The 56442-nt window shown below is 60.3% G+C and carries 51 protein-coding genes (1 of these 51 only partly in view); 24 read left to right on the top strand and 27 right to left on the bottom strand.

Annotation, left to right across the window (positions count from 1 at the left end; translation table 11 throughout):
* The 4 genes from L8I05_RS23840 to rpsU all read right to left on the bottom strand — a co-directional run.
* Window positions 1-1524, bottom strand: the 5' end (the start) of a protein-coding gene (locus tag L8I05_RS23840; RefSeq protein ID WP_177017944.1) for an EAL domain-containing protein. 2220 nt of this gene lie to the left of the window's left edge; the window shows 1524 of its 3744 coding nt (coding positions 1-1524); it begins with the start codon at window positions 1522-1524; the stop codon falls past the left edge of the window.
* 135 nt (window positions 1525-1659) lie between these two features.
* The gene (gene rpoD / locus L8I05_RS23835) at window positions 1660-3510 is read right to left on the bottom strand and encodes an RNA polymerase sigma factor RpoD (RefSeq protein ID WP_242171762.1); all 1851 of its coding nucleotides are present in this window, start codon (window positions 3508-3510) and stop codon (window positions 1660-1662) included.
* A 67-nt stretch (window positions 3511-3577) separates the two neighbouring features.
* Window positions 3578-5548, bottom strand: coding sequence for a DNA primase (gene dnaG, locus L8I05_RS23830; RefSeq protein WP_242171761.1), 1971 nt, complete (start codon window positions 5546-5548; stop codon window positions 3578-3580).
* Window positions 5549-5991: 443 nt separating this feature from the next.
* Window positions 5992-6207 (bottom strand): 30S ribosomal protein S21, encoded by a 216-nt coding sequence (rpsU, locus tag L8I05_RS23825; protein ID WP_002551877.1) that lies wholly within the window; start codon window positions 6205-6207, stop codon window positions 5992-5994.
* Between the two features lie 203 nt (window positions 6208-6410).
* On the opposite strand from rpsU, the gene tsaD reads away from it, so the two are divergent.
* Window positions 6411-7436 carry a tRNA (adenosine(37)-N6)-threonylcarbamoyltransferase complex transferase subunit TsaD gene (gene tsaD, locus L8I05_RS23820; protein ID WP_119737664.1) on the top strand — a complete coding sequence of 342 codons (1026 nt, stop codon included), beginning with the start codon at window positions 6411-6413 and terminating at the stop codon, window positions 7434-7436.
* Between the two features lie 33 nt (window positions 7437-7469).
* Here the strand turns inward: tsaD and plsY are convergent, their stop codons facing one another.
* The gene (gene plsY, locus L8I05_RS23815) at window positions 7470-8039 is read right to left on the bottom strand and encodes a glycerol-3-phosphate 1-O-acyltransferase PlsY (protein WP_242171760.1); all 570 of its coding nucleotides are present in this window, start codon (window positions 8037-8039) and stop codon (window positions 7470-7472) included.
* 72 nt (window positions 8040-8111) lie between these two features.
* Between plsY and folB the strand changes: the two genes are divergently transcribed.
* Together folB and folK are read left to right on the top strand one after the other, a co-directional pair.
* Window positions 8112-8465, top strand: a complete 354-nt coding sequence (gene folB / locus L8I05_RS23810) for a dihydroneopterin aldolase (RefSeq protein WP_177017945.1) — start codon at window positions 8112-8114, stop codon at window positions 8463-8465.
* Window positions 8456-8974, top strand: a complete 519-nt coding sequence (gene folK / locus L8I05_RS23805) for a 2-amino-4-hydroxy-6-hydroxymethyldihydropteridine diphosphokinase (protein WP_242171758.1) — start codon at window positions 8456-8458, stop codon at window positions 8972-8974. Before folB ends, folK begins: the two co-directional genes overlap by 10 nt.
* A gap of 148 nt (window positions 8975-9122) precedes the next feature.
* On the opposite strand, the gene L8I05_RS23800 is transcribed toward folK, so the two are convergent.
* From L8I05_RS23800 to L8I05_RS23750, 11 genes are all read right to left on the bottom strand, one after another.
* A complete protein-coding gene (locus L8I05_RS23800; protein WP_242171756.1) occupies window positions 9123-10352 on the bottom strand; it encodes a multifunctional CCA addition/repair protein in 1230 nt (409 codons plus the stop codon).
* Between the two features lie 63 nt (window positions 10353-10415).
* Entirely contained in the window at window positions 10416-11981 is a 1566-nt protein-coding gene (locus tag L8I05_RS23795; RefSeq protein ID WP_159960367.1) for a SpoVR family protein, read from the bottom strand.
* Window positions 11978-13249, bottom strand: coding sequence for a YeaH/YhbH family protein (locus L8I05_RS23790; RefSeq protein WP_003194735.1), 1272 nt, complete (start codon window positions 13247-13249; stop codon window positions 11978-11980). The genes L8I05_RS23795 and L8I05_RS23790 overlap by 4 nt, the downstream gene beginning before the upstream one ends.
* Window positions 13250-13362: 113 nt before the next feature.
* Window positions 13363-15285, bottom strand: coding sequence for a PrkA family serine protein kinase (locus L8I05_RS23785; RefSeq protein WP_003194732.1), 1923 nt, complete (start codon window positions 15283-15285; stop codon window positions 13363-13365).
* Window positions 15286-15570: 285 nt separating this feature from the next.
* The gene (gene glpE, locus L8I05_RS23780; RefSeq protein ID WP_242171754.1) at window positions 15571-15900 is read right to left on the bottom strand and encodes a thiosulfate sulfurtransferase GlpE; all 330 of its coding nucleotides are present in this window, start codon (window positions 15898-15900) and stop codon (window positions 15571-15573) included.
* A 9-nt stretch (window positions 15901-15909) separates the two neighbouring features.
* Complete coding sequence (locus L8I05_RS23775; RefSeq protein ID WP_242171753.1) at window positions 15910-16758, bottom strand: symmetrical bis(5'-nucleosyl)-tetraphosphatase; 849 nt, start codon at window positions 16756-16758, stop codon at window positions 15910-15912.
* Entirely contained in the window at window positions 16758-17138 is a 381-nt protein-coding gene (apaG, locus tag L8I05_RS23770; protein ID WP_069551974.1) for a Co2+/Mg2+ efflux protein ApaG, read from the bottom strand. Before apaG ends, L8I05_RS23775 begins: the two co-directional genes overlap by 1 nt.
* Window positions 17139-17374: 236 nt before the next feature.
* Entirely contained in the window at window positions 17375-18187 is an 813-nt protein-coding gene (gene rsmA / locus L8I05_RS23765) for a 16S rRNA (adenine(1518)-N(6)/adenine(1519)-N(6))-dimethyltransferase RsmA (RefSeq protein WP_197626593.1), read from the bottom strand.
* Window positions 18184-19173, bottom strand: a complete 990-nt coding sequence (gene pdxA / locus L8I05_RS23760) for a 4-hydroxythreonine-4-phosphate dehydrogenase PdxA (RefSeq protein ID WP_242171751.1) — start codon at window positions 19171-19173, stop codon at window positions 18184-18186. Before pdxA ends, rsmA begins: the two co-directional genes overlap by 4 nt.
* On the bottom strand, window positions 19170-20504 hold the full coding sequence (locus L8I05_RS23755) for a peptidylprolyl isomerase (protein ID WP_177017949.1): 1335 nt from the start codon (window positions 20502-20504) through the stop codon (window positions 19170-19172). Before L8I05_RS23755 ends, pdxA begins: the two co-directional genes overlap by 4 nt.
* On the bottom strand, window positions 20485-23319 hold the full coding sequence (locus L8I05_RS23750) for an LPS-assembly protein LptD (protein ID WP_242171749.1): 2835 nt from the start codon (window positions 23317-23319) through the stop codon (window positions 20485-20487). The genes L8I05_RS23755 and L8I05_RS23750 overlap by 20 nt, the downstream gene beginning before the upstream one ends.
* A gap of 130 nt (window positions 23320-23449) precedes the next feature.
* Here L8I05_RS23750 and L8I05_RS23745 point away from each other — a divergent pair, with 130 nt between their 5' ends.
* Genes L8I05_RS23745 through L8I05_RS23735 form a run of 3 tightly spaced genes read left to right on the top strand, consistent with a single transcriptional unit; the run spans window position 23450 to window position 25915 of the window.
* Window positions 23450-24475: a phosphotransferase gene (locus tag L8I05_RS23745; RefSeq protein WP_242171748.1), complete on the top strand. Its 1026-nt coding sequence runs from the start codon at window positions 23450-23452 to the stop codon at window positions 24473-24475.
* The gene (murU, locus tag L8I05_RS23740; protein ID WP_159960353.1) at window positions 24472-25146 is read left to right on the top strand and encodes an N-acetylmuramate alpha-1-phosphate uridylyltransferase MurU; all 675 of its coding nucleotides are present in this window, start codon (window positions 24472-24474) and stop codon (window positions 25144-25146) included. The genes L8I05_RS23745 and murU overlap by 4 nt, the downstream gene beginning before the upstream one ends.
* A 1-nt stretch (window position 25147) precedes the next feature.
* Window positions 25148-25915 carry a TerB family tellurite resistance protein gene (locus L8I05_RS23735; protein WP_177017951.1) on the top strand — a complete coding sequence of 256 codons (768 nt, stop codon included), beginning with the start codon at window positions 25148-25150 and terminating at the stop codon, window positions 25913-25915.
* Between the two features lie 145 nt (window positions 25916-26060).
* Here L8I05_RS23735 and L8I05_RS23730 read toward each other — a convergent pair whose 3' ends face one another.
* Window positions 26061-27035 (bottom strand): alpha/beta hydrolase family protein, encoded by a 975-nt coding sequence (locus tag L8I05_RS23730; protein ID WP_242171747.1) that lies wholly within the window; start codon window positions 27033-27035, stop codon window positions 26061-26063.
* Between the two features lie 77 nt (window positions 27036-27112).
* Between L8I05_RS23730 and L8I05_RS23725 the strand changes: the two genes are divergently transcribed.
* The 10 genes from L8I05_RS23725 (at window position 27113) to trpE (ending at window position 38927) form a co-directional block, all read left to right on the top strand.
* A complete protein-coding gene (locus L8I05_RS23725) occupies window positions 27113-29107 on the top strand; it encodes a transporter substrate-binding domain-containing protein (RefSeq protein WP_242171746.1) in 1995 nt (664 codons plus the stop codon).
* A gap of 18 nt (window positions 29108-29125) precedes the next feature.
* Window positions 29126-29755, top strand: coding sequence for a response regulator transcription factor (locus L8I05_RS23720; protein WP_049711271.1), 630 nt, complete (start codon window positions 29126-29128; stop codon window positions 29753-29755).
* Between the two features lie 328 nt (window positions 29756-30083).
* Window positions 30084-31196: an ABC transporter ATP-binding protein gene (locus L8I05_RS23715; RefSeq protein ID WP_242171745.1), complete on the top strand. Its 1113-nt coding sequence runs from the start codon at window positions 30084-30086 to the stop codon at window positions 31194-31196.
* 43 nt (window positions 31197-31239) lie between these two features.
* Window positions 31240-32280 (top strand): ABC transporter substrate-binding protein, encoded by a 1041-nt coding sequence (locus L8I05_RS23710; RefSeq protein ID WP_159960344.1) that lies wholly within the window; start codon window positions 31240-31242, stop codon window positions 32278-32280.
* Between the two features lie 108 nt (window positions 32281-32388).
* Window positions 32389-33621 carry an ABC transporter permease gene (locus L8I05_RS23705; protein WP_242171744.1) on the top strand — a complete coding sequence of 411 codons (1233 nt, stop codon included), beginning with the start codon at window positions 32389-32391 and terminating at the stop codon, window positions 33619-33621.
* Window positions 33622-33633: 12 nt separating this feature from the next.
* On the top strand, window positions 33634-34458 hold the full coding sequence (locus L8I05_RS23700; protein WP_242171743.1) for an ABC transporter permease: 825 nt from the start codon (window positions 33634-33636) through the stop codon (window positions 34456-34458).
* A 196-nt stretch (window positions 34459-34654) separates the two neighbouring features.
* A complete protein-coding gene (locus L8I05_RS23695; RefSeq protein ID WP_177017954.1) occupies window positions 34655-35803 on the top strand; it encodes an iron-containing alcohol dehydrogenase in 1149 nt (382 codons plus the stop codon).
* 84 nt (window positions 35804-35887) lie between these two features.
* Window positions 35888-36562 carry a ribulose-phosphate 3-epimerase gene (gene rpe / locus L8I05_RS23690; RefSeq protein WP_003194703.1) on the top strand — a complete coding sequence of 225 codons (675 nt, stop codon included), beginning with the start codon at window positions 35888-35890 and terminating at the stop codon, window positions 36560-36562.
* On the top strand, window positions 36559-37377 hold the full coding sequence (locus tag L8I05_RS23685; RefSeq protein WP_177017955.1) for a phosphoglycolate phosphatase: 819 nt from the start codon (window positions 36559-36561) through the stop codon (window positions 37375-37377). The genes rpe and L8I05_RS23685 overlap by 4 nt, the downstream gene beginning before the upstream one ends.
* Window positions 37378-37445: 68 nt before the next feature.
* Window positions 37446-38927 carry an anthranilate synthase component I gene (gene trpE, locus L8I05_RS23680; RefSeq protein ID WP_197626603.1) on the top strand — a complete coding sequence of 494 codons (1482 nt, stop codon included), beginning with the start codon at window positions 37446-37448 and terminating at the stop codon, window positions 38925-38927.
* 134 nt (window positions 38928-39061) lie between these two features.
* Here trpE and estP read toward each other — a convergent pair whose 3' ends face one another.
* Window positions 39062-40984 carry an esterase EstP gene (estP, locus tag L8I05_RS23675; protein ID WP_242171741.1) on the bottom strand — a complete coding sequence of 641 codons (1923 nt, stop codon included), beginning with the start codon at window positions 40982-40984 and terminating at the stop codon, window positions 39062-39064.
* A 421-nt stretch (window positions 40985-41405) separates the two neighbouring features.
* Here estP and L8I05_RS23670 point away from each other — a divergent pair, with 421 nt between their 5' ends.
* The 4 genes from L8I05_RS23670 (at window position 41406) to L8I05_RS23655 (ending at window position 44759) form a co-directional block, all read left to right on the top strand.
* Window positions 41406-41999 (top strand): aminodeoxychorismate/anthranilate synthase component II, encoded by a 594-nt coding sequence (locus tag L8I05_RS23670; RefSeq protein WP_094951420.1) that lies wholly within the window; start codon window positions 41406-41408, stop codon window positions 41997-41999.
* A gap of 9 nt (window positions 42000-42008) precedes the next feature.
* Window positions 42009-43058: an anthranilate phosphoribosyltransferase gene (trpD, locus tag L8I05_RS23665; RefSeq protein ID WP_179676592.1), complete on the top strand. Its 1050-nt coding sequence runs from the start codon at window positions 42009-42011 to the stop codon at window positions 43056-43058.
* Complete coding sequence (gene trpC, locus L8I05_RS23660) at window positions 43055-43891, top strand: indole-3-glycerol phosphate synthase TrpC (protein ID WP_242171740.1); 837 nt, start codon at window positions 43055-43057, stop codon at window positions 43889-43891. The genes trpD and trpC overlap by 4 nt, the downstream gene beginning before the upstream one ends.
* Window positions 43892-44063: 172 nt before the next feature.
* Window positions 44064-44759: a lipoate--protein ligase family protein gene (locus L8I05_RS23655; RefSeq protein ID WP_242171739.1), complete on the top strand. Its 696-nt coding sequence runs from the start codon at window positions 44064-44066 to the stop codon at window positions 44757-44759.
* Here the strand turns inward: L8I05_RS23655 and crp are convergent.
* The gene (crp, locus tag L8I05_RS23650; protein ID WP_059396577.1) at window positions 44756-45400 is read right to left on the bottom strand and encodes a cAMP-activated global transcriptional regulator CRP; all 645 of its coding nucleotides are present in this window, start codon (window positions 45398-45400) and stop codon (window positions 44756-44758) included. The two genes, L8I05_RS23655 and crp, sit on opposite strands and share 4 nt — an antisense overlap.
* A gap of 249 nt (window positions 45401-45649) precedes the next feature.
* Here crp and L8I05_RS23645 point away from each other — a divergent pair, with 249 nt between their 5' ends.
* Window positions 45650-46072, top strand: coding sequence for an OsmC family protein (locus L8I05_RS23645; RefSeq protein WP_005792019.1), 423 nt, complete (start codon window positions 45650-45652; stop codon window positions 46070-46072).
* A gap of 66 nt (window positions 46073-46138) precedes the next feature.
* Here the strand turns inward: L8I05_RS23645 and coq7 are convergent, their stop codons facing one another.
* From coq7 to hemJ, 6 genes are all read right to left on the bottom strand, one after another.
* Window positions 46139-46786: a 2-polyprenyl-3-methyl-6-methoxy-1,4-benzoquinone monooxygenase gene (coq7, locus tag L8I05_RS23640; RefSeq protein ID WP_242171738.1), complete on the bottom strand. Its 648-nt coding sequence runs from the start codon at window positions 46784-46786 to the stop codon at window positions 46139-46141.
* A 123-nt stretch (window positions 46787-46909) separates the two neighbouring features.
* Window positions 46910-47248 (bottom strand): histidine triad nucleotide-binding protein, encoded by a 339-nt coding sequence (locus L8I05_RS23635; RefSeq protein ID WP_197626607.1) that lies wholly within the window; start codon window positions 47246-47248, stop codon window positions 46910-46912.
* 45 nt (window positions 47249-47293) lie between these two features.
* Complete coding sequence (locus L8I05_RS23630) at window positions 47294-48082, bottom strand: SDR family oxidoreductase (RefSeq protein ID WP_242171737.1); 789 nt, start codon at window positions 48080-48082, stop codon at window positions 47294-47296.
* A 62-nt stretch (window positions 48083-48144) separates the two neighbouring features.
* On the bottom strand, window positions 48145-49110 hold the full coding sequence (locus tag L8I05_RS23625; protein WP_242171736.1) for a DUF805 domain-containing protein: 966 nt from the start codon (window positions 49108-49110) through the stop codon (window positions 48145-48147).
* Window positions 49111-49179: 69 nt separating this feature from the next.
* Window positions 49180-50142: a nitronate monooxygenase family protein gene (locus L8I05_RS23620; RefSeq protein ID WP_242171734.1), complete on the bottom strand. Its 963-nt coding sequence runs from the start codon at window positions 50140-50142 to the stop codon at window positions 49180-49182.
* A 24-nt stretch (window positions 50143-50166) separates the two neighbouring features.
* Entirely contained in the window at window positions 50167-50595 is a 429-nt protein-coding gene (hemJ, locus tag L8I05_RS23615; protein ID WP_242171733.1) for a protoporphyrinogen oxidase HemJ, read from the bottom strand.
* 136 nt (window positions 50596-50731) lie between these two features.
* Between hemJ and argC the strand changes: the two genes are divergently transcribed.
* Together argC and erpA are read left to right on the top strand one after the other, a co-directional pair.
* Window positions 50732-51766 (top strand): N-acetyl-gamma-glutamyl-phosphate reductase, encoded by a 1035-nt coding sequence (gene argC, locus L8I05_RS23610; RefSeq protein ID WP_242171732.1) that lies wholly within the window; start codon window positions 50732-50734, stop codon window positions 51764-51766.
* Window positions 51767-51931: 165 nt separating this feature from the next.
* Window positions 51932-52282 (top strand): iron-sulfur cluster insertion protein ErpA, encoded by a 351-nt coding sequence (gene erpA, locus L8I05_RS23605; RefSeq protein ID WP_003176443.1) that lies wholly within the window; start codon window positions 51932-51934, stop codon window positions 52280-52282.
* Window positions 52283-52358: 76 nt separating this feature from the next.
* On the opposite strand, the gene L8I05_RS23600 is transcribed toward erpA, so the two are convergent.
* Together L8I05_RS23600 and L8I05_RS23595 are read right to left on the bottom strand one after the other, a co-directional pair.
* Complete coding sequence (locus L8I05_RS23600; protein WP_242171731.1) at window positions 52359-53450, bottom strand: anhydro-N-acetylmuramic acid kinase; 1092 nt, start codon at window positions 53448-53450, stop codon at window positions 52359-52361.
* A gap of 3 nt (window positions 53451-53453) precedes the next feature.
* Window positions 53454-54866, bottom strand: coding sequence for a peptidoglycan DD-metalloendopeptidase family protein (locus tag L8I05_RS23595; RefSeq protein ID WP_159960312.1), 1413 nt, complete (start codon window positions 54864-54866; stop codon window positions 53454-53456).
* 209 nt (window positions 54867-55075) lie between these two features.
* Here L8I05_RS23595 and tyrS point away from each other — a divergent pair, with 209 nt between their 5' ends.
* Complete coding sequence (gene tyrS / locus L8I05_RS23590; protein WP_145157402.1) at window positions 55076-56275, top strand: tyrosine--tRNA ligase; 1200 nt, start codon at window positions 55076-55078, stop codon at window positions 56273-56275.
* Window positions 56276-56442 lie beyond the last annotated feature (167 nt).

The raw sequence follows: 56442 nt of genomic DNA, 5'->3' as shown, positions 1-56442 counted from the left end.
GCGGATGCTGGTGGTTTGCACGCGTTGCAGCAGGTCGGGGCCGACGCCTTGAATGCCCCAGATATTCAGTTCGGTGGCGGTTTTGCCCACGACTTGTTCAGCGCTCAAGCCAATTTGGTCTTCAAAAGCCTTGTTGACCTCCAGCAGGCAGCCATCGGACAGCCGCGCAATTACCAGGATGTCCGGGCATTGCTGGAACACCGAGGCAAATTTCTGCTCGGAAAGCTGCAGGGCCTCTTCTGTGCGTTTGGCTTCGCTGATATCGATCATCAGGCCGCGCAGCACCGGCTCGTGCCCGTGCTCGATAAGGCTGACAATGTCGCGCACCCACAGGCAGCGGCCATCGGCGGTGATCACTCGATAATCGAGGCTGTGGTCGCGGTTGGCGCGGGTTTCGCGGTAGCAATAGGCTTCGGCGCGCGTCAGGTCGGCGGGGTGGATGATGTTGCGCCAGAAACCGGGGATCAGCCAGTGCGCGCGGGGGTAGCCGAGCAGGTCTTCGGCATGGGGCGACACGTAGCTGTAGGTGAAGTCAGTGATGCTGGCTTCCCAGGCGATGGCGGACAGGCTCTCCACCAGGCCGCGATAGTGGTATTCACTGCTGCGCAGTTCCTGCTCAAGGGCGACCCGTCGGGAAATTTCCGAGCTGAGTCGGCGATTGATCCGAATCACGATGGCCAGCACAGTGCTCAACAGCAGCACGGCGGGCAGGCCGTACATCAGCAGGTCGGCCCAGAACGTGCGGTGATCGGTAAAGCTGCCGACCCAATGTTGCTGGATCGCGTCGGTTTCGTCTGAGCTGAGGTCGGCGAGCACCTTGTCCAGGATGCCCACCAGCATTTTCTCATCGCGCGGTACGCCCATCGCCAACTGATAGCGGTAGGGCGTTTCGCCGCTGACGTATAAACCATCAAGCTTGAGTTGGCGCAGGCTCCAGACGCTGGAGGCAAGATCGCCTACGACCGCATCCACTTCATCGGTGGCCAGCGCCTGCAGAGTCGAGCTGACGTTGGGCATGGCCACCAGGTTGAGATCCGGGTGGTGGGTGCGCAGTAATTCATGCGGTGCGTAGTTTTCCACCACAGCAATCTTGAGACCGTACAAATCCTTCAGGTTGCGCGGTTTCGCGCCGCCTTCATGGGCGAGGATGACAATCGGGAAATCCAGGTACGGGCGCGTGAAGGCCAGGAAACCCTGGCGCTCCGGGGTGGACATGATGCCGGGCAGCAGGTCGAGCTGGTTGTTTTTGGCCTGCTCGAGCACGGCGGTCCAGTTTACGGGCTCGATCAGTTTGATCCTGACGCCCAGGCGGTCCTGGATCAAGCGCACGTAGTCGGCGGCCAGGCCTTGATAACGGCCATTTTCGTCACGGTATTCGAAGGGTGGCCAGGAGGCATCCACCCCAAGGCGCAGCTCCTGATGGTCCGCCAGCCAGCCACGCTCTTCATCGGTGAGAGTCAACGCGCCAGCCGTTGCGGTCCAGGTCAGCAGCGACAGCAGTATCACGGTCGGCAGTCTGGGCATAACGGTCTCGTTATGGCACGGGGAATGTTTCGAGTGTAGACGGGCATTGCGGGGGAGGGGTGTTGCGCGGCAGTTAATCTATAGAAAGTAGTTTGCAGAATGCAAAACCCCCGGCCTGGGCCGGGGGTTCTGGTATCACTCGTCGAGGAAGGAGCGCAGATGCTCGCTTCGCGTCGGGTGGCGCAACTTGCGCAGCGCCTTGGCTTCGATCTGACGGATCCGCTCACGCGTCACGTCAAACTGCTTACCGACTTCCTCAAGGGTGTGGTCGGTATTCATGTCGATGCCGAAACGCATGCGCAGTACCTTGGCTTCACGGGCAGTGAGGCCGGACAGTACGTCGCGAGTCGCTTCTTTAAGGCTCTCAACAGTGGCGACATCGATTGGCGACTGCATGGTCGAGTCTTCGATGAAGTCACCCAGATGGGAGTCTTCGTCATCACCAATCGGCGTTTCCATGGAGATCGGCTCTTTAGCAATCTTCAATACCTTGCGGATTTTATCCTCAGGCATTTCCATGCGTTCGCCCAACTCTTCCGGGGTCGGTTCGCGACCCATTTCCTGCAACATCTGCCGGGAAATACGGTTGAGCTTGTTGATCGTCTCGATCATGTGCACCGGAATACGGATGGTGCGGGCCTGGTCGGCGATCGAGCGAGTGATCGCCTGACGGATCCACCAGGTGGCATAAGTCGAGAACTTGTAGCCGCGACGGTATTCGAACTTGTCCACAGCCTTCATCAAGCCGATGTTGCCTTCCTGGATCAGATCGAGGAATTGCAGGCCACGGTTGGTGTACTTCTTGGCGATGGAGATCACCAGACGCAAGTTCGCTTCAACCATCTCTTTCTTCGCGCGGCGGGCCTTGGCCTCACCGATCGACATGCGACGGTTGATGTCCTTGATTTCAGCAATCGTCAGGCCGGTTTCAGTCTCAAGCGCAGTCAGCTTCTGCTGGCAACGGATGATATCGGGCTGCAGACGACCAATGGCTTCGGCATATTTCGCCTTGCCTTTGGCCAGCGCGTCGGTCCAGCTTTCGTCAACTTCGTTGCCCGGGAACTGGCGCAGGAAGTCGGCGCGCGGCATACGTGCATCACGTACACACAGCTGCATGATTGCGCGCTCTTGGGCACGCAGACGCTCAAGGGCACTGCGAACACGCTCAACCAGGCCTTCGAATTGCTTCGGCACCAGCTTGATTGGCATGAACAGCTCAGCCAGGGCGATCAGCTCGGCGATTGCCTGCTTGTTGCCACGACCGTGCTTTTTCAGGGCCTTGCGGGTGATTTCCATTTGATCGGAAACCGCACCGAAGCGCTGGGCAGCGATGATCGGGTCCGGGCCGCTTTCGACTTCTTCTTCGTCGTCGGTGCTGGCTTCAGCCTCGTCGTCATCAGTTTCGTCGTCAGCTTTCGCGGTTTTCGCACCCACAGGCGGCGGTACTTCGGCGGCGGGCGGCGCAATGCCGTCATCCGGGTCGATGTAACCGCTCAAGACGTCGGACAGGCGACCGCCTTCGGTGGTGACGCGAGTGTACTCGGACAGAATATGGTCAACCGTGCCAGGGAAGTGCGCAATTGCGCCCATCACTTCACGGATGCCTTCCTCGATACGCTTGGCGATTTCAATTTCGCCTTCGCGTGTCAGCAACTCGACCGTACCCATTTCACGCATATACATGCGCACAGGGTCCGTCGTGCGACCGATATCGGTCTCCACTGCTGCCAACGCTGCTGCTGCCTCTTCGGCTGCAGCCTCGTCAGTATCGGCGTCGGCCAGCATAAGGGAGTCCTTATCTGGCGCAGCTTCGAATACGTTGATCCCCATGTCGTTAATCATGCGGATGATGTCTTCCACCTGCTCTGGATCTGAAATATCCTCAGGCAGGTGGTCGTTGACCTCCGCGTAAGTCAGGTAACCCTGCTCACGACCGAGAACGATCAACTCTTTGATACGAGACTGCTGTTGCGCTTTTCCGGACATAACACCCTATCCACTGAAGGTCTTGGCGGGCAAAAAACAAGCCGAGGATTATACCCGAGCTATGACCTCACACGCCAGCTGAGGTCGGGTTTGATGCGGAAACATTCTGTTTTAAGAGGTCGCGCATCTGTTTTGCTATCTGAATTTGCTCTTCAGCCGATAATCCCGGCTGTCTTGCTCTCTTGATGAGCTCGTCGAGGGTCTGCGTGTGCTGACCCGCAGATAACCTAGTAATGGTGTCTAAAAATTGTTGTTCAAGGTTATCGCCGTCAATTAGCCACTCCTTTTCTGCGAGTGCTTTCAACAGGCGGCCTTGTTCGGTGCCATGCCAACGAGCCATCAACTGAATTGAGTTTAGCTTAGGATTTTTCTGTACCGCCTCGATCAAGGCGATCAGCACCTGAGCATAGGTGTTGCTTTCGTTGGCAAAATGATCGGCGCTCTCAACTTTCTTGGCCAATTGCGGGTGGTGGATCAGCGTGCGCAACGCAATCAGCGTCGGGGCTTCCACCGCCACTGGCGTGCGTGGCGCATAGGCTTCATCGCGATCACCGCGCTTGCCGTTCTTGCTCCAGGGCTTCTTGTCCCATTTCTTGCCGCCGGCGCCGGGCTTCTTCGGTGTCCACTCCTGCTGGGGCGTGTAGGCCTCCTGCGGTTGGTGGAAGTCGGAATAGTCCGGCATGGCGTCGTAATCCATGCCCGGGTCGTACGCCGGTGGCGCCTCTTGCGGCGCGTTGTGCACCAGCTGGCTGACGGCTTCGCCGCTCAAACCGGTAATTTCCAACAAGCGCATGCGCATCAGTGATTTCAGATTGGCGCCCGGCACTTTGTCGATCAACGGTGCCGCGAGGGTGGCCATATGGGCCTTGCCTTCGAGGGAGCGCGGGTCGGCTTCTTCGGTCAATTGCTGGAAGAAATAGTCCGCCAGCGGCTGCGCGTGTTGATTGATGCGCGCGCGGAATGCGTCGGTGCCTTCGGAGCGCACCAAGGTGTCCGGGTCTTCGCCTTCCGGCAGGAACAGGAAGCGCGCGCGGCGCCCGTCCTGCAGGCTCGAGAGCGTCGCTTCGAGCGCCCGCCAGGCGGCGTTGCGGCCAGCCTGGTCACCGTCGAAGCAGAACAACACGCTGGGCACCACGCGAAACAGGCGCTTCATATGTTCTTCGCTGGTCGCGGTGCCCAGGGTGGCCACAGCGTTACGCAGGCCTTGCTGGGCGAGGGCGATTACGTCCATATAACCTTCAACCACAATGATTTCATCGAGGTTGCGATTGTTTTTGCGCGCCTCGAACAAGCCGTAGAGTTCCTGACCCTTGTGGAACACCGGGGTTTCCGGGGAGTTCAGGTACTTGGGTTTGTCGTCCCCCAGCACTCGGCCACCGAACGCGATGATCCGGCCGCGGCTGTCGCGGATCGGGAACATCACGCGGTCGCGGAAACGGTCGTAGCGCTTGCCGGTCTCGGCGTTTTCCACCAGCAGGCCGGCGTCGATCATGGCCTTTTGCTGCAGGGTGTCGCTGCTCAGGTGCTTATAGAGGTTGTCCCAGCCCGGCGGCGCGAAACCGAGGCCGAAGTCTCGGGCGATTTCACCGGTAAGGCCGCGGCCCTTGAGATAGTCAACAGCGGCCTTGCGCTGCGGATGGCTTTTAAGCGCCTGGCGATAGAAGTCGGCAGCGGCCGTCAGCAGCGGGTACAGCGGCGAATCAGTGGGTTGTCGCGGTTTGTGCGCCCGGCCACTTTCTTCGCGAGGGATTTCCATGCCGGCGGCTTTGGCCAGGTCCTCGATAGCCTGGGGGAAGTCCAGGTTGTCGTGGTCCATGAGGAAGCCGAGGGCATTACCGCCTGCGCCGCAGCCGAAGCAGTAATAGAACTGCTTGTCGGGGCTGACGCTGAACGATGGGGTTTTCTCTTTGTGGAACGGGCAGCAGGCGGTGTAGTTTTTGCCGGCTTTTTTCAATTGCACGCGCGAGCTGACAACATCGACGATGTCGGTGCGGTTCAGAAGGTCGTCAATAAAGCTCTGGGGAATTAGCCCGGCCATGGCGTTCTCGTCATCACTGCGTGTCAATGAGGCCCGCGAAGTGCTCGGGCGCGCAAATTATGCGGCTCGATCAACTGTCGTCTGCTTGGGCTGTCAGGGAGTGTATCTGCCGAACATTCACTGACGTTAATTTCTATCAGTGTTCGGCGTGGAAATGTTGCCCGGGCGTCCGGTGTTGGCCAATGGCGGGCCTCGGAAACGCATCGTTGGGCACAGCCGACACAGTTGATCGTCTGCTTGAAGAATGAGTGTGCTCGTCAGTAGCCTTGTTAGGCTCGTCAGAAGAGACGTGCACCGCTGGCAAAAGAGCCAGTCCTGACGTGTGAAGCAGTGTCTCGGTCGCGTGTGCGGCGTCGACGGTGAAGCATCAAGCGATATCCGCAAATGCCAATAGCCCGGCTGAGGGCCGGGCTTGGCAGAAGCTTGCTACGTAAGTCTGTGTATTAGTACAGACGAACGGCGCGGCGCTGCTCGCGCTGAACTTTCTTAGCGTGACGCTTAACAGCGGCTGCTGCTTTGCGCTTACGCTCAGAAGTTGGCTTCTCATAAAATTCGCGGCTACGAACTTCAGCCAGAACACCGGCTTTTTCGCAGGAGCGCTTGAAACGACGCAGAGCTACGTCGAAGGGTTCGTTCTCTTTTACTTTGACGGCTGGCATCCAGAGCTACCTTCTTTCATTACCGGGAATCAACGTTCTCGTCGCAAAAAATTCGCGGCTGAGGTCGTCGGTTTTTAAGGGTTGCGGATGTTAACCCCTCATTGCCCGGAATGCAAAGCCTCTGATCGAAAACCGCTAGTCGGGAGGGGGAGTGGCGACTATTATGCGCGCCTTCGAATTCAGCCTCTACAAGGCGCAAACCCATGCTAGTACTGGGACTTGAAACCTCCTGCGACGAAACCGGTGTCGCACTTTACGACAGTGAACGCGGGCTTTTGGCCGATGCACTGTTCAGTCAGATCGACCTGCACCGTGCCTATGGCGGCGTGGTGCCGGAGCTCGCCAGCCGTGATCACGTCAAGCGCATGCTGCCGTTGATTCGCCAGGTGCTGGACGAGGCCGGCTGCGTGCCGACCGAGATCGACGCGATTGCCTATACCGCCGGCCCCGGATTGGTCGGAGCCCTGCTGGTTGGGGCTTCTTGCGCCCAGGCGCTGGCATTCGCCTGGGGCATTCCAGCCCTCGGCGTGCACCACATGGAAGGCCATTTACTGGCGCCGATGCTGGAAAAAACACCGCCACAGTTCCCGTTCGTCGCTTTGTTGGTTTCGGGTGGGCATACGCAGCTGGTTCAGGTCGACGCGATCGGCCAATACACACTGTTGGGCGAGTCCCTGGACGATGCTGCCGGTGAAGCGTTCGACAAGACCGCGAAGATGATGGGCCTCAATTACCCCGGTGGTCCGGAAATCGCCCGCCTTGCAGAAAAGGGCGTGCCGGGCCGCTATACCTTCCCGCGCCCGATGTGCGATCGCCCCGGTTTGATGTTCAGCTTCAGTGGTTTGAAAACCTCCGCGCTGAACACCTGGCAGCAGAGCGTCAGCGCCGGGGACGACAGTGAGCAAGCCCGTTGCGACATCGCGCTGGCGTTCCAGCAGGCCGTGGTGGAGACTTTGACCATCAAGTGCAAGCGCGCCCTGAAACAGGCGGGCATGAAGCGTCTGGTGATCGCAGGCGGCGTCAGCGCCAACAAAGCCTTGCGCACCTCGCTGGAAAAAATGCTCGGCGACATGCACGGCGATGTGTTCTACGCGCGGCCTGAGTTCTGCACCGATAACGGTGCGATGATCGCCTATGCCGGTTGCCAGCGCCTGCAGGCCGGGCAGCATGAAAGCCTGGCGATCAGCGTGCAGGCACGCTGGCCGATGGAGCAGCTGTCACCGTTGTAAGTGCTCTGCGTGGGCCGGGCGCACCCGACGTATTTAAAAATGCCGTTCGCGCCCGGCAAACAGGTCGCGTAAATTGCCGCGGTGGCGCCAGACGATCAGCAGTGTCAGCACGCTCATCGGCAACAGCGCCGCTGGCGCCTGCCAGGCCAGCAGCGGCAGGGTGAGCGGTGTGGCGATCAACGCGGCCAAGGAGCTGGTGCGAGTCAGGTAGAACGTCAGCAGCCAGGCCAGCACGGCCAGCAACGCGGCGGGAGGGTAAATCCCCAGCAGCATGCCGGCTGCCGTGGCGACACCCTTGCCCCCGCGAAAGCGGAAGTACAGCGGGAACAGATGGCCGAGGACGGCACACACGCCCACCCAGGCCTGCTGTTGCAGGGTAAGGCCGGCCAGATTGGCGATCAGTACGGGCAGAAGGCCTTTGCAGAGGTCGCCGAGCAGTGTCAGTACGGCGAGTTTCTTGCCGGCCAGGCGCAACATATTGGTGGCGCCGGCATTGCCTGAACCACTCATTCGCGGGTCGGGGTTTCCCGTCAGGCGGCTGAGCAAAATGGCGAAGGACAGCGAGCCGAGCAGGTAGGCGAGAATCGCCAGTGACCAAAACATGCTAACTATTCCGGGCGAGGACGCCCTGATTCTAACGGGGCATCGCGCCCTTGTCGTGCTGCGGAGAAGAGCTTGGACAGAGTGTTTATCGAAGGCCTGGAAGTCGACACCGTGATCGGGGCCTACGACTGGGAGCGCGGCATCAAGCAATGCCTGCGCCTGGACCTGAGCTTCGCCTGGGATAATCGCCCGGCTGCGGCCGGTGACGACCTGACGTTGGCGCTCGATTACGCCAGCGTATCCGCGCGTATCCAGGCCTTTGCCGAGCTGTCCCAGTACCAACTGGTGGAAACCTTCGCCGAACGCCTGGCCGAAGTGTTGATGAGCGAATTCCAGATTCCCTGGCTGCACCTCAAGTTGACCAAGCCAGGCGCCGTGCCGGCAGCCAAAGGCGTGGGCGTGGAGATCGAGCGCGGATGTCGCTAACTCAGGTTTACCTTGGCCTTGGCAGCAATATCGAACGCGAGCCGCATTTACGCGCTGGCCTGGATGCGTTGGCGAGCTTCTTGACCGATGTACGCTGCTCGCCGGTGTTTGAAAGCCAGCCGGTGGGCATCAAGAGCGGGCCGTTCTTCAACCTGGTGGTGTCGGCCTATACCGAGCTGCCGTTGATGGAGCTGGATCGCCGGTTGAAATTCATCGAGGCCGAGAATGGCCGTTATGCGCCGGACCGCAAAGGGCTGCCGTTGGATATCGATGTGCTGCTGTATGGCGACCTGGTGGGCAATTTCGACGGATTGATCCTGCCACGTGCGGAGATCCTGAAAAACGCGTTTGTACTGTGGCCGTTGTCGCTGATGGCACCGGACCGTGTGCATCCTGAAGCGGGGAAGACCCTGGCTGAGCTGTGGCGCAATTCGCAGATCGATCAGGTATTGGCGCCTGTTGCTTTTGAGTGGCAGGGCCAGCAACTGACGCCGACGATTCTCCTATAGCCGCCGATTCTCTTGGCTCGACCGGATTCAAATGTGGGAGCGGGCTTGCCAACGAAAGCGGTGCGTCAGTCACCATCAATGCTTGTTGGGCCGACGTCTTCGCGGGCAAGCCCGCTCCCACAGGTTTTGCATTGGAAAAGCTCGCCTGCTAGGCGTTAGGCTGTTCCTTGTAGGCCTTCAGCGCCTTGAGCCTTTCGCGTTTGAGCGCTTCGCCCAGTTCCGGGCCTTTAAAACCTTTCTCCAGCAGTGGCGCCACCGCTACTTCGCGCGCAACCTTGGCCGCGCCGCGCAAATAATCCGCCTGTGGATAACTTCGCTGCTCAAAGCCTTTGCGGCCGCGCGCGTCCATCTCACACGCCACCACAAATTCCTCAAAGCGCTGGGGCCGGCGATACACGTCAAAACTCTGCAGCAACTCCAGCAATGTCGAGGCTTTCAACTCCAGTGCACGATGGCCGTGGGTGTGATATTGGCCCACCAATAGCGCCAGTTCCTGGCAATCCCTCGGCACTTTGAAACGCTCGTTGACCGCCTTGATCGGTATCAAGCCCGTATGTTCATGAGCAATGTGCTGCGGTAACTTATCCACAGGCGTCAGGCCTTTGCCCAGGTCGTGCAGCAAGCAAGCCCAACGCACGGTGAGCGGCTGTTGATGCAGGGCGGCCTGTTCCAGCACGCTCAAGGTGTGCACACCGGTGTCGATTTCCGGGTGATGAGCCTCGGGCTGCGGCACGCCGAACAGTGCGTTCACTTCCGGCATCAGGGTTTTCAGTGCATCGCAGTCACGCAGCACTTGGATAAACACCTGAGGCTGATCTTCCATCAGCGCCCGGGAGATTTCTTTCCAGCTGCGCTCCGGGGTCAAGGCTTCCAACTCGCCGGATTCACTGAGCTGACGCATCAGCTCCAGCGTCTCAGGTGCTACGGTGAAGCCAAGGTGTGCGTAGCGCGCCGCAAAGCGGGCAACGCGCAGCACACGCAAAGGATCTTCGGCGAACGCCGGCGAAACGTGGCGTAGAACGCGGGCTTCCAGATCACGCTGGCCATGGTACGGGTCCGTCAAGTTGCCGTCGTCGTCCTCCGCCATGGCGTTGATGGTCAGGTCGCGGCGAATCAGGTCTTCTTCCAGCGTGACCTCGGGGCTGGCGTGAAACACAAAGCCGCCATAACCCCGGCCACTCTTGCGCTCGGTGCGGGCGAGGGCGTATTCGTCACCGTTTTTCGGGTCGAGGAATACCGGGAAGTCAGCGCCCACCGGCTTGTAGCCCTTGGCGAGCATTTCTTCAGTGGTCGCGCCAACGACAACGCGGTCGACGTCGGTGACCTTGATGCCAAGCAGGCGATCACGCACCGCACCGCCGACTTTATAGATTTTCATGAAAAAGCCTCCATTAGCGGCACAGGATACCTCCTGTGCCTGACCAATGGAGGCTTTGCTGTTTCAGAGATGAACGACGGCCAAGTCCAGGCGGCCGTAGTCGTTGTCGTTGTGATCGCTGCGCGGTGGCACATGGTGAGTCTTCATCACCTGGTCGCCCTGCAGGGTTTCCAGATGAATGTCGAAGCCCCACAACCGATGCAGGTGCTTGAGCACTTCCTCAGTGGATTCGCCCAAGGGCTTACGGTCGTGTTGCTGGTGCCGCAGGGTCAGCGAGCGGTCGCCGCGCACATCGATGCTGTATATCTGCACGTTGGGTTCGCGGTTGCCCAGGTTGTACTGCGCCGCCAGGGTCTCGCGAATGGCGCGGTAGCCGGGCTCATCATGGATGGCCGGCACCACCAGGTCGTCCTTGAGGTCGTCGTCCATGATGCTGAACAGCTTGAGGTCGCGAATCACCTGGGGTGACAGGTACTGCAGGATGAAACTCTCGTCCTTGAAGCTGCTCATGGCGAACTTGATGGTCGACAACCAATCGCTGCCGGCGATTTCCGGGAACCAGCGGCGGTCCTCGTCGGTGGGGTGTTCGCACATGCGCCGAATGTCGCGGTACATCGCAAAGCCCAGCGCGTAAGGGTTGATGCCGCTGTAATACGGGCTGTCGAAGCCCGGCTGGAACACCACGCTGGTGTGGGAGGTGAGGAACTCCATCATGAAGCCGTCGGTGACCAGGCCTTCGTCGTACAGGTCGTTCATCAAGGTGTAGTGCCAGAACGTGGCCCAGCCTTCGTTCATCACCTGGGTCTGGCGCTGCGGATAAAAGTACTGGGCGATCTTGCGCACAATACGCACGATTTCGCGCTGCCATGGCTCCAGCAGCGGTGCGTGTTTTTCCAGGAAATACAGGATGTTTTCCTGAGGTTCGGCCGGGAAGCGTGCATTGTCCTTGTCGCTGTTTTTCCCGGTTTTCTTGGGGATAGTGCGCCACAGGTCGTTGATCTGTTTCTGCAGGTGTTCCTCGCGTTCCTTCTGGCGCAGGCGCTCTTCCTCGGCAGAAATCGGGTACGGGCGTTTGTAGCGGTCCACACCGTAGTTCATCAGCGCATGGCAGGAATCGAGCAGGTCTTCCACCGCATCGATACCGTGGCGTTCCTCGCATTGCATGATGTACTGCTTGGCGAACACGAGGTAATCGATGATCGAGCTGGCATCCGTCCAGGTGCGGAACAGGTAATTACCCTTGAAGAAGCTGTTGTGCCCGTAGCAGGCATGCGCCACCACCAGCGCCTGCATGCAGATGGTGTTTTCCTCCATCAAGTAGGCAATGCACGGGTCGGAATTGATGACGATCTCGTAGGCCAGGCCCATCTGGCCACGGGTGTAGGACTTCTCAGTACTGAGGAAGTGTTTGCCGTAGGACCAATGGTGATAGCCCAGCGGCATGCCGACCGAGGCGTAGGCATCCATCATCTGTTCGGCGGTGATCACTTCGATCTGGTTGGGGTAGGTGTCCAGGGCATAACCCGCCGCGATGCGGCTGATTTCCCGGTCATAGGCCTGGATCAGTTCAAAGGTCCACTCGGAGCCGGTGGAAATGGGTTGGCGCTTATGCTCTTTTTTGGCGGTCATGTCACTAACCTGCGCTGGAAGAGTTCACGGAAGACCGGATAGATATCGCCGGCCGAGACCAGTTGCTGCTGGGCGAAGGTGTCGGCAAACGCTTCGCCGATACGCTCATATTCGAACCACAGGGCCTGGTGCTCACGGGGGGTAATTTCGACGTAGGTGTAGTACTGCACGAACGGCATGATCTGGTTGATCAGGATGTCGCGGCAGATGGGCGAGTCGTCGTTCCAGTTGTCGCCGTCGGAAGCCTGGGCCGCGTAGATGTTCCACTCATTGGCCGGGTAGCGCTCGGCCATGATCTCCTGCATCAGTTTCAATGCGCTGGAGACGATGGTGCCGCCGGTTTCCCGCGAGTAGAAGAACTCTTCTTCGTCCACTTCCCGGGCGCTGGTGTGGTGGCGGATGAACACCACGTCGATCTTGTCGTAATTCCGCTTTAGAAACAGGTACAGCAGGATGAAGAAGCGCTTGGCGATGTCCTTGGTCGCCTGGGTCATCGAGCCGGACACGTCCATCAGGCAGAACATCACCGCCTTGGAGCTTGGGTTGGGTTGCTTGACCAGCAAGTTGTATTTCAAGTCGAAGGTGTCGAGGAACGGCACGCGGTGAATGCGTGCGCTGAGTTTCTCGATTTCCGCCTCGATTTCCTGGATATCGCCGAAGTTGTCCGGCTCTTCGCGTTTTAAACGCGCCAACTCTTCCTTGGCTTGCTTCAGTTTGGCGCGGCTGCTGCCCGACAGGGCGATACGCCGGGCATGGGCCGAGCGCAGAGTACGGATGATATTGATCCGCGACGGGTTGCCCTCGTTGCTGATCCCTGCGCGTACGGTCTTGAAGGTATCGGTGCCGGTCAGGTTGCGTTTGACCAGGTTGGGCAGCTCCAGGTCCTCGAACATGAACTCGAGGAATTCTTCCTGGGTGATCTGGAACACGAACTCATCCATGCCCTCGCCGGAATTGCCCGCCTTGCCTGGGCCTTTACCGCCGCCACCGCCTTGGGGGCGCTGGATATGTTCGCCGGTGGTGAATTCCTTGTTGCCGGGGTGCACGACGGTCTGCTTGCCACCACGCCCGTGGTGCAGCACCGGTTCGTCGATGTCACGTCCGGGAATGCTGATTTGCTCGCCATGTTCCATGTCGGTGATGGAACGGCGGCTGACGGCCTCTTCAACGGCCTTTTTGATGTGGTCACGGTAACGCCGCAGGAAACGCTGACGGTTTACCGTGCTCTTGTTCTTGCCATTGAGGCGTCGGTCAATCACATAGCTCATGGGGAGCCCTCCGGGCAGCTTCACATTACAAGCTTCAAGCTGCGAGCTGGAAGCCTAGAGACAAGCGGTCAGCTGCCAGGCCCAGGGCCCGGCAGCAAACGCCCGTCGCTGCCTTACTGTGATTTACGAACCCGCAGGTACCACTCGGAGAGCAGGCGTACCTGTTTGTCGGTGTAGCCACGCTCGACCATTCGAGTGACGAAGTCGTTGTGTTTTTGCTGGTCCTCCTTGCTGGCCTTGGCGTTGAAGCTGATGACCGGCAGCAGATCCTCGGTGTTGGAGAACATTTTCTTCTCGATGACCACCCGCAGCTTCTCGTAGCTGAGCCAGGTGGGGTTCTTGCCGTTGTTGTTGGCGCGGGCGCGCAGCACGAAGTTGACGATTTCGTTGCGGAAATCCTTCGGATTGCTGATGCCTGCCGGTTTTTCGATTTTCTCCAGCTCCTCGTTGAGGGCCACGCGGTTGAGGATTTCGCCGGTTTCCGGGTCGCGGTATTCCTGGTCCTGAATCCAGAAGTCGGCGTACAGCACGTAGCGGTCGAAAATGTTCTGGCCGTACTCGCTGTAGGACTCCAGGTACGCGGTCTGGATTTCCTTTCCGATAAACTCGATGTAGCGCGGTGCCAGGTATTCCTTGAGGAAACGCAGGTAGCGCTCGCGGGTTTCGGCCTGGAACTGTTCCTGCTCGATCTGCTGTTCCAGCACATACAGCAGGTGCACCGGGTTGGCGGCAATTTCGTGCGGGTCGAAGTTGAAGACCTTGGAGAGGATCTTGAACGCGAACCGGGTGGACAGGCCGTTCATGCCTTCGTCCACGCCCGCAGTGTCGCGGTATTCCTGGATCGACTTGGCCTTGGGGTCGGTGTCCTTGAGGTTTTCGCCGTCGTAGACGCGCATCTTCGAATAGATATTCGAGTTCTCAGGCTCCTTGAGGCGCGACAGTACGGTGAACTGGGCGAGCATCTTCAAGGTGTCAGGCGCGCAGTGGGCCTTGGCCAGGGAGCTGTTGAACAGCAGCTTGTCGTAGATCTTGATCTCATCGCTGACCCGCAGGCAGTACGGCACCTTGACGATGTAGATCCGGTCGATGAAGGCTTCGTTGTTCTTGTTGTTGCGGAAGGTGTGCCACTCCGATTCGTTGGAGTGGGCCAGCAGGATCCCGGTGAACGGAATCGCGCCCAGGCCTTCGGTACTGTTGTAGTTACCTTCCTGGGTGGCGGTGAGCAGGGGGTGCAGCACCTTGATCGGTGCCTTGAACATCTCCACGAACTCCATCAGGCCCTGGTTGGCCCGGCACAGCGCGCCTGAGTAGCTGTAGGCGTCGGCGTCGTTCTGTGGGAATTCCTCGAGTTTGCGGATATCGACCTTACCCACCAGTGCCGAGATGTCCTGGTTGTTCTCGTCCCCCGGTTCGGTTTTGGCCACGCCGATCTGGTTGAGAATCGACGGGTAGAGTTTCACCACCCGGAACTGGCTGATATCGCCGCCAAACTCGGCCAGGCGCTTGGTGGCCCATGGCGACATGATGGTGTTGAGGTAGCGCCGTGGGATGCCGAAGTCTTCTTCGAGGATCGCGCCATCTTCCGTGGCGTTGAACAGGCCCAATGGCGACTCGAAGACCGGTGAGCCCTTGATCGCGTAGAAGGGCACCTTCTCGATCAGTTGTTTGAGCTTTTCGGCCAAAGACGATTTACCACCGCCGACGGGGCCGAGCAGGTAAAGGATTTGTTTCTTCTCTTCCAGGCCTTGGGCGGCATGGCGGAAGTAGGAGACGATCTGGTCAATGCATTCTTCCATGCCGTGGAAGTCTTCAAAGGCCGGGTAGCGGCGGATCACCTTGTTGGAGAATATTCGCGACAGGCGCGAATTATTGGCGGTTTCCACCAGCTCCGGTTCACCAATCGCCAATAGCAGACGTTCGGCGGCAGACGCGTAGGTACTGCGGTCCTGTTTGCACAGCTCGAGATACTCTTGCAGCGTGAGTTCTTCCTGCTGTGTGGACGCGAAGCGTTGTTGGAAGTGGCTAAAGATACTCATGACGTCGTCACCTCGCTCGATACGTGGAGCCGACGCCGGGTCAATCAGTCGATGCTGGCAGTCATTGGTGATCAACCAATGGCCGTTTTCCCCCCAAACACCCTGAAACGCTACCGATGACCCGCACGCCGGTGTACCGGCTCTCCCCTGATTCGGATGGCCTGCGCTTAAGGATAGTTCGGAATCCGGGAGGTCAAGGCGGGATACGCAATTAGTTTGGCTGCGCCGTTCGTCAGAAACGGCGCGAGCCCAAGCGTCACGCGGGGTAGCGGGGTGTGAAAAAAATTATTGCGAATCGCTGGAGGCAATTTCTGACGGATAGATCGAACGCCACAGCTCAAAGCCGCCGTCCAGGCTATAGACGTCGGAGAAACCCTGGCTGATCAGATAAGCGGCCGCGCTCTGGCTGGAGTTGCCGTGGTAGCAGGCCACGATCACCGGCGCGTCGAGGTCGGCGGCGCGGATGAAGTCGGCAATGTTGTGGTTGTCCAAATGCTGCGCGCCACTGATGTGAGCGTTTGCATAGGTCGGCTGATCGCGGATGTCGACGACCACGGCACCTTGCTTGCGCAGGGCCAGGGCTTCTTCAGGGGGGATACGTTTGAATTCGCTCATGGCGGGCTCCTATGGCTTGGCGGCCGGCAGTGTAACGGGAAGGGTAGGTTCGCACTGGCAGCTCAGGCGCTCGCCGGTGTCGATGTTCAAAAGGGTCATGGCGCCGCCCCACACGCAACCGGTGTCGAGGGCAAACACGCCGGTTTCTTCGCACTTGCCTTCAAGGGCTGCCCAGTGGCCAAAGATGATCTTTGTGTCACGGGTCTTGCGTTCCTTGTGCGCGAACCAGGGCTTGTAGCCGGGCAGCGCGGTGTCGGCGCCTTCCTTGCTCTTGAGGTCGAGCTTGCCTTCGGCGGTGCAGAAACGCATGCGGGTGAAGTAGTTGGTGATCACGCGCAGGCGGGCGACGCCGGTAAGGTCGTTGTCCCACTTGACCGGCTCGTTGCCGTACATGCCGTCGAGGAAGGCGGTGTACAGGTTGTCATCGGCCAGGGCGCTCTCGACTTCGGCGGCACACTTGAGGGCTTTCTTCAGCGTCCACTGCGGCGGGATGCCAGCATGCACCAGGGCCATATTGCGGCCTTCGTCGTAATGCATGAGTTTCTGTTGACGCAACCACTCCAGCAGCTCGGCGCGATCTGGCGCTTCGAGAATTTCGCGCAGGGTGTCGGCCTTTTTCAGGCGCTCGATGTTATCGCCGACTGCCAGCAGGTGCAGGTCATGGTTGCCCAGCACACACACCAACGAGTCGCGCATCTTATAAAGAAAGCGCAGGGTTTCCAGGGACTCGGGGCCACGATTGACCAGGTCACCCACCAACCACAGGCGGTCGCTTGCCGGGTTGAACGCCACGCGCTCGAGCAAACACTTGAGGGGCGCCAGGCAGCCTTGCAGGTCGCCGACCGCGTACGTCGCCATCAGTGCAGGGCTCCCGGCACTGCGAGACGGAAGGGCGCGATGATGGCGTCGAACAGTTTGCCGTCAGTGGCTTTCATCTGATACGAGCCCTGCATGGTGCCGACCTTGGAGGTCATCACTGTGCCGCTGCTGTAGGTATGGCTGGCGCCAATGTCGATCAACGGTTGCTGGCCGACCACACCGGCACCGCGCACTTCCTCGACCTGGCCGTCGCCATCGGTGATTACCCAGTGGCGCGACAACAGCTTGGCCGGCACCTGCCCGTTGTTCTTCACCGTGATGGTGTAGGCGAAGGCGAAACGGTTGTGTTCGGGTTGCGATTGGTCCGCGAGGAAGCGGGTGACGACGCTGACGTCGATCTGGTAGCGAGGATCGGACATGCAAGAGGCCTTAAAAGCAAAAGCGGAGGACAGCAGATGCGGATCAGTCTAGGCCATCAACAGGGCACTAGGCCAGACATGCTGTCTGGCCTTTAGAGAGCAACGGCCTGACGAGAGCTTTCAGTACGACGCAGGACAAATGTGGGAGCGGGCTTGCCCGCGAATGCAGTGTGTCAGTCACTGCATGTTTGGCTGAGCCACCGCCATCGCGGGCAAGCCCGCTCCCACAGTGCCGCTTATTCCGCGGTCGGCGCAGGCTGGATGGCGAGCTGGTCGGCCAGGCGCACGAACGCAGCCAGGTCCAGTTGCTCGGGGCGCAGGCTGCCATCGACGCCGGCGGCCTCGATCTCGGCGTTGCTCAGCAAGGCCTTGAGCGTGTTGCGCAGGGTCTTGCGGCGCTGGTTGAACGCTTCACGCACCACACGCTCCAGCAGCTTGTGATCCTTGGCCGGGTGCGGCAGCACGGCGTGAGGCACCAGGCGCACGATGGCCGAGTCGACTTTCGGCGGCGGGTTGAAAGCCCCAGGGCCGACGTTGAACAGGTGCTCTACGCGGCAATGGTACTGAACCATGATCGACAGACGGCCCCAATCACCTCCGCCAGGGCCCGCCGCCAAACGCTCAACCACCTCTTTTTGCAGCATGAAGTGCATGTCGCGGATGATCCCGGCGTTGTTCAGCAGGTGAAAAATCAGCGGCGTGGAGATGTTGTAAGGCAGGTTGCCCACTACCCGCAGGCTATTGGGCGCGGCATTGAGGCTGTTGAAGTCGAACTTCAGCGCATCGCCCTGGTGCAGGTTGAAATTGGGCTTGTCGGCGAACTGCTGGTTGAGGATCGGGATCAGGTCCTTGTCCAGCTCCACCACGTCGAGTTGCCCGCCACTGGCCAACAGGCCTTGGGTCAAGGCACCCTGGCCCGGGCCGATTTCCAGCAGGCGGTCTTCGGGCTTGGCGTGGATGGAGCGCAGGATACGGTCGATGACGCCAGCGTCGTGCAGGAAGTTTTGCCCGAAGCGCTTGCGCGCCCGGTGTTGGTAATGCTCAGTCATATACGGGTCTCGGCCATCTGATAGGCGGTTTCCAGGGCCACGTGCAGGCTGCCGGTATCGATCTTGCCGCTGCCCGCCAGGTCCAGGGCTGTGCCATGGTCGACGGAAGTACGGATGATCGGCAGGCCCAGTGTCACGTTGACTGCGGCGCCAAAGCCTTTGTATTTCAGCACGGGCAGCCCCTGGTCATGGTACATCGCCAGCACTGCGTCGCAGTGCTCCAGATACTTGGGGGTAAACAGAGTGTCGGCAGGCAGTGGGCCACGCAGGTCCATGCCTTCTTGGCGCAGGCACTCTAATGTCGGTTCAATAATGTCGATTTCTTCATGGCCCAAATGGCCGCCTTCACCGGCGTGCGGGTTAAGCCCGCAGACCAGGATGCGCGGCTGGGCAATGCCGAATTTCTGTTGCAGGTCGCTGTGCAGGATCCGTGTAACGCGCTCCACGCGCTCGGCGGTGATGGCGTCGGCGATATCGCGCAACGGCAGGTGCGTGGTCACCAGGGCCACGCGCAGGCCGCGTGTGGCCAGCATCATCACAACTTGGGCGGTGTGGGTCAGCTCGGCGAGGAATTCGGTATGCCCGGAAAAGACGATACCGGATTCGTTGATCACGCCTTTGTGTACCGGGGCGGTGATCATGCCGGCGAAGTCGCCGTCGATGCAGCCTTGACCGGCGCGCGTCAGGGTTTCCAGTACAAATGCCGCATTGGCCTTGTTCAGTTGCCCGGCAACCACCTTGGCTGCAAGCGGGGTGTCCCAAACGTAAAGGCTGCCCGCAGGTGCCGGCAGGTCGGGCCAGTTGCCCGGCGCCACGTCCAGCAGAGTGACAGCCACACCCAGCTGCGCGGCCCGCTCAAGGAGCAGGTCGCGGCTGGTAATGGCAATCAGGGGGTGTGGCTGAGGGTGCGAGGCGAGCAGCAGGCACAGGTCTGGACCAATGCCGGCCGGCTCGCCGGGTGTTACCGCGAAACGCTGGGGTTTCACTGTGCTGCCTGGTCGGTGCCTGTTTGCTCGGCGCCTGGCAGCTTGATTTCTACGTAGGCTTCGTCACGGATCTGACGCAACCAGGTCTGCAGCTCTTCATCGTATTTGCGGTTACGCAACACGGTCAGTGCTTGTTGCTCGCGGGCCTGAGTGGTGTTGTCGGTGGCGCGACGGCCAAGGACTTCCAGTACATGCCAGCCATATTGGGTCTTGAACGGCTTGGACAGAACGCCTTGCGGCGTATCGGCCATTACTTGCTGGAACTCAGGCACCAAGGCTTTCGGGTCGATCCAGTTCAGGTCGCCACCGTTGAGGGCCGAACCTGGGTCTTCCGAGAAACTCTTGGCCAGGGTGGCGAAGTCTTCACCGCCTTCGATGCGGTCGTAGATCTTCTGGGCCAGTTCCTTGGTTTGCGCCTCGGTACGGATTTCGCTTGGTTTGACCAGGATGTGACGAACATGCACCTCGTCTTTCAGCGAGGTCTCGCCGCCGCGTTTACCCAGTAACTTGAGAATGATGAAACCGCCTGGCGTGCGTGCTGGCTGGGTGATTTCACCTGGCTGCATGGCGCTCAGTTCACGGTCAAACGGAGGTGGCAATTGCGCGGCTTTACGCCAGCCCATGTCACCGCCGTCCAGGGCGTTGTCGCTACCCGATACGGCAATCGCCGTCTGGGCAAAGTCTGCACCGGCTTTCAGGCGGTCATACACGGCCTGGGTTTTTGCGGCGGCTGCATTGAGCTGCTCGGCGTTGGCGCTGTCCGGTGTCGGTATCAGGATGTTGGCCAGGTGCAGTTCTTCAGAAAGCTGCATCTTGCCCAGGTCCGATGCCAGGAAGTTCTTCACTTCCTGCTCGGACACCTGAACTCGCTCGGCCACACGGCGCTGACGCACACGGCTGATGATCATTTCGCGGCGGATCTGGTCACGTGCGTCCTCATAGGACAAACCGTCGTGAGCCAGAGCGGCGCGGAACTGGTCAATGCTCATGTTGTTGCGCTGGGCGATGGTGCCAACAGCCTGGTTCAGCTCTTCGTCCGAGATACGGATGCCGGAACGATCGCCGATCTGCAGTTGCAGGTTTTCAACGATCAGGCGTTCCAGCACCTGTGGGTCCAGCACGCTGGTAGGCGGCACGCCGCCACCACGCTTGGCGATGGTTTGCTGAACTTCCTTGACCCGTTGGTCCAGTTGGCTCTGCATGATCACGTCGTTATCGACGATGGCCACTACCTTGTCCAGCTGTTGAACCGCAGCGTGTGCCGATACGGTTCCCAGGAACAGCGCGCCCAGCACTAGCGGGCGCAAGCAATCAGAAAGCTTGGTCTTCACGTTCACGATAACCTTCAATGCCTTTGTCGAGGAAGCTCTCTACCTTGGCGCCGGTCAGGCCGCCGAGTCCTTTGAGGACGATCTGGAAGAAGAGCCCGTGGTCACCCTTTTCGTTAAGCGGGGCGATCTGGCTGTATTCGTCGTTGGAAACCCAGTAACGGTTGATGACGCGCAGTTTCCAGCAGCAGTTGTCGTACTCGAAACCACCGAAGGCTTCCAGGGTACGGTTGCGGGCATAGTCATACTGCCAGCGGGTGATCAGGTTCCACTGAGGAATGATCGGCCACATCATCGAGAAGTCGTGTTGCTGGATTTTGTAGTAATCCTTCACGAAGTTCGCTTGGCCCGGGGTGCCGTAGTCGCCACCGAACTGCCATTTGCCGGTCAGCTGGTTGTACACCACCTGGTCGTTGCGATAGCGGTAACCGAGGTTGACAACCTTGTTGGGGTTATCTTCCGGCTGGTAGTGGAACATCGCGCTGCCGGAGCGAGGGCTGTGGCTTTCGGTGTCCCAGTTGTAATCGGCAGTGGCGCGCCAATCACGGTTGAAGCGGAACTCGTAGTCCAGTGCGATCGGCGACACATCGGTATTTGCGTCGGCGCGGTCGGACGCCAGGATACCTGGCAGTTGAACCTGGCGATCCTTGAAGTACAGCGCCTGGCCCACGGACACGCGTTGACGCTCGAAGCCGTTCTCTTCGATCCAGCGGCTGGTCACGCCCAAGGACAGCTTGTTCTCGTCGCCGATCCGGTCGTTGCCGCTGAAGCGGTTGTCGCGGAACAGCGAGGCATAGCTGAACGAGTATTCACTGGTGTCGAACACCGGGATATCGCTCTGGTCCTTGTTCGGGACATAGAGGTAGTACGCGCGCGGTTCCAGGGTCTGGCGATAGTCTTTGCCGAACCAGTTGGTGTTGCGGTCGAAGTACAGGCCGCTGTCTACACTGGCGATCGGAATGGCGCGGTCTTGTGAGCTCTTGAAATCGCCGCCAGCGTAAGGGTTGGCCGCTGTCGCGTTGTTTCGATCAAAAATGATCTGGTCCTTGCCGGTAGAGTCCAGGTCAAGATCGTACTTGGTGTAAACGTACTTGAGCTTCGGCGTAATAAAACCGTAAGTCCAGTTCATCGGGTATTCGACGGCCGGTGCTACGTTCAGACGAGTACCGTTTGCGCGGGTTAAGCCCCTCACATATTCGTCCAGGCGTTGCTCACCCAAACTGCCGTCTGCATTAACTGGGCCGCCGTTTTCGTCGAGAACCCTGCCGCTTCTGAGGTCCCGGTCAAACCGGACGGCTTCAGTCTCGTAGGTAAAGTTCACGCCAGCCGGGTGGTACGGCAACATCCCGTTGAAGGTGATCTGCGGTAGCCGGTTATACGGAGTGATCTGGGAAATCGTCGCCAGTTGGTACGCCTGCAGGTTCAAACGAGCCTGGTAGCTGTCGCCGCGATAGGTCACGGAGCCCTGCTGGTTGACGAAGTCCTGGGTCTGGATGCCTTCCTGGTAGGACTTCAGGTCCTGGTAGTAGAAAGGATCGCTGATCTTGGTGTAATCGACCTGGGTCGACAGACGTGAATCCAGCCCGCCCTTATGCTGCCAGTTGAGCATGTAGCGAGTTTTTTCGTAGTCGGTCTGTTTTTTCCGCTCGTCGCTGTCGTCGTTCAGGTACGCGCCGCCGAACTGGCCTTCGCTGGATTTGGTGAGGTAGCGGAATTCGCCTTCCATCAACAAACCGCGCTTGGTCATGTACTGCGGGTACAACGTGGCGTCGTAGTTCGGTGCCAGGTTGAAGTAGTACGGCGTAACGAGCGTGAAGCCGGTTTCGCTGCCGGTGCTGAAGCTCGGCGGCAGGAAGCCGGATTGACGACGGTCGTCGATCGGGAAATAGATATACGGGGTGTACAGGATCGGAATGTTCTTGATCCGCAACGTCGCGTTGGTCGCCGTACCGAAACCGGTGGCCGGGTTCAACGTGATGTTGTTGCCTTTGAGCTGCCAGGCGTTGCTGTCCGGCTCGCAGGTGGTGTACGTACCGTCCTTGAGACGGATGATCGCGTTTTCGGCACGCTTGGCGTACAGCGCGTTACCGCGGATACGCGACTTGTGCAGCACGTATTCGGCGTTGTCGATCTGGGCGGCACCGGTGTCGAGCTGGACCTGGGCATGGTCGCCCACGATCAGGGCGCCGTTGTCGCGCAGACGGACGTCGCCGTTCAGCTCGCCACGGTTCTCGGCCTGATACAGGCTGGCTTCCTGAGCCTCCAGCTGCATGCTGCCCTGGCGCATGACGACGTCACCGGCCAGGGTTGCCACTTGCTGTTCCTGCTCGTAACGAGAGGCCTTGGCACCGATAAAGGTCGGCGCATCGCTCTTGTTCGTCTTGTCGTTCATGCCAGGACGCATCGGCTCGATGTACGCGCCGGAGCAATAAGGACCGGTTTCGGCCAGCTGGGCTGCGGTCAGCTTCTCGCGAGGCACCCAGTCCAGGTGGCTGTAGTCGGCGCTGCGCGCACGCAGGCCCCGGCCCTTGGCTTCGGTGACCAGCGCGGTCTTCGGTTCAGCCTCGGCGCTGCCGCCAGCCTCGGCTTGCGCCGTGCTGTTGGCCGAGCTGACGGCTGCGCCGTCATGCACCGGGCGTGGTGGCAACGGGGCTGCGGCCGTTTTTGGCGCGCAATCCCAGGCACCCGAAGCAGAGACTGAGCAGTCATACTGTTCCGCGGCGACCACGAATGAGGTGGCGAAAGGTTGCATGGCCAGCAGACTGCCGGTTACCAGCAACGGAAATTTTCTACGAAACGCGGGGGATTTCAATGCCATCTTATTAGTCCGGGCTTCCTGCGTGCCATCTGCCCGCGGTTTGGGCCGCACGCCTCTCGATGGTCTGAAAAAGATGCGTGATAATAAAGCATGACCCGCTTGACGGCTAGCGCCGTCGGAGACCCTTGTAATGCCCGAGCAAGATCTACGTTTACAACAGCTGAAAGTCTGGCTGGATGAGCAGTTGCCGATCCTTTTCAACGCTCAGGACTGGGGTGCCGTACCACCGGCCACATTGACCGCAGCCAGCAGCGACGCGAGTTTCAGGCGTTATTTCCGCTGGGAGGGCGGCGGTCGAACCTTCGTCGTAATGGACGCGCCACCCCCCCAGGAAAACTGCAAACCTTTCGTCGATATCGCTGATTTACTCGCGAAATCAGGAATAAATGTGCCAAAAATTTATGCAGAAGATTTGCCGCGCGGCTTTCTTTTGCTTAATGACCTGGGCAGAAAAACCTATCTGGACGTGATTGACGAGCAAAACGCCGACCAATTGTTCGCCGATGCCATCGATGCGCTGCTGGCTTTTCAGCAATTGCCGATGGACACGCCGCTGCCCAGCTATGACGTCGCGTTGCTGCGCCGTGAGCTGGAACTGTTTCCTGAATGGTACGTTCGCCGGCATTTGGGTATCGAGTTTGATGCACAGCAGCAAGCCTTGTGGCAGCGCGTCAGCGATCACTTGATCGACAGCGCCCTGGCCCAGCCTAAAGTGCTGGTGCATCGCGACTATATGCCGCGCAACCTGATGATCAGCGAACCGAACCCTGGCGTGCTGGATTTCCAGGATGCGGTCTACGGCCCAGTCACCTACGACATCACCTGCCTGTTCAAGGACGCGTTCCTCAGCTGGCCGAAAGCGCGCGTACGCGAGTGGCAACGTGGCTATTGGGAACGTGCCGGGCAACTGGGCATTCCCGTGCAGGCCGATTTCGAAGAGTTCCAGCGTGCCAGCGACCTGATGGGCGTGCAGCGTCACCTCAAAGTTATCGGTATTTTCGCGCGCATCTGCCATCGCGACGGCAAGCCACGCTACCTGGCCGACGTACCGCGTTTCTTTGCCTATATAGAAGCAGTGCTGGCAGACCGCCCTGAGTTGGCTGAGCTGGGCGAACTGTTTGCCAGCCTGCGCGAACCCGTCGAGGCGGGCGTATGAAGGCCATGATCCTGGCGGCGGGCAAGGGCGAGCGGATGCGTCCGCTCACGCTGCACACGCCCAAGCCGCTGGTGCAGGCGGGTGGCAAGCGGCTGATCGAGTATCACCTTGAAGCGCTGGCCAAGGCCGGTTTCAGCGAAATCGTGATCAACCATGCATGGCTCGGCCAGCAGATCGAAAGCTACTTGGGCGACGGTGCGCAGTTTGGCCTGCGTATCCAGTATTCGGCCGAAGGCGAACCTTTGGAAACCGGCGGCGGGATTTTCCAGGCCTTGCCGTTGCTGGGCGACGAACCGTTCCTGGTGGTCAATGGCGATATCTGGACCGACTACGACTTCACCCAGCTGCGCCGGCCGCTTCAAGGCCTGGCCCATCTGGTGATGGTCGATAACCCGGCGCATCACCCTTCAGGCGGCGATTTCTACCTGGACCAAGGGTTGCTTCATGATGCAGCGCCCGGTGCCGATAACCTGACCTTCAGTGGCATTTCAGTGCTCGACCCGCAATTGTTCGCGGGTTGCAGTGCCGGTGCCTTCAAGCTGGCGCCGCTGTTGCGGGCGGCGATGGCCAAAGGTCTGGTAACGGGGGAACACATGGCGGGACGCTGGATTGATGTCGGCACGCTGGAGCGCCTGGCGCAGGTCGAAACCTTGCTGACTGCGGAGCAATAAGATGTTGTGGCCAGGGACACTGATCGGTGCCGGGGCTGGCTTTGCCATTGCCAGTATTCCGGGGGCCTTGTTGGGGGCCTTGTTGGGGCAGGCGTTGGATCGCCGTCTTCAACTGCAAAGCTGGGCGCAGCTGCGCGAACGCCTGGGCGGGCGCCCGGCGCTGCGCAACGATGAATTGTTGTTCGTGCTGTTGGGGCGCCTGGCCAAGAGTAATGGCCGAGTGGTGGACGGGCATATCCAACAGGCGCGCCAGGAAATGCGTTCGCTGGACATGACCGAGTCCGCCCAGCGCCGGGCAATTACCGCATTCAATCGGGGTAAATCCGGTTCCGACCGGGTGCGCACTTATCTGCGTGTGCTCAAGGCTCAGCCCCATGCCGCGGAAGGTGTGTTGCGTGCGTGTTGGCGCATGGCCTGGGCGGATGGCAAAGCGGATCACGCCGAACGCGACTTGATCGACCTGTGGGGCAAGTGGCTCGGCTGGACGCCACAACAGTTGCAGGCGCTGGCGGCCGATTACGTGCAGGAACGCAAGCCATTGGCCACTCGCGGCGGAGCCTATCAGGACGCGATGCGGATTCTGGGGGTAACGTCGACCACCGAGCCGACCGTGATCAAGCGTGCCTATCGCCGCCTGCTCAGCCGCCACCATCCGGACAAGATAGCCGGCACAGGTGCCAGCCCCGCCCAAGTGCGCGAGGCGACCGAGCGAACCCGCGAGTTGCATAACGCCTACGCGTTGATTCGCGAGCGCCGGGATTTTCGCTAGCCAATACCCTTTGAAAGTGACAAACCCTTCTATTGTGGGAGCTGGCTTGCCTGCGATAGCGGGCTGTCAGTGACAACTGTTTAGCTGACACACCGCTATCGCAGGCAAGCCAGCTCCCACAGTTAATTGGGTTGCCAGGCCAAAATCATTCAGACGCAGCCTGTGGGCTCAACCACCCGCGAACCCGCCGGTACAACTGCTCCTGCTCAGCCGAACTGTTGCCGGGCAAGGTCTTGAGTGACACCTGCTTGTAACCCTCATTCTTGCCACGCTTGGCGGCCTGGACCCGCGCCAGTGCGTTTTTGCGCTCCAGGGCACCGTCTTGGTAGAAAACATCCGCCGTTGGCACTTTCAGCGCCGGGGCCAGTTGTTGCAGGTCCGGTTGCCGGGCAGCAGGCGTCTTGCCGGCCACCATTACAAACTTCTGCACCTGGGACGGTTGTTTCTCGCTCAGGTAACGCGCCGCCCACCAGGCGCCCGTGCCATGGCCGAGCAGCACCACGCTGCGTGCGCTTTGGGTTTGGGCGAAGGCGACGGCGGCGTCGATGCGGTCGAAAATGCGCTTGGCGTCAGTCTTGTCCTGCTCATCGGCGCCCGGCACCACTGCCGGGTCGGTGCCTTCGGCTTCGGCGCTGGCGGCTTGCTCAATCGGTTTGGCGGCGGTGCTGCCGTCCTTGCTGCTGGTGTCGACGGCGGCTTTAGGCGATTCCATAACGCGCGGTGGCAAGGTGTCGACGTTCACGTCCGGCAGCGACAGGCTCAGCGTGCCCCAGTTGGCGTCGGGCAATTTGCGTCGCAGCGGGGCGATTGCTTGCGGCCAGTCAGCACTTTCGCCGGCGCCCGGCACAATAATCACCACGCCTTCGGGCTCGGCGCTGTTGGCCGGTTTCCACAAGGCCAGGAAGGAGTCGCTGCCGGCCTGCAGTTGTTGCTGCTCATGCTGCGGAATTTGCCGCTCAAGGGCGCTGGCTTCTTCCTGGCTGCGCTCGGGCAGCGGTTGGCGTTCAGCCGGTTTTTCGGCGGCGGGCGCGGGGGCGTCGGCGGCCTGAACAGAAAAGGCGCTGGTAAATAGCAGCGACAGGCACAATGCTGGCAGTGCCGAACGGTGGATAAAGGGCATCGTTAATTCCCGGCCAGAAGTGATTCCAGCAGCCTAATGGGTTGGTCAGTATTTGTCAGTGATGTGAGACGTGGATCATGGTTTATCGCTGTCTGCTGGTTATCGGCTGTCTGTGCTTTGCCTTGATGGCGAATGCCGCGCCTGCGCCTGCCGCACCGCAAGCGCAGCTCAATGCACAACAGCGTGAGTGGCTGGCCCAGCACCCGCAATTGCGCGTGGGCCTGGTACTGCAAGCGCCGTACGCGCAATACGATCGGCGCCTGCAGCGCTTGTCCGGGGCCAATGTGGAGTTGATGCAGTGGCTGGCCAAAGCGCTGAATATCGAGCTGACCTGGCGCAACTTCCCCAGCCAGGAGCAGCTCGAAGCCGCCGTGCGTGACGGTGAGGTGGATATCGCCCCGGGCCTGCAACAAACCCCGGCCGGCTTGCGTCTGTGGCTGTTCACCGACCCTTATATGCGCGTGCCCCAGCATATCGTTGGGATCCGCGAGGGCGGCGGCGCGGTGGAACTGGAAAAACTCGATGAGTTGTCTCGCGTGGCCGTGCGCATGCCCAGCGCGGTGGCCGATTACCTGCGCAGCACCTATCCCAACCTCAACCTGCAAGGCGTGCCCATGGAGCGCCAGGCCCTGCAATTGTTGGTGAGCCAGCAAGCGCGTTATGCCGTGGTGGATGAGGCGCAGTTGAGCCGCTTGTCCGGTGAGGCCGAGTTTGCCGGGCTGGCGGTGGTCGGTGATATCGGCTTGCCGCAGTTGCTGCGCGTGGCCACCCGTCGTGAGTGGCCGGAACTGGCGAGCATCATGCAAAGCGCCTTGCGCGCGATACCCGCCCGCGACCTCGATCAACTGCACAGTCGCTGGCTGCAACCCAAATACCCACGGCTGAGCGAATCTCCGGGCTTGTGGCAAAACCTCAGCCTGCTCTTGGCGATGTTCTTGCTCGCCAGCCTGGCGGTGGTGTTTTGGCAGCGCCGTCAGCAACGCAGCCTGGAACACGGCCTGCTGGCGGCCCGCGAAGAAAGTGCCGCCCGCGCCGCCGGTGCAGAGGCGTTGCGGTTGACGCAGTTCTCTATCGACCAGAGTACGGTCGGCATCCTGTGGGTCAATTGGGACAGCCATGTGCGTTACGCCAACCGTGCTGCCGAAACCATGTTGGGCTTTGGCCCTGGCGCATTGATCGAGCGACCGCTGATCGAGGTTGACCCGACCTTGAACATGGACCGCTGGCTCAATGTATGGAAGCGCGCGCGTGCCAGCGAGGACGGCCCGCAAACCTTCGCCACCGATTGCGTGCGCGCCGACGGCAGCATCCTGCCGGCCGATGTGTCACTGAGTTTTCTGCGTTTTGCCGACGGCGAATACCTGGTGGTTTACCTCAATGACGTCACCGAACGCCGCCGTTATGTGGCTGCATTGCAGCAGAGCGAAACACAATTGCGCGAGCTGTCGGCTCACCTGGAAACCGTGCGCGAAGAAGAAAAGGCGCGTATCGCCCGTGAAGTGCACGATGAGCTTGGGCAGATGCTCACAGTGCTCAAGCTGGAAACCTCAATGTGCGAGTTGGCCTATGCGCAACTGGACCCAGGCCTGAACGAGCGCTTGCACAGCATGAAACGCCTGATCGCCCAGCTGTTCCAGCTGGTCCGGGATGTGGCCACCGCACTGCGCCCGCCGATTCTCGACGCCGGCATTGGCTCGGCTATCGAGTGGCAGGCCCGTCGCTTTGAAGCCCGCACGCAAATCCCTTGCCTGGTGCAAGTCCCGGATAACCTGCCGGCCCTCAGCGATGCCAAGGCCATCGGCCTGTTCCGTATCCTGCAGGAGGCGCTGACCAATGTGATGCGCCATGCCCAGGCGCATACTGTCGAGCTGACGTTGAGCGTTGAAGGCACCGAACTGCGGTTGACCATCAGCGATGACGGCGTCGGCTTCATCGAAACCCAGGGCCGCCCGGTATCTTTTGGCGTGGTGGGTATGCGCGAGCGCGTGCTGATGATTGGCGGCCGATTGAGCCTGCACAGCGAATTGGGCGAGGGCACCACCTTGAGTGTCACGGTGCCGTTGGATGCATAACGATAAGAGGAAGCCCCTGTGATTCGCGTATTGGTAGCCGAAGACCACACCATTGTCCGTGAAGGCATCAAGCAATTGATCGGCCTGGCCAAAGACCTGTTGGTGGTCGGCGAGGCCAGCAATGGCGAACAGTTGCTGGAAACCTTGCGCCATGTGCCGTGCGAGGTGGTGTTGCTGGATATCTCGATGCCCGGCGTGAATGGCCTGGAAGCGATTGCGCGGATCCGGGCACTGAATAACCCGCCGGCGATTCTGGTGCTGTCGATGCACGATGAAGCGCAAATGGCCGCCCGCGCGCTGAAAGTCGGCGCGGCGGGCTATGCGACCAAGGACAGTGACCCGGCGCTGTTGCTCACGGCGATTCGCAAGGTCGCGGCGGGCGGGCGTTATATCGACCCGGACCTGGCCGACCGCATGGTCTTTGAAGTTGGTCTCACCGATACGCGGCCCCTGCATTCGTTGTTGTCGGAGCGCGAGTTCTCGGTGTTCGAGCGTTTGGCCCAGGGCGCCAACGTCAACGATATCGCCCAGCAGTTGGCGCTGAGCAGCAAGACCATCAGCACTCACAAGGCGCGGTTGATGCAAAAACTCCATATCACCTCCCTGGCCGAGCTGGTGAAATACGCCATGGAACACAAACTCCTATAACCCCCTCGATCGTTCCCACGCTCCGCGTGGTAACGCCTCTTATGACGCTTTGCGTCACGCTTTGCGACGCAGAGCGTCCTGGGCTGCATTCCCACGCGGAGCGTGGGAACGATCTTCTACAGGTGCGCGTATCTGTTTGCGACATAGGCTTTGCCGGCAGACGCTGACGATTGCCGCCGCACTGTTCTGTGCCCGCCATCGGTGTAGGGCGATCCCTACCCCAAACCTTCCATCCGGCTGATGTGATTCTCTCCTGGCCCCCGATTTTCGGGGGCTCGCGCCTGGACTACGCTTGTTCCACAGCAGTCCAAAACAAAAAGGTGCGGGTATGAGCGAGGTGGATTCAAATGATGTGCTGGTCAGCTTTCGTGGCGTGCAGAAGAGCTACGACGGCGAGAACCTGATCGTCAAAGACCTCAACCTGGAGATTCGCAAGGGCGAGTTCCTCACCCTGCTCGGGCCGTCCGGTTCGGGCAAGACCACCAGCCTGATGATGCTCGCCGGTTTCGAGACGCCGACCGCCGGGGAAATCCTGCTGGCCGGACGTTCCATCAACAACGTGCCGCCGCACAAGCGTGACATCGGCATGGTGTTCCAGAACTACGCGTTGTTCCCGCACATGACCGTGGCCGAGAACCTGGCCTTCCCGCTGTCGGTACGCGGCTTGAGCAAGACCGACGTCAGCGAGCGGGTCAAGCGCGTGCTGAGCATGGTCCAGCTCGATGCCTTCGCTCAGCGTTACCCGGCGCAACTCTCCGGCGGCCAGCAGCAGCGCGTTGCGCTGGCGCGGGCGCTGGTGTTCGAACCGCAACTGGTGCTGATGGACGAACCCCTCGGCGCCCTCGACAAGCAACTGCGCGAACACATGCAGATGGAGATCAAGCACCTGCACCAGCGCCTGGGCGTGACCGTGGTGTACGTGACCCACGACCAGGGCGAAGCCTTGACCATGTCCGACCGCGTGGCCGTGTTCCACCAGGGCGAGATCCAGCAGATCGCCGCGCCGCGCACCTTGTACGAAGAGCCGAAAAACACCTTTGTCGCCAACTTTATTGGCGAGAACAATCGCCTCAATGGCCGGCTGCACAGCCACACCGGCGAGCGTTGCGTGGTGGAGCTGGCGCGGGGTGAGAAGGTCGAGGCACTGGCGGTGAATGTCGGCCATATCGGCGGCCCGGTGACTCTATCGGTGCGCCCGGAGCGGGTCAGCCTCAATGGCTCCAGCGAATCCTGCGTCAACCGCTTCTCTGGGCGGGTGGCGGAATTTATCTACCTGGGCGACCACGTGCGTGTGCGCCTGGAAGTCTGCGGCAAGGCCGATTTTTTTGTGAAACAACCGATTGCTGAGCTGGACCCAGCCCTGGCAGTCGGCGACGTGGTACCGATTGGCTGGCAAGTCGAGCACGTTCGCGCACTCGACCCACTTCTAGAGGCGAATTAATCGCCCCATGGCTTCACCAACCCTGCACGTGGAGAGAACAACAATGTTGAGATCCCTTAAATATTCCGCCCTGGTCATCGGCTTGATGGGCGCGACACAGGCCATGGCAGGCCCGGACCTGACGGTCGTGTCCTTTGGCGGCGCGAACAAGGCGGCCCAGGTCAAGGCCTTCTATGCACCGTGGGAAAGCGCGGGCAACGGCAAGATCGTCGCCGGTGAGTACAACGGTGAAATGGCCAAGGTCAAAGCCATGGTCGACACCAAGAGCGTGTCCTGGGACCTGGTGGAGGTGGAATCGCCGGAACTGTCCCGTGGCTGCGACGAAGACATGTTCGAGCCGCTTGACCCGAAACTGTTCGGCAATGGCGCCGACTACGTCAAGGGCGCGATTCAGCCCTGCGGCGTGGGCTTTTTTGTGTGGTCCACCGTGCTGGCGTACAACGCCGACAAGCTGACCACTGCACCGACCAGTTGGGCGGATTTCTGGGACACCAAGAAATTCCCGGGCAAGCGTGGCCTGCGCAAGGGCGCCAAGTACACCCTGGAATTCGCCTTGATGGCGGACGGCGTGGCGCCGAAGGACGTGTACAAAGTGCTGGCCGGTAAAGACGGCCAGGACCGTGCGTTCAAGAAGCTGGATGAACTCAAACCGTCGATCCAATGGTGGGAAGCCGGTGCACAACCGCCGCAATACCTGGCCTCGGGTGACGTGGTGATGAGCTCGGCCTACAACGGCCGCATCGCCGCCGTGCAAAAAGAAAGCAACCTGAAAGTCGTGTGGAACGGCGGCATCTACGACTTTGATGCCTGGGCCATTCCTAAAGGCCTGGCCAAGGACCGCGCCGAAGCGGCGAAGAAGTTCATCGCCTTCTCGGTGCAGCCGCAGCAGCAGAAGACCTATTCGGAAAACATCGCCTACGGCCCGGCGAATACCCAGGCCGTGCCGTTGCTGGCCAAGGATGTGCTCAAAGACATGCCGACCACGCCGGAGAACATCGCCAACCAGGTGCAGATCGATGTGAGCTTCTGGGCGGATAACGGCGAGCAGTTGGAGCAGCGCTTCAATTCGTGGGCGGCCAAGTAACCCTGCATAACCCTCTCTGAGAAAGCAGGCTTGGGTGGGAGCTGGCAAGCCAGCTCCCACCCAAAGCCAGGCCTACAGGGAATCCTTAGAAGCGTTCCGGAGTTTGCCATGGTTATCGCCATTCCCAGCCCCACCCTCAAGCAGCGCCTGGCGCGTGCCGAGCGGCTCAATCGCTGGAAGGCCCAGGCCTTGATTGCGCCGCTGGTGCTGTTTTTGCTGCTGGTGTTCCTGGTGCCGATTGTTGCGCTGCTCTACAAAAGTGTCGGCAACCCGGAAGTGGTGGGCGGCTTGCCGCGCACCGTGGTGGCGGTCAAGACCTGGGACGGCCGTGGTTTGCCGGGCGAGCCGGTGTACCAGGCACTCAGCGACGACCTGGGCGAAGCGCGCAAAAACCAGACCTTGGGCGACCTGTCCAAACGCTTGAACATGGAACTGGCCGGCTACCGTAGCCTGCTGACCAAAACCGCGCGGGCGCTGCCGTTTACCGAAGTGCCGGCCTCTTATAAAGCCGCGTTGGAAAGCCTCGACGAACGCTGGGGCGACCCGGCGTACTGGCAGGCGATCCGGCGCAACACCAGCAGCCTCACGCCGTATTACCTGTTGGCGGCCGTCGATCATCGCATCGATGACCTCGGCGAAGTGGCCCCGGCCACGCCGGACCAGGCGATCTACCTGGACATCTTCGCCCGCACCTTCTGGATGGGGCTGGTGATCACCTTCGTTTGCCTGCTGCTGGCCTATCCATTGGCCTACCTGCTGGCCAACCTGCCGGCGCGCAAAAGCAACCTGCTGATGATTCTGGTGTTGCTGCCGTTCTGGACCTCGATCCTGGTGCGAGTGGCGGCCTGGATTGTGCTGCTGCAATCCGGTGGCCTGATCAACAGCGCGTTGATGGGCATGGGCCTGATCGATAAACCCCTGGAGCTAGTGTTCAATCGTACCGGGGTCTACATCTCGATGGTGCACATCCTGTTGCCGTTCATGATTCTGCCGATCTACAGCGTGATGAAAGGCATCTCGCCCACTTACATGCGCGCGGCGATTTCCCTGGGCTGCCATCCGTTCGCCAGTTTCTGGCGTGTGTATTTCCCGCAAACCTATGCCGGTGTCGGCGCCGGTTGCCTGCTGGTGTTCATCCTGGCGATTGGTTACTACATCACCCCGGCGCTGCTCGGCAGCCCGAACGACCAGATGGTCAGCTACTTCGTGGCGTTCTACACCAACACCAGCATCAACTGGGGCATGGCCACGGCGTTGGGCGGCTTGTTGCTGCTGGCGACGGTGGTGCTGTACCTGATCTACAACCGGCTGGTAGGCGCCAGTCGCCTGCGCCTGAGCTGAGGAGAATTGGCAATGCTGAGCCCTTATATGTCACCCGTGGAACGGGTGTGGTTCTACAGCTTGCGGATCCTGTGCGGCTTGATCCTGCTGTTCCTGATCCTGCCGGTGCTGGTGATTATCCCGCTGTCGTTCAACAGCGGCAGTTTCCTCGTGTACCCGCTGCAAGGCTTCTCGCTGCACTGGTATCAGGACTTCTTCGCCTCGGCCGAATGGATGCGTGCGCTGAAGAACAGCATCATCGTCGCCCCGGCGGCCACGGTGCTGGCCATGGTGTTCGGCACCCTGGCGGCGATTGGCCTGACGCGCGGCAACTTCCCCGGCAAGGCGCTGGTGATGGCGCTGGTGATTTCGCCGATGGTGGTGCCGGTGGTGATTATTGGTGTGGCCAGTTACCTGTTCTTTGCGCCGCTGGGGTTGGGCAACAGCTTCTTCTCGCTGATCGTGGTGCACGCGGTGCTGGGCGTGCCGTTTGTGATCATCACTGTGTCGGCGACCTTGCAAGGCTTCAACCATAATCTGGTGCGCGCGGCGGCCAGCCTGGGTGCGTCGCCGCTGACGGCGTTTCGCCGGGTGACCTTGCCGCTGATCGCGCCGGGGGTAATTTCCGGGGCGCTGTTTGCCTTCTCGACCTCTTTCGATGAAGTGGTCGTGACGCTGTTTCTCGCCGGCCCTGAGCAAGCGACCCTGCCTCGGCAGATGTTCAGCGGCATCCGCGAAAACCTCAGCCCGACGATTGCCGCGGCGGCGACGTTGTTGATTGCCTTCTCGGTGCTGTTGTTGCTGACCCTTGAATGGTTGCGCGGGCGCAGCGAAAAGTTGCGCACCGCCCAAGCGTAACGGTCGGAGCCGGATCAAATGTGGGAGCTGGCTTGCCTGCGATAGCATCACCTCGGTTTGCCTGTGACACCGAGCTGCCCGCATCGCAGGCAAGCCAGCTCCCACATTGATCGTGCCATTCAGTGGGTGAATAGTTCACAACCGAAAATCCCCAGCTACTCTTGTGCCAGCCCATCATTAATAAGAGGCCGCGCACATGAGTACCTCCTCATTCAAGATCGCCCACAAACTGCTGACCGGCGCTGGCGCCATCGAACAGCTGGCCTTTGAACTCACGCGCCTGGATGTGGATAACCCGCTGATCGTCACCGACGCCGCGCTGGTCAAGTCCGGCACCGTGGCGCTGGCGCTGGAACACCTGGGCGAGCGCCCCTATGAAATTTTCGACCGCGTGCTGCCCGACCCGGAAATCGCCATCGTCGAAGACTGTATGCGCGCCTACCGTGAAGGCGGGCATGACGGCCTGATCGGCCTCGGTGGCGGCAGCGCCATCGACATTGCCAAGAGCGTCGCCGCTTATGCCGGTTACCACGGCGAACTGGCGGACTTGTTCGGCGTCGACCAGGTGCCACGCAAAGGCCCGCCGTTGATCGCCATCCCGACCACGGCCGGCACCGGCTCGGAGGTGACCAATGTGGCGATCCTCTCCGACAAGGTCGCCCAACTGAAGAAGGGTATCGTCAGCGATTACTTGCTGCCGGACGTCGCGCTGATCAGCCCGCAAATGACCCTCACGTGCCCGCGCAGCGTCACCGCCGCCAGTGGCGTCGATGCGTTGGTGCATGCCATCGAATCCTACCTGTCGCTGAATGCCTCGCCGATCACCGACGCCCTGGCGATTGGCGCGATCAAGCTGATCGCCAGGGCACTGCCCAAGGCTTACGCCAACCCGGCCAACCTGCAGGCCCGCGACGACATGGCCACCGCCAGCCTGATGGCCGGCATGGCGTTCGGCAATGCCGGCGTGGGCGCGGTGCATGCCTTGGCGTACCCGTTGGGCGGGCGTTTCAATATCGCCCATGGCGTGAGCAATGCGCTGTTGCTGCCCTACGTGATGCACTGGAACAAGCTGGCGTGTGTGGAGCGCATGCAGGACATTGCCCAGGCCATGGGCGTGAATGTCACGGGGTTGAGTGTCAACGACGCCGCCGACCAGGCCGTCGAGGCGATGACGCGACTGTGTGCCGCAGTCGAGATCCCGGCAGGCCTGCGCAGCTTCGGGGTGCCCGAGGACGCAATCCCGGCCATGGCCACGGAAGCGGCGGGCATTGAGCGCCTGATGCGCAACAACCCGCGCAAGCTCAGCGCGGCGGATATCGAGAAAATCTACCGGGCTGCGTATTAACCGTTGAGTTAGGTCACGGTGCGCGCAGCAAAGCATGAGGTATACAATGCGCGCCATCGTGATTTAGCTCAAAAAAGGTGCGTCATGCAGCCCTTCGTTATCGCTCCATCGATTCTCTCCGCCGACTTCGCCCGCCTGGGTGAGGAAGTGGACAAGGTATTGGCCGCCGGTGCCGACTTCGTGCACTTCGACGTCATGGACAACCACTATGTGCCCAACCTGACCATCGGCCCGATGGTTTGCGCGGCGCTGCGCAAGTACGGCATCACGGCGCCGATCGATGCGCACCTGATGGTCAGCCCGGTGGACCGTATCGTCGGTGACTTCATTGAGGCCGGCGCGACCTACATCACCTTCCACCCGGAAGCCACGCTGCACGTCGACCGCACCCTGCAACTGATCCGCGAAGGCGGCTGCAAGGCGGGCCTGGTGTTCAACCCGGCCACGCCGTTGAGCGTGCTTGAGTATGTGATGGACAAGGTCGACATGGTCTTGTTGATGAGCGTCAACCCGGGTTTCGGCGGGCAGAAGTTCATCCCCGGCACCCTGAACAAGCTGCGTGAAGCCCGTGCGCTGATCGATGCGTCCGGGCGGGATATCCGTCTGGAAATCGACGGTGGCGTCAACGTCAACAATATCCGTGAAATCGCTGCCGCTGGCGCTGACACCTTCGTGGCCGGTTCGGCGATCTTCAACGCCCCTGACTACCAGGCAGTCATCGACAAGATGCGTGCCGAACTGGCGCTGGCGCGTCCATGAGCGGCTTTGAGCAGCTGTTCCCCGGCAAACTGCCACGGCTGGTGATGTTCGATCTGGACGGTACGTTGATCGATTCGGTGCCCGACCTGGCAGCAGCGGTGGACCAGATGCTGCTCAAGCTGGGGCGCAAGCCGGCGGGGATCGAGTCGGTGCGCATGTGGGTCGGCAACGGTGTGCAGATGCTGGTGCGCCGTGCTTTGGCCAACAATATTGATGCCGAAGGTGTCGATGAAGTGGAAGCCGAACACGCCCTGGAACTGTTCAATGCCGCCTATGAAGACGGCCACGAACTGACCGTGGTTTACCCCGGTGTGCGTGACACGCTCAAGTGGCTACACAAGCAGGGCGTGGAAATGGCCCTGATCACCAACAAACCGGAGCGCTTCGTCGCGCCGCTGCTGGATCAGATGAAGATCGGCCGTTATTTCCGCTGGATCATCGGCGGCGATACCTTGCCGCAGAAAAAGCCCGACCCGGCAGCGCTGTTCTTTGTGATGAAGATGGCCAATATCCCGGCCTCGCAGTCGTTGTTTGTCGGTGATTCGCGCAGTGATGTGCTGGCCGCCAAAGCCGCCGGTGTGCAGTGCGTGGCCTTGAGCTACGGCTATAACCATGGCCGGCCGATTGCCGAAGAGTCGCCGGCGCTGGTGATTGATGACCTGCGCTTGCTAATCCCCGGTTGCTTGGGAGCGGGCGCTGAGATAACGTTGCCCGACATCGAACCAACCCCTTCTGGAAACGCCATCGTGGTGGTCACTCGCAAACTCTGGATGAAAGTCATTAAGGCCCTGGCCCGCTGGCGTTGGCGCGCCTGACTGATCCTGGCCGCGCTGCGGCACGTTTGCACACCTGACCGTTTGACCCTCAAGCCACGAGGCACCTCATGATCCGCGAAGAATTCCTGCGTTTGGCCGCTGCCGGCTATAACCGTATCCCCTTGGCCTGCGAAACCCTGGCCGACTTCGATACGCCGCTGTCGATCTACCTGAAACTGGCTGACGAGCCCAACTCCTACCTGCTGGAATCGGTGCAGGGCGGCGAGAAGTGGGGCCGTTACTCGATCATCGGCCTGCCGTGCCGCACCGTGCTGCGCGTGCACGACCATCACGTGAGCATCACGCTGGATGGCGTCGAGATCGAAAGCCATGACGTTGAAGACCCGCTGGCCTTCGTCGAAGCCTTCAAGGCGCGCTACAACGTGCCGACCATCGCCGGCTTGCCGCGCTTCAACGGTGGCCTGGTGGGTTACTTTGGCTACGACTGCGTGCGCTACGTGGAAAAACGCTTGGGCAAGTGCCCGAACCCGGACCCGCTGGGTGTGCCGGACATTCTGCTGATGGTCTCCGACGCGGTGGTGGTGTTCGACAACCTCGCCGGCAAGATGCATGCGATCGTCCTCGCCGACCCAGCCCAGGCCGATGCCTTCGAGCAAGGCCAGGCCGCTCTGGAAGCCCTGCTGGAAAAACTGCGCCAGCCGATCACCCCGCGCCGTGGCCTGGACCTCAGCCGTCCGCCGGCCGCCGACCCGGTGTTCCGTTCCAGCTTTACCCAGGATGACTACGAGCGCGCGGTCGACACCATCAAGGAATACATCCTCGCCGGTGACTGCATGCAGGTGGTGCCGTCGCAACGCATGTCCATCGACTTCAAGGCGGCGCCGATTGACCTGTACCGCGCGCTGCGTTGCTTCAACCCGACGCCGTACATGTACTTCTTCAACTTCGGCGACTTCCACGTGGTGGGCAGTTCGCCGGAAGTGCTGGTACGCGTTGAAGACAACCTGATCACCGTGCGCCCGATCGCCGGGACGCGCCCACGCGGCGCGACTGAAGAGGCCGACCTGGCGTTGGAAGAAGACCTGCTGAGCGATGACAAGGAAATCGCCGAGCACTTGATGCTCATCGACCTGGGCCGCAACGACACCGGGCGGGTCTCGGAGATCGGTTCGGTGAAGCTCACCGAGAAGATGGTCATCGAGCGGTATTCCAACGTGATGCACATTGTGTCGAACGTCACCGGCGAGCTGAAAGAAGGGCTGACCGCGATGGACGCGCTGCGCGCGATTCTGCCGGCTGGCACCTTGTCGGGCGCGCCGAAGATTCGCGCGATGGAAATCATCGACGAACTGGAGCCGGTCAAGCGCGGCGTGTATGGCGGCGCCGTGGGCTATTTTGCCTGGAACGGCAACATGGACACCGCGATTGCGATCCGCACGGCGGTGATCAAGGACGGCGAGCTGCATGTACAGGCGGGCGGCGGGATTGTGGCTGACTCGGTGCCGGCGCTTGAGTGGGAAGAAACCCTGAACAAGCGCCGTGCGATGTTCCGGGCGGTGGCGTTGGCGGAGCAGACCCCGCAAAACTGAAGCCAGATGTAGATCCAACTGTGGGAGCTGGCTTGCCTGCGATAGCATCACCTGGGTGTACCTGATACACCGAGGTGTCTGCATCGCAGGCAAGCCAGCTCCCACATTTGTTTTATGTAGGTTTCAAGACTCCATCAGAAATCCAGGCTCACCCCGACACTCACCCCTTGCTGGGTCACGCTGTCATCCTTCCTCACGTTATACGCCGCCCGTAACGCCAGCTCCTGAGTCAGCTTATGGCTGACACCCACACTCAAACGGTCCGAATTGCTGCGTGGCGTGTAGCCGTCCAGCTTGAAGTCGATCCCTGGCACGCTGTTAAGTGACATCTTCACCTTTTGCGTGTCGTTTTCGAACTCATGCTCGTGGGCCACTTCGCCAAACACCTGGGTTTGCGGCGTGACCCGGTAGCTGCCCTGCAGGCCGACGCCGAGGCGCTTGGAGTCGCGTTGTTGATCATCAAAGGTCAGCGCGGTAGAGCGGTTGTCTTTTTCCGAATAGCCGTCCACTTCGACCCGCGCATAGTCGGCGCTGATGAACGGCGACAGGTGCCAATCGCTGCCGGCCCCGGCGATGTCATAGCCCAACCGGCCGCTCAAGGCCCAGAGCCAGCCGTCGGTGTCGCCTTTTTCCGAGCCTTCGCTGACGCCCAGGGCGAACTTGCGCTTGAGGCTGTCGAAGTCCAGCTTGCCGCCGGTCAGCGCGGCATCGGCCCACCAGTGATTTTGCTGATACTGCGCGAACGCGGTGCCCATGTAGCTGTTGAGCTTGTAGTCCGAATCGCTGGCGCCAGCTTCGAGCGTCTGCCGATACAGGCCGGCTGCTACGCCGACGCGCCAGTTTTCGTCCAGCCGGTAACTGCCGCCGATATTCAGGTTGTAGCCACTGCCGTCACCGCTGGCTGAGCTGCTTTGGTCATCGAAATCCAGGTGCTGGCCGCCACCCGCGACAATTGCGCGCCATTGGCCGACCGCTTGCCAATTACCGTTGTCCGCCTGCCATTGGTTGCGCAGCTCATCCTGGTGGGCGCGCAACGTGCCTTGGGCCATTTCCGGCAGCAGCGTCAGTTCCCATGGCGCCGCGAGCAGTGAATAGGCGTAGTCGGCGATCAAGCGTTGCCCGGCGATGGTGGGGTGGACCGAGTCGTTGTAGATCAGCTTGGTCGGGTCCGGGTTGGTGCCGCCAATGCCGTAGACCGGGTTGGCGGTGCAGCTGTTACCGCTGAAACAGGTGCCGGTGAGGTTCTGCCCGGTGGCCAGGCCAAAGCGCGCAGGGTCGGCGAAGGTTTCCTTCAACAGCAGCGGAATATTCAGCGGGATGATCTGCGCGTCGATCTGCGACAGGCGCTGCACCAGTGACTGGTTGAAAATGTTGCTCAGGGCCGAACTCGACGCCTGCAGCGGTGTGCCGTTAATGGCGGGCGTCAGGCCGAGGTCGGGCAGCATCCACACCATGATGTAGCGCGCGCCGGCTTGTTGCAGGACTTGAGCGCTGTCCGCCAGGCGCCCACCGGCCGCAACCGCTTGGCCTGGGCTGAGGACGCGGCCTTGCAGGAAGTCATTGCCGCCACCCGAAAGGAAGTACAGCGCGTTGGGATCTGCCCGCCCGCCGTTGGCCGGGAGATAACCCTGGCGACTGCGCAGCACCGTGCCGCCACCCGGGTTGCCGGGCGGAATCGCCGCGTCGGAGACCGAGGTGATGGAGTCGAGGATGTTATCGGTGCGGTAACCGCCGACCGCCCAGTTGTTGCCGTCGGGCAAACCTTGGGCCGCGCGCACCGGCGAGGTGGAGGCATTCAGGTCGTTGGGCGCGACGCCCAGCTTGGCGCCCAGCAGGGTCGATGAAACAGGGCCATAGTCGCCCTGGAACGTCGGCCCGGTGCGGTTGGTAAAGCGCAGCGTCGCCCCGGACGAGCCATCGGGAAACGTGCCGGCGTCGGCCAGGCTGTCGCCAAATACGATCATGGTTGAGTAAGGCGACGGCGCCGCCAGTGCCTGAGCACAGGCCAATGACAGGAGGCAGCCGGCCAGGGGCGCGAAAAACGGTGGTCTGAGCATGCAAAAGTCCATTTAGTTGTTTTTGTGTCGGAAGCGAAACATTAGCAATGTAGTGAGGGTTTTCTGCGAAGAAAACAGTTTTTTCCCACAAAGGCTCTGTCGTGGCCCCCGTATTTGCTGCTCCATATTGCACCGCTGGCGAGGCTACGTTACTGTGCCTGAACGTATGAACGAGACCCTCCCCGTGTTGATCATCAGCAAACTCTTGATGCGAGTAGTCAAGGCACACGCCCGTTGGCGTTGGCGCGCCTGACATTTTTCTCTGCCGGCCCGGCCGGACCTGTACCGATTTGCCTTCTTCACCCGTTGTTTGACGCCCCTTGCCGGCTAACCCTGGCAACCGGAACGTGCGTCTGGCAGCGGGTCACTCTCTTGGAAGGCAGTCATTTGAAATCAGTGAATTCAAGAGGTTTGAACCCACATGTTGCTGATGATTGATAACTACGACTCCTTTACCTACAACGTTGTGCAGTACCTGGGCGAGCTCGGTGCCGAGGTCAAGGTGGTGCGCAACGATGAACTGACAGTCGCCGAAATCGCCGCCCTGAACCCGGAGCGCATCGTGGTTTCGCCTGGCCCTTGCACGCCAACTGAAGCCGGTGTGTCCCTGGAAGCGATCAAGTATTTCGCCGGCAAGCTGCCGATCCTGGGCGTGTGCCTGGGCCACCAGTCCATTGGCCAGGCCTTCGGCGGTGATGTGGTGCGTGCGCGCCAAGTGATGCATGGCAAGACCAGCCCGGTGTTCCATAAAGACCTCGGGGTGTTCCACGGCCTGAACCTGCCGGTGACGGTCACCCGCTACCACTCGCTGGTGGTCAAGCGTGAGACCCTGCCCGAGTGCCTGGAACTGACCGCCTGGACCCAGCTTGAAGACGGCTCGGTCGATGAGATCATGGGCCTGCGCCACAAGACACTGAATATCGAAGGGGTGCAATTTCACCCTGAGTCGATCCTGACCGAGCAGGGCTACGAGCTGTTCGCTAACTTTCTCAAGCAGAGCGGCGGCACGCGCTAAGGACTTTCCATGGATATCAAGACTGCCCTGAGCCGTATCGTCGGCCACCTGGACCTGAGCACCGCTGAAATGAGCGATGTGATGCGCGAGATCATGACCGGCCAATGCAGCGACGCGCAGATCGGCGCGTTCATGATGGCCATGCGCATGAAGAGCGAAAGCATCGACGAAATCGTCGGCGCCGTGTCGGTGATGCGTGAGCTGGCCGATAAAGTCGAACTCAAGACCCTCGACGGCGTGGTCGACGTGGTCGGCACCGGCGGTGACGGTGCAAATATTTTCAACGTGTCGACGGCTTCCTCCTTCGTGGTCGCGGCGGCTGGCTGCACCGTGGCCAAGCACGGTAACCGTGCAGTTTCCGGCAAAAGCGGCAGCGCCGACTTGCTGGAGGCGGCCGGTATCTACCTGAACCTGACGCCGGTACAAGTGGCGCGCTGCATCGACAGCGTCGGCATTGGCTTCATGTTTGCCCAATCCCACCACGGCGCGATGAAACACGCTGCCGGCCCGCGCAAGGACCTGGGCCTGCGCACCCTGTTCAACATGCTCGGCCCGCTTACGAATCCGGCCGGCGTGAAACATCAGGTAGTCGGCGTGTTCAGCCAGGCGCTGTGCCGCCCGTTGGCCGAAGTCTTGCAACGCCTGGGCAGCAAGCACGTGCTGGTGGTGCATTCCAAAGACGGCCTGGACGAATTCAGCCTGGCGGCGCCGACCTTTGTGGCGGAGCTGAAGAATGACCAGGTCACTGAGTATTGGGTCGAACCCGAAGACCTCGGCATGAAAAGCCAGAGTTTGCACGGGCTGTCGGTGGAAAGCCCGGCAGCCTCACTGGAACTGATCCGTGATGCCTTGGGGCGTCGTAAAACGGAAAACGGCCAGAAAGCGGCAGAAATGATTGTTCTGAATGCCGGCGCTGCACTTTACGCGGCGGACCACGCCTATAGTCTTAAAGAAGGTGTCGCCTTGGCCCACGATGCATTGCACACCGGTCTGGCTCGCGAAAAGCTCGAAGAGCTGGGAGCATTCACCGCTGTATTCAAGATGGAGAATGAAGGATGAGTGTGCCGACCGTTCTGGAAAAGATCCTGGCCCGCAAGGCTGAAGAAGTTGCTGAGCGCCGCGCGCGCGTCAGCCTGGCCGAGCTGGAAGCCCAAGCGAAGGCCGCCGATGCGCCGCGTGGCTTTGCCAAGGCCTTGATCACCCAGGCCAAGCTCAAGCAGCCGGCCGTGATCGCCGAGGTCAAGAAAGCCTCGCCGAGCAAAGGCGTGATCCGCGAGCACTTTGTGCCGGCCGAGATTGCTGCCAGCTATGAGAAGGGCGGCGCAACCTGCCTGTCGGTGCTGACCGATATCGACTACTTCCAGGGTTCCGACCTGTTCCTGCAACAGGCTCGCGCCGCGTGCAAGTTGCCGGTGATCCGCAAGGATTTCATGGTCGACCCGTATCAGATCGTCGAAGCCCGTGCCCTGGGCGCTGACTGTGTGCTGCTGATCGTCTCCGCACTGGATGACGTGAAGATGGCTGAGCTGGCGGCCGTGGCCAAAAGCGTCGGCCTGGATGTGTTGGTGGAAGTCCACGACGGCGACGAGCTGGAGCGTGCACTGAAAACCCTCGACACACCGCTGGTGGGCGTCAATAACCGTAACCTGCACACGTTTGAAGTCAGCCTGGAAAACACCCTCGACCTGTTGCCGCGTATTCCGCGCGACCGTCTGGTGATTACCGAGAGTGGCATCGTCAACCGCGCCGATGTGGAGCTGATGGAAATCAGCGGGGTGTACTCGTTCCTGGTTGGCGAGACATTTATGCGCGCCGAGAACCCGGGGGCGGAACTGCAGCGTCTGTTCTTCCCAGAGCGTGGTGTGGCAGTTAGCGGCTCAACCCTGGATTGATTTGAACCGAAGGTAATGTGGCAGCGGGCTTTTGTGGGAGCTGGCTTGCCTGCGATAGCATCACCTGGGTTGGGCTGAAAGACCGAGTTGCTTGCATCGCGGGCAAGCCCGGCTCCCACACAAGCCCGCTCCCACAGTGGGTTTGGTGTTTATCTAGATAGGCAGGTGTTTGATGATCAAGCCAGTCGCGATGACCGTCGAAGCAGGTCTCGCCGCCGAGCAAGACCTGCTGGCCGCCGTTTGCGCGGGTGAGCAGGAATTCGGGCTACTGTTCTGGCAGCCCAGCGATCAAGCACTGGTCATGCCGCGCCGCTTGAGTCGATTACCCGCCTTTGACGCCGCCAGCCAGGTATCAGCCGATGCCGGTTGGCCGGTGTTGCTGCGTGAAACCGGCGGTGAGCCGGTGCCGCAGTCTGCCGCGACCGTCAATATCGCCCTGGTGTACGCGCCGCCGCGCAGCGAAGGCGATCAAGGCCGCATCGAAACCGGCTACCAGCGTTTGTGCCAGCCAATCTGCGACTTGTTGATCGAGCTGGGCGGCGATGCGTCCGTCGGCGAAATCGACGGTGCGTTCTGCGACGGTCGCTACAACGTCAACCTCAATGGCCGCAAGATGGTCGGCACCGCCCAGCGTTGGCGGCAGAGCGGTGGCTGCCCGGTGGGGTTGGTGCACGGTGCGTTGTTGCTGGATAACGATCGCGAGGCATTGATTGCAGCGGTCAACCGTTTCAATCAAGCCTGTGGCCTCGACCAGCGAGTACGTGCCGACAGCCATATCGCGCTGCACGAAGCGTTTCCCGCGCCGGATGCGATCAGCCGGCTGGATGTCTTGTACCGTCAAATGCTGGCCGGCTTCCTGCCGGGTTAACGCGTACCGAACACCACCATTGTTTTGCCTTTGACGTGCACCAGGTTGCGTTCTTCCAGGTCCTTGAGCACGCGCCCGACCATTTCCCGTGAGCAGCCGACAATGCGCCCGATTTCCTGGCGCGTGACTTTGATCTGCATGCCATCCGGGTGAGTCATGGCGTCAGGCTGTTTGCACAGCTCCAGCAGGCAACGGGCCACGCGGCCGGTGACGTCGAAGAACGCCAGGTCGCCGACCTTGCGTGTGGTGTCGCGCAGGCGCTGGGCAATCTGACCGCTGAGGGCGTAGAGGATGTCGGGATCGTGCTGGGCCAGTTCGCGAAACTTCGCGTAACTGATTTCGGCAACTTCACACTCGACCTTGGCGCGCACCCAGGCGCTGCGCTCCTGCTCTTTGCCCGCTTGTTCGAACAGCCCCAATTCGCCGAAGAAATCGCCGGTATTGAGGTAGGCGATGATCATCTCGCGGCCGTCTTCGTCCTCAATCAGGATGGTGACCGAGCCTTTGATAATGAAAAACAGTGTTTCGGAACGTTCGCCCGCGCAGATGATGTTGTGCTTGGCCGGGTGACGTCGGCGCTGGCAGTGCATCAACAGCTTGTCGAGATTCTTGATCTTGGGTGTGGGAGTAAGAGCAACCATGGTTGTATCCCGGAAAGACTGCACGGTGTGGTTGGATTTATTTTTTTATCCAGCGGTGTCGGCATTGATACACGCTGTACAAAGGATGGCAATGCGCCATTGAATTGGCGCCAGCTTACCAGACACATTCTGCCTCGATTGGGGAATTTTCCGACCAAACGCGGTCATTGATCGATTTCATGCAGGGCGCTGCTGTTTCAGGGGCCTGTGCTAAGCTGGCGACCCTTTTTTAGCAGTGGAGTCTGGGCGATGAAGGCACGCATCCAATGGGCGGGCGAGGCCATGTTCCTCGGTGAGTCGGGCAGCGGCCATGTTGTGGTCATGGATGGCCCTCCGGAAGCCGGTGGCCGAAACCTGGGCGTACGCCCGATGGAAATGCTCCTGCTGGGTGTCGGCGGTTGCAGCAATTTCGACGTGGTCAGCATCCTGAAGAAATCCCGTCAGGCCGTGGAAAGCTGCGAAGCCTTCCTGGAAGCCGAGCGCGCCACTGAAGACCCTAAGGTGTTCACCAAGATCCATATGCATTTCGTGGTGAAGGGCCGGGCGCTGAAGGAAGCCCAGGTCAAGCGGGCCATCGAGCTGTCGGCTGAGAAGTATTGCTCGGCGTCGATCATGCTCGGCGCGGCCGGTGTGGCCATCACCCATGATTACGAAATCATCGAGTTGGGTTGATCGCCCATCGGCAAAAAAGAAGGGCGCCTTGATGGCGCCCTTTTTTGTGGCTCAGATTTGATGCACTTATATTCGATAGGTGCTCTTGGTCATGACCTTGGCCAACAGACTCATGCCAAACCTGACTGGCGCCGGGAAGCGGAAACCGCCGGCGTCCAACGCGCTGTCTGCGTGATGTTCTTCATCAATGCGCATCTGCTCAAGAATGGCGCGAGACTTTTCGTCTTCGGCCGGCAGTTGCTCAAGGTGTTCATCCAGATGCTTGCACACCTGATGTTCCGTCGCTGCGACAAACCCGAGGCTGACCTTGTCGCTGATCAAGCCGGCAGCGGCGCCGATGCCAAACGACAAACCGTAAAACAATGGGTTCAGCACACTGGGGTGGCTGCCCAACTGACGAATGCGTTGCTCGCACCAGGCCAGGTGGTCGATTTCTTCTTCGGCCGCATGTTCCATCGCCGCGCGCACTTGCGGCAGCTTGGCGGTCAGCGCCTGGCCCTGGTACAGCGCCTGGGCACAGACTTCACCGGTATGGTTGATGCGCATCAGGCCGGCGACGTGGCGGGTGTCGGTCTCGCTCATCTGCGAATCCGGCTGCACGATGGCAGGCGATGGGCGGTACGGTTGGCCGCTGAACGGCAACAGTGTGCGCATGGCCATGTCGGCTTGCAGCAACAGACGGTCTATCGGCGAGTAGTGACGTTGGGTAGTCATGCTGACCTCCGGGAAGAATCTCGGCGGCCAGTTTACCGCAAGAGAGGGTGATGCGTTTGCGCTGAGTCAATTTGCCCTTGTGGCGAGGGAGCTTGCAAAGCCGTCGCAAGCTCCCACGAAGACTCAGCCCGGTGGCCAGTTCATCTGGCGTTGACCCAGCACATGCATATGGATGTGGTAGACGGTCTGTCCACCTTCTTCATTGCAGTTCATCACCACGCGGAAACCCTTCTCGCAGCCTAGCTCTACTGCCAGCCGCTGGGCCGTGAACAGAATATGGCCAGCCAGGGTTTTGTCTTCTTCGGTGAGGTCATTGAGGGTGCGAATGGGCTTTTTCGGGATAACCAGAAAATGCACCGGCGCCTGCGGGGCAATATCGTGGAAGGCGAGGACTTGGTCATCTTCATAGATGATCTTCGCCGGTATTTCCCGGTTGATGATCTTGGTGAACAGAGTATCCACAGCTGTTTCTCCATGGTGAAAGTGCAGGGGAGTGTAGCCGGGCGGTCAGCGTGGGCAATAGGCCTTGTTGATCGCGCCAGCAATCTTGCGCGTCAGCCAGCGTGGGCTGAAACGTGGGCTGAATGCCAGCCAGCGGTTACTTCGCCCTGGAATGATGATGGCTTTGTTTTTTTCCAGCGCCCGAACGGTGTAGAGCGCGACTTCTTCCGGGCTCATCAGTTGCTGGCTTCGGTCGAGTTTGGCCGTGTCCATTTGCGCAGTGCCAAAGAACGCCGTGCGCGTAGGGCCAGGGCAAAGCACCGAGACCTTGATGCCGCAAGTCTTCAGCTCTTCACGCAGGCCTTCGGAGAAGTGCAGCACATACGCCTTGCTGGCGTAGTAGCTGCTCATCCACGGGCCCGGTTGAAAGGCTGCGACCGAGGCAACGTTGAGAATCTGGCCTCCGCCGTGCAGCGCCATGGCATTGCCGAGGGCGTGACACATGCGGGTCAGGGCCAGGATGTTGACCTCAATCAGGTCTTGTTCGGTCATCCAGTCCTGGGCCAGGAACGGCCCGCTGGTGCCGATGCCGGCGCAGTTGACCAGCAGATCGATCTGCCGCTCGCCTTCTTCAAGCTCCAGCAGGAACCCGGACAAACGCAAGGGTTCGCCCAGGTCGCAGGCCCGAAACAGCACCTCGACGCCGAAGCGTTGAGTCAATTCGAGTGCAATGCTTTCCAACTGATCACGCTGGCGGGCCACCAGAATCAAGCTGCGGCCGCGACGGGCCAGTGCTTCGGCCAAGGCCAGGCCGATGCCGCTGGAGGCACCGGTGATCAGAGCGTAACGGGTCATGCCTTTCTCCATCGCAACGCCGCCGGCCTGTGACAGAGGCATCACAGGCGGCGGGCGTTTCTTCACTGTTCTGGAGAGTCTACAGGTTCGGCCGTGTCCTCAGCACTTTGCGCGCCTTCTTCTTCATCAACGATCACGCTTTGATCGGCGTCGTCATCGGCGTTGATGGAGCTGCTTTCGTAGCTGCTGTCCATGTTGGCTTCGAGCTGATTCAGGTAGCCGTTCATGCCCAGCGTAACCACGATGGCGAGCATCACCGGAATGAACGCCAACCACAGCGTGGCCAGCACTTTCACCGCCGTGGAGTTACGCGGTGGCGGAGGGCCGTACTGGTTGGCGCCTCTGTTGCCCGGCAATACCATCAGCAAGAGTGGGAAAATACTGTTTACGAACGGCACCAGGTTCAGAAAGTACAGCCAGCCGGACCACCCGAGGTCGTGCAGACGCTGCACACCGATTTGCACGCTGACCCAGACAATCGCCACAAACAACGCAAAACCGAGCAGCGAACCGAGAATGATGCCTGCCGTCGGCGACGCGGTGGCCACGGCGAAGCCTGCGGTGGAAATGATGCCCCCGGCCACGAGCATGGCGATGGTCAACACCAGCGTCCAGGCGAGGTAACGCAGACGGCCGATGCGCCCGTGGATGGTGAAAACCTTGAGCGTCGAGAATTCGCCAGTGTGGTCACCCACAGCCGCACGCGGCGGCGCATAGGGCGAAGCGGCGGGGCGCGAGAAGTCGGCGCTGCCTGAATCCGTCTCGTGCGTTTCAGCCAGGCTGAACGCCACCGGCTGCTCAGGCTCGATGCGTGCATCGAGCCCGACGTTTTTCAGTGCGGTGAGGTAAGTGTCGGCATCGGAGCGCGACAGGTCACGCTTGAGCGCAACCGGGCGGCCGGTGAAGAGTTTTTCGATAGCCTCTACGTCGCTCTTGAACAGCTCGGCGAGGTTCAGTTTGGCGGTGGTGCTTTCGACACCCGGGAGCAAGGCTCCGTCAAACACAATCTTGAAACGGTTGTCGCTCATGCGGGCATCCTTGTCACTTGATCAGGAAGGGGAGTGCAGGTCGGCTTTTATCAGCAGACCTGGAGATTGTCAGCGTGGCCATTGTAACTGGGTGGCCTGCTCGCGCGCCTTGCGATATTCGGCATCCAGGCGCGCAATCAGTTCATCGACGCTGGGCAAGTCATCAATCTCACCGACGCCTTGACCGGCTGACCATACAGTCTTCCAGGCCTTGGCCTCGTCGCTCAACGGTTTGAGCTTGGAACCGAAGTTGACCTCACCTTTACCCTGCAGGGCAGCGAGGTCGAAACCGGCGTTTTCCAGGCTCTGGCGCATAAAGCTGGCGGGTACGCCGGAGACTGCGGGAGTGTGCACGATGTCGGCGGCGCGCGATGTGAGCAGCATCTCTTTATAGGCATCCGGGGCGTGGCTTTCGGTGGTGCCGATAAAGCGCGTGCCGAAATAGGCGAGGTCTGCGCCCAGCAACTGGGCGGCGAGGACTTCGTGCCCATGGTTGAGGCAGCCGGCCAACAGCAGGGTTTTGTCGAAGAACTGGCGAATCTCGGCGATCAGCGCGAACGGGCTCCAGGTGCCGGCATGGCCCCCGGCGCCTGCAGCCACGGCGATCAGGCCATCGACGCCGGCTTCTGCGGCTTTTTCGGCATGGCGCCGCGTGGTGACATCGTGAAACACCAGGCCGCCGTAACTGTGCACGGCATCTACTAGCTCCTTCACCGCGCCCAGGCTGGTAATGACGATCGGCACTTTGTGTTCCACGCAGATCGCCAGGTCAGCTTCCAGGCGCGGGTTGCTGTTATGCACGATCAGGTTCACGGCATACGGCGCGGGGTTGTGCAGCTGCGCCAGGCCCGCTTCGATTTCTTCCAGCCAGGCCTTGAAACCACTGCTTTCGCGCTGGTTGAGGGCCGGGAAACTCCCGACTACGCCATTGCGGCAGCAGGCCAGGACCAGTTGCGGATTGGAAATCAGGAACATCGGCGCCACCACGACAGGCAGGCGCAGACGTTGTTCAAGAGAAGCGGGCAGCGACATTGGAGGTACCCCGTGTAATTGAAGTTAGAACGGTTTGACCACGACCAAAATTACGATAGCCAGCAATATCAGAACCGGCACTTCATTGAACCAGCGATAAAAGACATGGCTGCGGGTGTTTTCGCCACGGGCAAAGCGTTTTACCTGTGCGCCGCACATATGGTGGTAGCCGATCAGCAGCACGACCAGGGTCAGCTTGGCATGGAGCCATGCGCCGGATTGAAAGATGGCAGGGTTGAGGTAGATCAGCCAGCCGCCGAAGATCAGGCTGGCGATCATTGCCGGGCCCATGATGCCGCGGTAGAGCTTGCGTTCCATGACGCTGAAGCGTTCTTTGCTGACGGTGTCCTCGCTTTGCGCGTGGTAGACGAACAGGCGAGGAAGGTAGAACAGCCCGGCAAACCAGCAGACGATGCTGACAATGTGGAAGGCTTTGATCCATAGATAGAGCATTTCTAGTTATTCCCAGGTTCACGGTAACTGAAGATAGTAGTGGCTCATGCGCCCGTACGTCACGTTGACGGTTGTCGCAGGACGATACGGCCCCTATTATCGACGGCTTTCCAGTGGGTTCGTTGAGGGCAGGTTTATGGTCAAGGTCGGTATCGTCGGCGGCACGGGTTACACCGGTGTCGAATTGCTGCGTCTGTTGGCTCAGCATCCGCAAGCTGAGGTGGTGGTCATTACCTCCCGATCCGAGGCCGGGCTGGCCGTGGCCGATATGTACCCGAACCTGCGAGGCCACTACGATGGCCTGGCGTTCAGCGTGCCGGACATCAAGACCCTGGGCGCCTGTGATGTGGTGTTCTTTGCCACGCCTCACGGCGTAGCTCACGCACTGGCTGGCGAACTGCTGGCCGCCGGCACCAAGGTCATCGACCTGTCGGCCGACTTCCGTCTGCAGGACGCTGATGAGTGGGCCAAGTGGTACAACCAGCCACACGGCGCACCCGAATTGTTGGAAGAGGCGGTGTACGGCCTGCCGGAAGTCAATCGTGAGCAGATCAAGCAAGCGCGCCTGATCGCTGTACCGGGTTGCTATCCAACCGCGACACAGCTGGGTTTCCTGCCGTTGCTGGAAGCGGGTCTTGCGGACACTTCGCGCCTGATCGCCGACTGCAAGTCGGGGGTCAGCGGTGCTGGTCGTGGTGCTGCTGTCGGTTCGCTGTACTCCGAGACGTCGGAAAGCATGAAGGCCTACGCGGTAAAAGGGCATCGCCACTTGCCGGAAATCCGCCAGGGACTGCGTCGCGCTGCCGGCAAAGACGTGGGCCTGACCTTCGTGCCGCACCTGACGCCGATGATCCGTGGTATTCACTCAACCTTGTACGCCACCGTGGTCGATCGCTCGGTAGACCTGCAAGCCTTGTTTGAAAAACGCTATGCCAATGAACCGTTCGTCGATGTCATGCCGGCCGGTAGCCACCCGGAAACCCGCAGCGTGCGCGGTGCCAATGTGTGCCGTATTGCCGTGCACCGTCCACAGGATGGCGACTTGGTAGTGGTGCTGTCGGTGATCGATAACCTGGTCAAGGGCGCGTCGGGCCAGGCGGTGCAGAACTTGAACATCCTGTTCGGCCTGGATGAGAAGCTCGGCTTGTCCCACGCAGGCATGCTGCCGTAAGGCTTGGCTGGCGCTGTGCAAAAGGCCCGTTGATCGGGCCTTTTGTGTTTTTAATGGCGGCAGCGCAGATTGATATACCGTAACAATAGTTGACCGCTTTTCTAGGAGAAGCGGATAATGCCCGGCATTACGCATATGGCGGCGGTACGCCGGGAGATTATCAGCATGAGCGTTGAGTCCTTCACCCCCACGGCTTTGCAATTTACCCACGGTGCTGCGCACAAGGTGAAGAGCCTAGTCGATGAAGAGGGTAATGATCGCTTGAAGCTGCGCGTATTTGTTACGGGCGGCGGTTGTTCAGGGTTTCAGTACGGTTTTACCTTCGATGAAGATGTAGCCGATGACGACACCATCGTCGAGCGCGAGGGCGTCAGCCTGGTCGTGGACCCGATGAGCTTCCAATACCTGGCAGGTGCCGAGGTGGATTACCAGGAAGGTCTGGAAGGTTCGCGTTTCGTGATCAAGAACCCTAACGCCACCACGACGTGTGGTTGCGGGTCTTCGTTCTCGATCTGATCGACAGCGGATGCAAAAACGCCGCTTGGCTTTGATAGGCCAAGCGGCGTTTTGCTGTCTGCGGATTATGAAGGCGTCAGGCCGGGTAGATCGCGCCTAATACCCGCAGCCCCTGGGCGCCGGTGACGCTGGGGCGGTTGGCGGCAATGCCTTCGAGGCAGCAATGCGCCAGCCAGGCGAAGGCCATGGCTTCAACCCAGTCTGGATCGACGCCTTGAGTGGCCGTGCTGCTGACCTGGGTGGAAGGCAGGAGCGCCGCCAGGCGGCTCATCAGCGTGGCGTTATGCGCGCCGCCGCCACAGACCAGTAGCGTTTCAGTCGCCGACTGTGCGGTTTGCAGGGACTCAACGATGGTCAATGCTGTCAGCTCAAGCAGGGTTGCTTGTACATCCTGGGGTTCAAATGCCGGCAATCTGCCAAGGTGCTGTTGCAGCCATCCCAGGTTGAAGACTTCACGCCCGGTGCTTTTCGGACCTTTGGTCAGGAAGAAGGGGTCGCTGAGCAGGGCGTTGAGTAGTTGAGCCTCGACCTTGCCACTGGCTGCCCACTGGCCGTCGCGATCAAAGTGTTCGCCGCGCTGCTGGTGAATCCACGCATCGAGCAAGACGTTGCCCGGGCCGCAGTCGAAGCCGGCTACCGATTTGCCGGTCTCGATCAGGCTGAGGTTGCTGAACCCGCCGATGTTCAGCACAGCACGGTTGCCGCTGCGCTCACCGAACAAGGCTTCGTGAAATGCGGGTACTAAAGGCGCGCCCTGGCCACCGGCGGCAACGTCGCGGCTACGGAAGTCGCTGACCACGGTGATGTTTGTCAGTTCGGTGAGCAGCGCCGGGTTGCCGATCTGTACGGTAAAGCCCCGGGCAGGCTCGTGGCGGATGGTCTGCCCGTGGCTGCCAATCGCGCGAATGTCCTGGGGTTTAAGGTTCTGTTGTTGCAGTAAGGCATGAATACCTTGAGCGGCAAGCGTCACCCACTGCTGCTGGGCAATTGCAGAGCGGGCGATTTCGTCCGGGCCGCTGGCGCACAGGCTTAGCAGCTCGGTGCGCAAGCTGTCGGGCATCGGGATGTAGTGTGTGGCGATCAGGTTGATCGCCGGGCCTTGTTCGATCAGGGCGATATCCAGGCCATCGAGGCTGGTCCCGGACATCACACCTATATAGAGCGGCATGCCTTAGCGCTTCGCCGAAGCCAGAAGGGTGGAGCGCTCCTGGTCCATGCGCGCCATCAACGGCTGGCTTTGTTGCAGGAAGCGCGCGCGCTCGGCCTTGGCGATCGGGTCGGCCATCGGCAACTTCTGGCCCAATGGATCGACGTGGACGCCGTTCACCTGAAATTCATAGTGCAGGTGTGGGCCGGTGGACAGGCCCGTGGTGCCGATATAGCCAATAACCTGGCCTTGCTTCACGTTGCTGCCGGTCGACACGCCCTTGGCGAACCCTTGCATGTGGCCATACAGCGTGCGGTAGGTGTTGCCGTGCTGGATGATCACGGTATTGCCGTAGCCGCCGCGGCGCCCTGCGAGCAGAACCTTGCCGTCACCGGCTGCTTTGATCGGCGTGCCGCGTGGCGCTGCATAGTCGACGCCTTTGTGGGCGCGGATCTTGTTCAGGATCGGGTGCTTGCGGCCCATGGAGAAGCGCGAGCTGATGCGGGCGAAGTCCACCGGGGTGCGGATGAAGGCCTTGCGCATGCTGTTGCCGTCAGCGGTGTAGTAGCTGCTGTTGCCTTGTTTGTTGGTGTAGCGAACGGCGGTGTAGGTTTTGCCGCGGTTGGTGAAGCGTGCGGACAGGATATTGCCGGTGCCGACGACTTTACCGTTGGCGACTTTCTGCTCATAGATCACGTCGAATTCGTCGCCCTGGCGAATGTCCTGGGCGAAGTCGATGTCGTAGCCAAACACACTGGCCATGTCCATGGTCATGCTGTGGGACAAGCCGGCGCGTGCGGCCGATTGTGACAGCGAGCTATTGATTACGCCGTGTACGTAGGCGGAGCGCATCACCGGTTTGGTGGTGACGCGGTTGAACGCGAAGCCTTTGGCGCCCTTGGTCAGGGTGATGGTTTCGAGGTCGCTGACGCTGCTGTGCAGGTTGTTGAGTTGGCCGTTGGGCGCCAATTCGAACTCAAGCTTCTGGCCGTGTTTGAGCTGGGTGAACTGCTTGGCTTGTTTATCGCTGGCCAGCACCTCATTAACAGTAGCAGCGGGCAATCCGACCTTTTCGAACAGCGTTGACAGCGTGTCGCCTTTGGCCACGATCACTTCGCGATGCAGCGGGTTCTTGGCTGCGACTGCGGCTGGCTGCTCTTGAGTCGCTTGCTTGGTGTCTTCGGGCGTGCTTTCTATCTGTGCGAACGGGGATTCAACAGGTGCATTTGTGGCTTGTTGCGCGTCGGCAGCGTCTTGATCTTGTGTCAGTTGTTCAACTGGACTTTCCAGGTCAAGGCTCAGGGATGTTCGTTTGGCTTCTACGTCACTGGAAGGGAATACCAGGAGTGCCAGGCTGAGAAGGGCGGCGATACCACTTGCGGCGAGCAGGTGGGTCTTCGGGTAAAGCGGCGGCGCTTTAGACGGTTCTGTGGTCATAAGTAATTTTGACTTTGAAGATGAAATGGAAAAGATGAATGACATGATGAAGATGAAATAACTGTATAAAATATAACCAAATCATCTGTGGCGCAAGCTCGCGAACGCTGGGCTTGCTGAACGGTGTCCGTGCGCAGGGCAAAACTTGTAATTAGTCCCTGATCTTGTATGGTTGGTTCCCTTTTGAATCTGAGCCTTGCGGGTCTGTTATGAAGTCGGTTGAAGAGCAGCTAGCGCTGATAAAACGTGGTGCGGAAGAACTGTTGGTCGAGGCCGAGCTGATCGAAAAGCTCAAGCGTGGCCAACCCCTGCGTATTAAGGCTGGCTTCGATCCGACGGCGCCGGATCTGCACCTGGGTCATACCGTGCTTATTAATAAGCTGCGCCAGTTCCAGGAGCTGGGGCATCAGGTCATCTTCCTTATAGGTGACTTCACCGGGATGATCGGTGATCCGAGCGGCAAAAGCGCAACGCGCCCGCCGCTGACTCGTGAGCAGGTTCTCGATAATGCCGAGACCTACAAGACCCAGGTGTTCAAGATTCTCGACCCGGCCAAGACTGAGGTGGCGTTCAACTCCACCTGGATGGACCAGATGGGGCCGGCGGACTTCATTCGCCTGACATCGCAGTACACCGTGGCGCGCATGCTTGAGCGCGATGACTTTGACAAGCGCTACTCCACCAATCAGCCGATTGCGATTCACGAGTTCCTCTACCCGCTGGTGCAGGGCTATGACTCGGTGGCGCTGCGTGCGGACGTTGAGCTGGGCGGTACTGATCAGAAGTTCAACCTGCTGATGGGTCGCGAGTTGCAGCGAGCGTACGGGCAAGAGGCGCAGTGCATTCTGACTATGCCGTTGCTGGAGGGTTTGGATGGCGTCAAGAAGATGTCCAAGTCCTTGGGTAACTATGTGGGTATCCAGGAAGCGCCTGGTGTTATGTACGGCAAGCTGGTTTCTATTCCTGATGCGTTGATGTGGCGTTACTTCGAGCTATTGAGCTTCCGCTCGATGGACGAGATCAATGCGCTGCGTGCTGACGTAGAGGCGGGTGCCAATCCGCGTGACGTGAAGATCAAGCTGGCGGAAGAGATCGTTGCGCGTTTCCATGGTGAGGAGGCTGCGGCCAGTGCTCATCGTGCGGCCGGTAACCGTATGAAGGATGGCGAGCTGCCGGACGATCTTCCTGAGATCGAGCTGACTGCTGCTGAGGCAATGCCGATTGCCGCTGTCCTTAATAAGGCGGGCTTGGTGAAGAACTCGGCGGTTGCTCGCGACCTTCTAGGTTCCGGTGGTGTGCGTATAGATGGTGAAGTGGTTGATCGCACCTTTATATACGAGCTGGGCGCGACCCATGTCTGCCAGGCCGGTAAGAAGGCATTTGCGCGTATTACGCTCAAATCCGAATAAACCTGAAATTAAGTGTTGACGGCGAATTATATCTGTCTATAATTCGCCCCACTTCCGGCGCAGTCGAAACGGAAAACTCCTTGGTAAACAAAGAGTTACGCAGAATTCGACAGCGAGTTGCTTCAGTTCATCGAGGCCCGGAAGGAGTTGGTAGAGCGGTGTTGTTC

This window comes from Pseudomonas sp. MONT-RG-20F-20-E-7-02, assembly GCF_022662395.1.
Lineage (GTDB): Bacteria > Pseudomonadota > Gammaproteobacteria > Pseudomonadales > Pseudomonadaceae > Aquipseudomonas.
The sequence above is the reverse complement of the archived record's forward strand: the minus strand, read 5'-3'. Positions and strand labels throughout refer to the sequence as shown.

What these genes read in the sequence shown, in the direction of transcription:
- estP (WP_242171741.1), bottom strand. Translation starts at nt 40,984, where the DNA reads ATGCTCAGACCACCGTTTTTCGCGCCCCTGGCCGGCTGCCTCCTGTCA.
- apaG (WP_069551974.1), bottom strand. Translation starts at nt 17,138, where the DNA reads ATGTCCGATCCTCGCTACCAGATCGACGTCAGCGTCGTCACCCGCTTC.
- L8I05_RS23735 (WP_177017951.1), top strand. Translation starts at nt 25,148, where the DNA reads ATGTTGTGGCCAGGGACACTGATCGGTGCCGGGGCTGGCTTTGCCATT.
- L8I05_RS23795 (WP_159960367.1), bottom strand. Translation starts at nt 11,981, where the DNA reads ATGACCGCCAAAAAAGAGCATAAGCGCCAACCCATTTCCACCGGCTCC.
- murU (WP_159960353.1), top strand. Translation starts at nt 24,472, where the DNA reads ATGAAGGCCATGATCCTGGCGGCGGGCAAGGGCGAGCGGATGCGTCCG.
- crp (WP_059396577.1), bottom strand. Translation starts at nt 45,400, where the DNA reads ATGGTTGCTCTTACTCCCACACCCAAGATCAAGAATCTCGACAAGCTG.
- argC (WP_242171732.1), top strand. Translation starts at nt 50,732, where the DNA reads ATGGTCAAGGTCGGTATCGTCGGCGGCACGGGTTACACCGGTGTCGAA.
- L8I05_RS23620 (WP_242171734.1), bottom strand. Translation starts at nt 50,142, where the DNA reads ATGTCGCTGCCCGCTTCTCTTGAACAACGTCTGCGCCTGCCTGTCGTG.
- L8I05_RS23745 (WP_242171748.1), top strand. Translation starts at nt 23,450, where the DNA reads ATGCCCGAGCAAGATCTACGTTTACAACAGCTGAAAGTCTGGCTGGAT.
- trpD (WP_179676592.1), top strand. Translation starts at nt 42,009, where the DNA reads ATGGATATCAAGACTGCCCTGAGCCGTATCGTCGGCCACCTGGACCTG.
- glpE (WP_242171754.1), bottom strand. Translation starts at nt 15,900, where the DNA reads ATGAGCGAATTCAAACGTATCCCCCCTGAAGAAGCCCTGGCCCTGCGC.
- L8I05_RS23595 (WP_159960312.1), bottom strand. Translation starts at nt 54,866, where the DNA reads ATGACCACAGAACCGTCTAAAGCGCCGCCGCTTTACCCGAAGACCCAC.
- plsY (WP_242171760.1), bottom strand. Translation starts at nt 8,039, where the DNA reads ATGTTTTGGTCACTGGCGATTCTCGCCTACCTGCTCGGCTCGCTGTCC.
- L8I05_RS23715 (WP_242171745.1), top strand. Translation starts at nt 30,084, where the DNA reads ATGAGCGAGGTGGATTCAAATGATGTGCTGGTCAGCTTTCGTGGCGTG.
- L8I05_RS23730 (WP_242171747.1), bottom strand. Translation starts at nt 27,035, where the DNA reads ATGCCCTTTATCCACCGTTCGGCACTGCCAGCATTGTGCCTGTCGCTG.
- L8I05_RS23670 (WP_094951420.1), top strand. Translation starts at nt 41,406, where the DNA reads ATGTTGCTGATGATTGATAACTACGACTCCTTTACCTACAACGTTGTG.
- tyrS (WP_145157402.1), top strand. Translation starts at nt 55,076, where the DNA reads ATGAAGTCGGTTGAAGAGCAGCTAGCGCTGATAAAACGTGGTGCGGAA.
- folK (WP_242171758.1), top strand. Translation starts at nt 8,456, where the DNA reads ATGTCGCTAACTCAGGTTTACCTTGGCCTTGGCAGCAATATCGAACGC.
- L8I05_RS23705 (WP_242171744.1), top strand. Translation starts at nt 32,389, where the DNA reads ATGGTTATCGCCATTCCCAGCCCCACCCTCAAGCAGCGCCTGGCGCGT.
- L8I05_RS23800 (WP_242171756.1), bottom strand. Translation starts at nt 10,352, where the DNA reads ATGAAAATCTATAAAGTCGGCGGTGCGGTGCGTGATCGCCTGCTTGGC.
- L8I05_RS23750 (WP_242171749.1), bottom strand. Translation starts at nt 23,319, where the DNA reads ATGGCATTGAAATCCCCCGCGTTTCGTAGAAAATTTCCGTTGCTGGTA.
- dnaG (WP_242171761.1), bottom strand. Translation starts at nt 5,548, where the DNA reads ATGGCCGGGCTAATTCCCCAGAGCTTTATTGACGACCTTCTGAACCGC.
- L8I05_RS23700 (WP_242171743.1), top strand. Translation starts at nt 33,634, where the DNA reads ATGCTGAGCCCTTATATGTCACCCGTGGAACGGGTGTGGTTCTACAGC.
- L8I05_RS23655 (WP_242171739.1), top strand. Translation starts at nt 44,064, where the DNA reads ATGATCAAGCCAGTCGCGATGACCGTCGAAGCAGGTCTCGCCGCCGAG.
- L8I05_RS23625 (WP_242171736.1), bottom strand. Translation starts at nt 49,110, where the DNA reads ATGAGCGACAACCGTTTCAAGATTGTGTTTGACGGAGCCTTGCTCCCG.
- L8I05_RS23710 (WP_159960344.1), top strand. Translation starts at nt 31,240, where the DNA reads ATGTTGAGATCCCTTAAATATTCCGCCCTGGTCATCGGCTTGATGGGC.
- L8I05_RS23695 (WP_177017954.1), top strand. Translation starts at nt 34,655, where the DNA reads ATGAGTACCTCCTCATTCAAGATCGCCCACAAACTGCTGACCGGCGCT.
- L8I05_RS23645 (WP_005792019.1), top strand. Translation starts at nt 45,650, where the DNA reads ATGAAGGCACGCATCCAATGGGCGGGCGAGGCCATGTTCCTCGGTGAG.
- trpE (WP_197626603.1), top strand. Translation starts at nt 37,446, where the DNA reads ATGATCCGCGAAGAATTCCTGCGTTTGGCCGCTGCCGGCTATAACCGT.
- L8I05_RS23600 (WP_242171731.1), bottom strand. Translation starts at nt 53,450, where the DNA reads ATGCCGCTCTATATAGGTGTGATGTCCGGGACCAGCCTCGATGGCCTG.
- rpe (WP_003194703.1), top strand. Translation starts at nt 35,888, where the DNA reads ATGCAGCCCTTCGTTATCGCTCCATCGATTCTCTCCGCCGACTTCGCC.
- L8I05_RS23630 (WP_242171737.1), bottom strand. Translation starts at nt 48,082, where the DNA reads ATGACCCGTTACGCTCTGATCACCGGTGCCTCCAGCGGCATCGGCCTG.
- erpA (WP_003176443.1), top strand. Translation starts at nt 51,932, where the DNA reads ATGAGCGTTGAGTCCTTCACCCCCACGGCTTTGCAATTTACCCACGGT.
- L8I05_RS23785 (WP_003194732.1), bottom strand. Translation starts at nt 15,285, where the DNA reads ATGAGTATCTTTAGCCACTTCCAACAACGCTTCGCGTCCACACAGCAG.
- trpC (WP_242171740.1), top strand. Translation starts at nt 43,055, where the DNA reads ATGAGTGTGCCGACCGTTCTGGAAAAGATCCTGGCCCGCAAGGCTGAA.
- L8I05_RS23725 (WP_242171746.1), top strand. Translation starts at nt 27,113, where the DNA reads ATGGTTTATCGCTGTCTGCTGGTTATCGGCTGTCTGTGCTTTGCCTTG.
- L8I05_RS23685 (WP_177017955.1), top strand. Translation starts at nt 36,559, where the DNA reads ATGAGCGGCTTTGAGCAGCTGTTCCCCGGCAAACTGCCACGGCTGGTG.
- hemJ (WP_242171733.1), bottom strand. Translation starts at nt 50,595, where the DNA reads ATGCTCTATCTATGGATCAAAGCCTTCCACATTGTCAGCATCGTCTGC.
- L8I05_RS23775 (WP_242171753.1), bottom strand. Translation starts at nt 16,758, where the DNA reads ATGGCGACGTACGCGGTCGGCGACCTGCAAGGCTGCCTGGCGCCCCTC.
- rpoD (WP_242171762.1), bottom strand. Translation starts at nt 3,510, where the DNA reads ATGTCCGGAAAAGCGCAACAGCAGTCTCGTATCAAAGAGTTGATCGTT.
- coq7 (WP_242171738.1), bottom strand. Translation starts at nt 46,786, where the DNA reads ATGACTACCCAACGTCACTACTCGCCGATAGACCGTCTGTTGCTGCAA.
- rpsU (WP_002551877.1), bottom strand. Translation starts at nt 6,207, where the DNA reads ATGCCAGCCGTCAAAGTAAAAGAGAACGAACCCTTCGACGTAGCTCTG.
- L8I05_RS23790 (WP_003194735.1), bottom strand. Translation starts at nt 13,249, where the DNA reads ATGAGCTATGTGATTGACCGACGCCTCAATGGCAAGAACAAGAGCACG.
- tsaD (WP_119737664.1), top strand. Translation starts at nt 6,411, where the DNA reads ATGCTAGTACTGGGACTTGAAACCTCCTGCGACGAAACCGGTGTCGCA.
- rsmA (WP_197626593.1), bottom strand. Translation starts at nt 18,187, where the DNA reads ATGACTGAGCATTACCAACACCGGGCGCGCAAGCGCTTCGGGCAAAAC.